Here is a 57377-nt window from a genome sequence, read left to right as displayed (position 1 = left end):
CGGTTTGCGGACGCAATCGGTATCGGCGGCCAAGGTTCCGGTCTGCCCTCCCGCCAGCGGTTCATCACGATGTGGGAGCGACAACTCACGCCTTGTGGTTGCACACTTGACTACCGATGGTCACACGCGATTGGCTCCGCCAGAGCGAGATTTCACCGGTCCGGCGAACCTCCCGTTCGCATCCGGCGGTCCTCTCGTCCGTTCCTCCCCGCTCGGCAGCACAGCGAGGTGCAGCACCCTCATGAAGACTCCACCCCCCTCCCCCGCCCACGCTCGTGTCGCGACCCTCGCGGCCGCCGCCTGTCTGCTGCTGGCCGGCTGCTCCGGCGTCGGCGCGACCGACGACGCGTCCGGCGCGGACACGGCGGGCGGCTCGCGGATGAAGGTCGCCCTGATCACCCACGGCGGCGAGGGCGACGCCTTCTGGGAGCTGGTGCAGAAGGGCGCCCAGGCCGCGGCGGCCAAGGACGACATCGATCTGACCTACGCGAACGACGACGACCCGGCGGGCCAGGCCTCGCTGATGCGGGACGCGATCCGGCAGAAGGTCGACGGCATCGCGGTGACCCTGGCCAAGCCGACTGCGATGGCCGCTCCGGTCACCGAGGCCCGAAGGGCCGGCATACCGGTGGTCGGCCTCAACTCAGGTATAGACGACTGGAAGTCCGCCGGGCTGCTGGAGTACTTCGGCCAGGACGAGAGCGTCGCGGGCCGCGCCGTCGGCGACAAGCTGGACGACCTCAAGGCCAAGCACGCGCTGTGCGTCATCCACGAGCGCGGCAACGTCGCCCTGGAAGCGCGCTGCGCGGGCGTGAAGAAGGCGTTCGGCGGCGAGACGGACAACCTCTACGTGGACGGCACCGACATGGACGCCGTGACCGCGACCGTCCAGGCACGGCTGGCGCAGAACCCGGCCATCGACGAAGTCGTCACCAACGGCGCGCAGTTCGCGCTGGCCGCCGTGAAGTCGGTCGAGCAGGCCCGCGCCAAGGCCCGTGTCGCGACCTTCGACCTCAACAAGGACCTGGTCCAGGCGGTGCGGGACGGCGACGTGCAGTTCGCGGTGGACCAGCAGCCGTATCTCCAGGGCTATCTCGCGGTGGACTCGCTCTGGCTCTACCGGCACAACGGCAACACTTTCGGCGGCGGCGAGGCACCCGTGCTCACCGGGCCCGCGTTCGTCACGAAGGCGAACGTCGCCTCGGTCGCGCGGTTCGCCGCGGGCGGAACCCGCTGACCGGACAGTTCCCCCGACGGTGTCGCCAAAGATTCGGTCACGCGTGACGCGGACGCTCACTTGTACGGATAGCATCCTGCGCACCCCCTGTGACGTACTGGACACGCAGTCACCCCCGGCGCTCGTCCTCCCGTTCCCTTCCGCCTTCGCGCTGTCCCCGCCCGCCCTCCGCTGATCGCCCAAGGACGACAATGTCTCCACGGACAGGTCCCCGGCGCCGCCTCGGCTCCATCCGTCTCTCCCTGATCCTGCTGGCGCTGGTGCCCAGCGTGACGCTCGCCGCCGTGTGGAGCGTGACGACGATCCAGATGTTCTCGGAGGGCCTGGGGCTGCGGTCACAGACCGGGCTGAGCCGGTCGACCGGGGCCATGGGCACCGAGGCCACGCTCGCGCTCCAGCGGGAGCGCAGCTACTCCGCCGTATGGCTCGCCACGCGTCAGGAGGCCGCCCGCACCGCGCTCGACGCGCAGCGCGGCAAGACCGACAAGGCGGTCGCCAAGCTGCTCGCCCAGTCGGACGCGATCCAGCAGGCGCCGTCCCGGATCAAGGACCGGCTGTACTCGGTCGTCGCGTCGGCGAGCAGTCTGGAGTACTACCGGGGCCAGGTGGACAACCCCACCGACATCTCCGCCGTGCAGGCGCTCGGGCAGTACACGTCGATCATCGACGACCAGATCCACGCCTTCCAGGAGCTCTCCCAGGTCGACGACGGCGACCTCACCTCGCAGGCCGGTCCGCTCGTCTCGCTGGAACACGCGGCGGAGCTGGTGTCGCGCGAGGACGCGCTGCTGACGCTGGCCTCGCCGTCGCGGAAGATGGACGAGAATGCCTGGACCGAGTTCGCGGAGCTGGTGAACACCCGTCGCTGGCTGGTCGAGGACCAGATCCTCCCGGCGCTCGCGGGGACCGCCAAGGCGGAGACCGAGCGGATCCTGACCAGCCCGCAGTGGCGCACCCTGGAGAAGGCCGAGGACCAGGTGCTCGCGGCCCGCGCGTCGGCGGAGGGCGACGGGGCCGTCGCCGTTCCGGACGCGCAGAAGGAGTGGCGCAGCGCGCTGGTCACGGTCTCCGACGAGTACGAGGTGCTGATCCGGCAGCAGACGACCGCGCTGTTGCAGCGCAGCGCCGACAACGCGCGCAATCTGCTGATCAAGGCCGCTTCCCTGAGCGCGGGCGGGCTGATCGCCCTGCTGCTGTGCGTCTGGATGTCGTGGCGGATCACCCGCTCGCTGTCCCGGCGGCTGCACGGCCTGCGGGAGGCCACCCTCGGACTCGCCCAGGAGCGGCTGCCCGATGTGGTGGCCCGGCTGGAGCGGGGCGAGAAGGTCGACGTGGAGCTGGCGACGCCGCCGCTGGACTACGGGCACGACGAACTCGGCCAGGTGGCCGAGGCGTTCAACACCGCGCAGCGCACCGCCGTGTACACCGCCGTCGAACTCGCCGACACCCGGCGCGGCTTCCAGAAGGTCATCCTGGGCATCGCCCGGCAGAGCCAGAACCTGGTCAACCTCCAGCTCACCAAGCTGGACGCGCTGGAGCGCGCGCACCAGGACCCCGAGGTCCTCAAGGGCCTGTACGAACTGGACTCCACCGCCAGCCAGTTGCGCCGCTACGAGGAGAACCTCGTCATCATCAGCGGTGAGCGTCCGGGCCGCAGCTGGAGCGAGCCGGTCGCGCTGATCGACATCCTGCGCAGTGCCGTCGGCGAGGTCGCCGAGTACCGGCGGGTGGAGGTGCACACCGACGAGGAGGTGCACCTCGCGCCGCCCGCGGTGGCCGACGTCATCCATCTGCTGGCCGAGCTGATCGAGAACGCCACGCTGTACTCCCCCGCTCCGGCGCCGGTCGGGGTGCGGGCGGCGATGGTGGCCAAGGGGCTGGCCGTGGAGGTCGAGGACCGCGGGCTCGGCATGTCCGAGGAGGACTACGCCTCGTTCAACGCCCAGTTGGCCGAGCCGCCGCAGTTCGACGTGGTCGCGCTCGCGGACGACCTGCGGCTCGGCATGTTCGTGATCGCCCAGCTCGCGCGGCGGCACGGCATTACGGTCACGCTGCGCTCCTCGCCGTACGGCGGCACGACGGCGATCGTGCTGATCCCGCACGACGTGGTGGTACGGGACCTGCCGGCGCCGGACCGCGAGGAGGTGGAGCACACCGGGGCGGCCGAACCGGAGGAGCCCGTACGGGATTCCCGCCCCGTGGTCCCGGCCCGCACCGCGACCACCGCGGCCCCCGAGCCCGCCGGTCCCGGACCCGGTGCCGGTCTCACCCCGCTGCCGCGTCGCGTGCCGCAGACCAGCCTGGCGGCCGAGCTGCGCGAGGAGGCGGCACCCGCCGAGGACGACGACAGCGCCGACGACTTCACCGCGGAACGAGCCGCGTCCTCCCTCGCCGGCTTCCAACGGGGCACCCTCCGGGCCCGCGACGACGACAGCGATGACCATTCCGACGCTCCCGAGTCCACGGACCGGCGAGTTCCGGCCGCGCGTCGGGCGGCCGACGTCGTGGTCTCCGACGAACCGTCCGCGGCCGACGCCCCCTCCTCCTCCCGGGCCGCCGCTCCCACGTCCCCCACTCCGCCCGCCGACCGCTGATGAAGGACATCGCCATGACACGCCCCACCCCCGCCACGGACACCCAGCTCGACCAGTTGCTCACCGGACTCGTGGAGCGGGTCGCCGACGTCAACCACGCCGTGGTGCTCTCCGAGGACGGGCTGGTGGTGAGCAAGTCCACCGGGTTCCTGCGCGACGACGCCGAGCGGCTCGCGGCGACCGCGTCCGGTCTGATGAGCCTCAGCAAGGGCGTCAGCATGGACTTCCGGGGCGGGCCGGTGCGCCAGGCGCTCATCGAGATGGCCAACAGCTTTCTGATCCTCACCTCCGCCGGGCCCGGCGCCCACCTGGTCGTCCTCACCAACCAGGGCGCGGACGTCGGTGTGGTGGCGTACCAGATGAACATGCTGGTGAAGAAGATCGGCGAGCACCTCTCGGCGGCACCGCGGGCCCACGTCGGCCCGGGTGCGTGAGGTGGGCGGAGACGATACGGCGGGTCGGCTGGTCCGTCCCTTCACCCTGACCGGCGGCCGGACCCGGCCCAGCCGCACCGACTTCACGCTGATCACGACGGTGACGGCGGTGGACCCACCGCCGGAGCGGGCCCCCCGTCCACAGCCCGAGCAGCTGCGGATCCTGCGGCGCTGTGCCCGGCCGATCACCGTCGCGGAGCTCGCGGCCCATCTCGATCTGCCGGTGAGCGTGGTCGCCATCATGCTCTGCGATCTGCTGGAGGGCGGTCTGATCACGGTGCACCCGCCGCACCCCGTCACCCCCCGCACCCCGGACCTGGACCTGCTGGAGAAAGTGAGGGACGGTCTTGGCCGGCTCTGACACCACCGTGGAAGCGGTCGTACCGCCCGACACGGTCAAGATCCTCATCGCCGGCGGTTTCGGCGTCGGCAAGACCACCATGGTCGGGTCGGTCAGCGAGATCGCCCCGCTGCGCACCGAGGAGCCGCTGACCATCGCGGGCCTGGGCATCGACGACCTCGACGGCATCGAGCAGAAGCGGGCCACCACGGTGGCCCTGGACTTCGGCCGGATCACCATCAGCCGAGAGCTGGTGCTCTACCTGTTCGGTACGCCCGGACAGCAGCGGTTCTGGTTCATGTGGAACGACCTGGCGATCGGCGCGCTGGGTGCGGTCGTCCTGGTCGACGTCCGCCGGCCGGAGTCCAGCTTCGCGGCGATCGACTTCTTCGAGCGCCGGGAGATCCCCTTCGTCGTCGGCGTCAACGGCTTCCACGGCCAACACCCCTACCCGGCCGAGGAGATCCGGGAGTCCCTCGCGCTGCCGGAGCACGTGCGGGTGCTGCTGTGCGACGCGCGCGAGCGCGAGTCCTGCCGGGATGTGCTGATCGCCCTGATCGACCAGCTGATCGCGGATGCCCGTAAGGCGAGTTGAGCCGTGGCCGGTCCACGTGACCGCGCCGAGGGGCGGGAATGCGCCAAGCCTGACCTCGTCGGGGAGACACGTACACGCCGAACGGCGTCTTCTACGTCCGGCAGACGAGCGACCTGTCCTCCGGGACATGGACGGCCCTGCACCAGAAGCTGTACACCCAGCCCCTCAACTCCAAGCACTGCGGCATCCACCCGATCACCGCGGCCGAGTACGGCAACCTGACGGCCAAGCGGGGTACCCCGGCCTGGAACCGGCTCAAGTCGTACAACTACCCGGAGCGATACGTCCGGCACAGCGGCTTCGCCGGGCGGATCGACGCGTACCCCTTCGACCCGTTCGGCTACTGAGCAGCACGGCGGGGTTGTGACGAGCGCTCGACACAACCCCGCGCGGTCTGTGTGGCGTCAGCCCAGGCCGGCCGACTTCAGCCAGGCCTTGGCCACGTCGAGCGGGTCCTTGTTCTCCAGCTGGACCTGGGAGTCCAGGTCGAGGAGCGTCTTGGTGTCGAGCTTGGCCGAGACCGCGTTGAGCGCCTTCACGCCCTCCGCGCTGAGGCCGCTCTTGTAGACGAGCGGGGTCACGTTGGCGAAGCCGAAGAGGTTCTTCGGGTCCTTCAGGACGACGAAGCCCTCCTTGGTGATGGTCGGGTCGGTGGTGAAGATGTCCGCGGCCTGCACGGTGTTCTTCGTCAGCGCCGCCTGGGTCAGCGGACCGCCCGCGTCCAGCGCCTTGAACGACTTGAAGTTCAGGCCGTACTCGGACTCCAGGCCCTTCAGGCCCTGGTGCCGGGTCTGGAACTCCGGCGAGCCACCGATCACCAGGTCGGGGGCGGCGTCCTTGAGGTCCGCGAGCGTGGACTCGGCCGTCAGCTTGTACTTCTTCGCCGTCTCCGCGTTGATGCTCACGGAGTCCTTGTCCTCGGCCGGCGAGGACTCCAGCAGCGTCAGCTTGGCGTCCAGCTTGCTCTTGACCGCGCTGTTCACGGCGTCGGCCGACGTCTGCTGCGCCTTGGAGTCGAGGTAGGCGAGCAGCGAGCCGTTGTACTCCGGCAGAACGGTGATGGAGCCGTTCTTGAGCAGGCCGTACGTGGTCTCGCGGCTGCCGATGTTGGGCTTGTAGGTGACCTTGATGCCCTTGGCCTTGAGCGCCTCGCCGTAGATGTCGGCGAGCAGGATGCTCTCAGCGAAGTTGTTGGAGCCGACGACCACGGTGTCGCCGCTCGCCCCGTCCCCGGCGAGCGGGTCGGACTTGTCGTCGGAGGAGGAACATCCCGCCAGCAGCGCCGCCGTGGCGGCGAGCGCGACAGCGGCCGCGCCGGGATGGTTCCTGAAGGACCTGCTGCGTATAGCGGTGAAAGTCACGGTTCCCGTTCCGGATTCAGGGGTTGGGAGAACTCTTCCACTGATCCAATCCAGCCGGTTCTCAGTCAGTCAAGAGCGGTCAGGTCACCGATTGGCCTCAAAAATCGGAAGGTAACGGGCAGTTGCGCCGGGTGTGAAGGAGGGACGCTTGGGGTGCAGGGGGCTGTAACGGATTCTTGACGTACAGTTCCGGTCACGGCGCTGAAAGGGCGGTACTGTCCCCCGGACGAAGCCGTTCCAGGCCGTGTCACACCCGGACAACTGCGGTCACGTGAGACCTCGCGCGCCGTGCGACGCCCATGAAGGAGGCAACTCGGTGTCCACGAACGAGGAGGGCGCGCCCCGCCCGCGTCGCATACGCGGCTTCGCCGATCGCTGGCCCTTCCGGCGCAAGCTCAATCTCCTCGTGGGCGTCCCGCTCGCCGTGGTCGCGGTCCTGCTCGCCTACCTCACCGCCGACCAGTACTCACAGTCGCGGAACGCCGCGGACGCCGCCCGGCTGGTGCGCGAGAGCGCCGAGGTCGCCACACTCGTGGACCGGCTGGCCGCCGAGCACCAGCAGGCCGTACTGCTCTCCGTGCGGCACGAGGCCGCCCAGGGCGGCGAGCCCTCGTCCGCCGCCTACCGCACCGCCCAGACCATGGTGGACTCCCAGGTGGACCGGGTGCGCGACGCCTTCGGCGACCGGCTGCCGGACACCGAGGCGCAGGCGCTCCGGGGCGTCGAGGGCCTGAGCAGTCTGCGGGACACCGTCGAGCAGGGCTATCTGCCCGCCAGCAACATCGACCCGGCCTACACCCACGCCGCCCAGTTGCTGATCGACGGCCTGGGCCTGGACCGCAACCCCGATCTCGCGACCACCTTCACGGGCAACCTGCTGGACTCGCTGCTGCGCGCGGGCGCCGCCCACGGCGCCTTCGAGACCAGCGTCTTCTCGGCGTCGACCGGTGACTCCAACGCGCTGATCGAGTTCATCGACGCGATCGGCTCCTACGACGAGTACACGCACCAGACCGAACGTTTCTCCCGGTTCGCGACCGAGGCGCAGTCCGCGCAGCTCGACGGGCTCAAGTACACCGCGGCACAGAGCGTCATCAGCCGGCAGTTCGCCGATCTGCAGATCGACCCGGCGGCCGTGGAGGCCGGTTCACCCGCCGAGATCCGCGCCTCGCTCGCGACGGCGCTCGACTCCTACGGCGCCTACCGCGACCAGGCCAGGACACGGCTGGCGATCACCAACTCGCTCATCCACCAGATCGCCGACCAGGCCGACAGCGCCTCGGACACGGCGGCGTGGCGGGCGGTGCTCCTGCTGGGCTCCGCCGCGCTCGGCTTCGCCCTCTGGCTGGTGCTCGTGATGCTGGTGCGCCGCTCGGTGGTCCGCCCGGTGACGGCCCTGACGGGTGCCGCGCGGCAGGTCGCGGACGTCGCCGAGCGGGAGCTGGCCCGGGTGGCCGACGACGACGCCGAGGACGACGGTCCGCCGCGGCTGCGCGAGATGCCGGTGACGGCCCGCGACGAGATCGGCGAACTCGCCGAGGCGTTCAACCAGGTGCAGACGACGGCGGCCGCGCTGCTGGAGCGGCAGGTGCTCAGCCGGCGCAACGTCGCCGAGATGTTCGGCAACGTGGGCCGCCGGGTCAGCAACCTGACGACACGTCAGCTCGCGTTGATCGACGCGGTGGAGCGTGGCGAGACGGACCCCGCGCTCCTGGAGCGCCTGTACTCCATCGACCACATCGCGGTGCGCCTGCGCCGCAACGCCGACAGCCTGATGCTGCTGGCCGGCATCCACGAGGCGGACCTGGACGCGGGCCCCACCTCGCTCACCAACGTCGTACGCGCCGCGCTCGGCCAGATCGAGGGCTACCAGCGCGTGGAGCTGCGCGCGCGGACCGAGACACGGGTGGAGCCCGAGGTCATCGGCGACCTCACGCTGATGATGGCCGAACTCCTGGAGAACGCGGTGTCGTTCTCGCCGAAGGGCAGCCCGGTCGAGGTGGCGGTGGCGACCGCCGGCGACGACGCCGTCATCGTCGTCTCCGACCACGGCCTGGGCATGAGCCCGGAGCGCCTCGACGAGGAGAACGCCCGCCTGATCCGCCGTGAGCGGCTGGACGTCGTACCGACGAAGGTGCTGGGCCTTTTCGTGGTCGGCACCCTGGCCCGCCGCTGGGAGATCACGGTCACGCTGTCGCGCACGCCGGGCGGCGGTGTGACGGCCGAGGTGACGGTGCCGTCGTCGCTGCTGGTGACGGGGAGCACGACGGGATCCACGACCACGGCGGCGCTGGCGGCCGTCGTGGGCGGCGCGCTGACGACCGGGGCCGACGACCAGGCCCCCGGCGCCGCGGTGACCGGGCCCGTGCCCTCGCCCGCCGCGCGGGAGGACGCCGTACGGCCGGACGACGACGCGGAATCCGACGCGCCGCGGCCGCTGCCCCGGCGGGTCTCCCCGCGGGCGTCCGTCCCCGAGCCCACCCCTGACTCCTCCTCCGCCGACCACGCGCGAGCCGACAAGGCCGACCCCGACTCCCCCGCCGCCCGCCCCCTGCGCCGCCGCGTACGTGGCGCGACCCTGCGGACGAACGGCGAGGCCGGCGCACGGCAGGCGACGCTGCCGCGGAGCGCACGGACCATGGACGCCGAGGCGGTGCGGACCGCGCTCGACGAGTTCGAGGCGGCCGTGGAACGCGCGCACCGCGACAGTCCACGCGGCGACGCGGAAGCGTCCGCCGCCCCCGCGACCCCCCACTCGCACGACCAGAACGACCTCCCGGAAGGAGCGCAGCAGTGAGCACGTCGACAGGTGGCACCCCGGCCGAAGGCGCCACGACGGCCGAACTGAAGGCAGCCGCAGCCGACTTCACCTGGCTGCTCAACCGCTTCGCGACCGAGACGGCCGGCGTCGTGGACGCCATCGCCGTCTCGTCCGACGGGCTGCTCATCGCCGTGTCCGAGCTGCGCGAGCAGGCCCACTCCGAGCGGCTCGCCGCGATCGTCTCCGGCATCACGAGCCTGGCCGCCGGGGCCTCCGGCAACTACGGCCTCGGCGGCCTGAACAAGGTCATCATCGACCTGGAGGGCGGCCACGTCCTGGTCTCCGCGATCGGCAGCGGCGCCGTGCTCGGCGTCGTCACCGACAAGGAGGCCAAGCTGGGCAACATCGCCTACGAGATGACCGTGTTCGCCAACCGCGCCGGCAGCGCGCTCAGCCCGCAGCTGGTGCTGGAGCTGAAGAACAGCGTCGGCGCCGCGTCGGGTCGCTGACCCGGGAACGGACAACGCCATGGCGGACGGCACTCCACCAGCGGAACCGAGCGGCCCCGACCCGGTCGGCTATGCCTCCGCCGTGCGGCCGTTCCTGCTCACCGCCGGGCGGGTGGCGGACGGCGACGACGGACCGTCGCTGCCCGTGGAGACCCAGGTGGTGGCCACCGCCGAGGGGATCGACGCGCTCGGCCGGCTCTCCTTCGAACAGCACGACATCGTCGCCGCGTGCCGGCTGCCGCAGTCCCTCGCGGAGGTCGCGGCCCGGCTGCGGCTGCACCTGAACGTGGTGCGGGTCCTCGCCGAGGACCTGCGCGCGGCGGGACAGCTGACGGTGCACGTGCCCGACTCCGGCGTCGTCCAAGACGCATCCGTCCTGCGCAGGGTCATCGACGGCCTGCGCGCCATCCCCGACGCACGAGGGGCACTGAGTGACAGCGACTGAACCGGCGACCGTACGACCGCCGTTGCCGGTCAAGATGGTGATCTCGGGCGGCTTCGGCGTGGGCAAGACCACCGCCGTGGGCTCGATATCCGAGATCGAGCCGCTGACCACCGAGGCCGCCATCACGGAGGTCGCGGCCGGCGTGGACGACCTCACGCACACCCCGCGCAAGACCACCACCACCGTGGCCATGGACTTCGGCTGCCTCACCATCGACTCCACCCTGAAGCTGTACCTGTTCGGCACGCCCGGCCAGGAGCGGTTCGGGTTCATGTGGGACGACATCGTCGAGGGCGCGGTCGGCGGGCTGGTCATCGTCGACACCCGGCGCCTGGACGACTGCTACGCCGCCGTCGACTACTTCGAGCACAAGGGCATCCCCTTCGCGGTGGCCGCCAACGCCTTCGACGGGCAGGTGGAACACACCCTGGAGGAGATCCGCTGGGCCCTGGACGTCACCGAGGGCGTCCCGGTCGTCGTCTTCGACGCCCGGGAGCGCGGCTCGGTGCGCGACGCTCTGCTGGTCGTCCTGGAGTTGGCGCTGGCCCGCACGGAGGCCTGACGGCGACGTCACGGAATGCTCGCGCCCGCAAGGGAGTTGGCTTCCGTCATGAGCCTCGTCAGTGGAGTCGCCTCGCCGGCGCTGCCGGGAATGCTGTTCGAGGTCGACGCGGTCGCCGTACGCCCCTCCCCTCACGACCAGGAACGGTCCGCGAACCGCCGGGGCACTAGTTGTGCTTGCGCACCCCCGGTGACACCGCGAAGCGTCCCGCCGCCCAGAACACCGCGAGCGTCACCAGCGCCAGGCCGGCGACCAACGTCGCGCCGCCCACCACCTTCTCGTAGTCGCGCTGGTAGAGCCCGTCGACGATGTACCTGCCGAGCCCGCCCAGGGCGACGTACGCGGCGATGGTGGCCGTCGAGACGATCTGGATGGCCGCGGAGCGCAGGCCGCTGAGGATCAGCGGGAGCGCCGCCGGGACCTCGACCTGGAAGAGGACCCCGAACTCGCTCATCCCCATCCCCCGCGCGGCGTCCACCGGCGACGGGTCGACGGAGCGCATCGCCTCGTAGGTGGTGACGAGGATCGGCGGGACGGCGAGGATGACCAGCGGGGTCATCACGTTGACCATGCCGAAGCCGACCAGCAGGGTCATCAGCACCAGCAGGCCGAAGGTGGGCAGGGCCCGCCCGGCGACCGCGATGAAGGCGAGGGCGTTGCCGCCGCGTCCGTAGTGGCCGGTGACCAGGCCGACCGGCAGCGCGATCAGGGCGGCGATGCCGAGCGCCTGGAGGGTGTACTGGATGTGCTCGCCCACGCGGGTGGGGATGCCGTCGTAGCCCTCCCAGTGGGCCCCGTTGCCGAAGAAGTCACTGATGAAGTGGAACAGGTTCACCGGGCTGCGTCCTCCAGGGCTGCGGCGGCCGGTTCGGGCCGGTCGGCCTTCTGAGTCGGGCGCGAGCGGCGCGGCATCCACGGCGTGAGCAGCAGGCGTACGAGCACCAGCAGGGCGTCGGCGAGGATCGCCAGGACGGCCATGCTGAGCACGGCGTTCAGCGCGAGTTCGGGCCGGTTGTAGATGTTCGCGTCGTTGATCATGTTGCCGAGCGCGCCCTGGTTGCCGATCAGGGCGCCGACGCTGACGAGGCTGATGCTCGACACCGTCGCCACCCGCAGCCCGGCGATGATCGCGGGCACGGCGATCGGCAACTGGACCTGGACGTAACGGCGTACGGGACCGAAGCCCATGGCCGTCGCGGCGGCGAGCGTCTCCTGCGGGACCGAGCGGACGCCGTCGACGATCGCCGGGACCAGCACGACGAGGCTGTAGACGGTGAGCGGGATCATCACCGTGAGCTCGGTCTGGCCGGTGTAGTCGATGAGGAGGACGAAGAAGGCCAGCGAGGGGATGGCGTACAGCACGGTCGTCACCCACAGCACCGGCGGGTACAGCCAGCGGAAGCGCACGCACAACTGGGCCAGCGGCAGCGAGACCAGCAGTCCGGCCAGCACCGGGAGCAGGGCCTCGCGCAGGTGCAGCCCGATCAGCCCCAGCCAGCTGTGCTGGAGGTCGCTGGGGATGTCGAAGAAACGGTCCCAGTTCATCCGGCGACCTTCGCGTCCGTGAGGCCCTCGGGCCGGCCGTCGTCCTGGCCGTCCTCGGCGTGGGCGCCGCGGATCGCCTCGCCGATGGTCTGCTGCGAGACGACCCCGGTGGCCCGGCCGTCGGCGTCCACGGCAACGGCCCAGCCGGTGGGCGAGAGCACGGCGCAGTCGAGCGCGGCGCGCAGCGAGTCCGTGGCGGCCACGAACGGCCGTCCGTGCGGCAGCAGTCGTCCGGTGCCGATCCGCCCGGCGGTGAGGTCCCCCGGCTCGCTCCAGCCGAGCGGCCTGCCGTCCGCGTCGGTGACGAGGAGGTAGGGGGCGTCGCCCGCGGCGGCGATCCGCTCCGCGTCGGCGTCCACCGTGACGATCGGCTCGGTCAGCAGCTCCAGGCCCGCCGCCGGGAAGAAGGACAGCCGGCGGATGCCGCGGTCGGCGCCGAGGAAGTCCTCCACGAACGCGTCGGCGGGGTGGGAGAGCAGCTCGGCGGGCGGGGCGAACTGGGCGAGGTGGCCGCCGGTGCGCATCACGGCGACCATCGTGCCGAGCTTGACGGCCTCGTCGATGTCGTGGGTGACGAAGACGATGGTCTTGCCCAGCTCCTCCTGGATGCGCAGGAGTTCGTCCTGGAGTCCCTTGCGGACCACGGGGTCGACGGCCGAGAAGGGCTCGTCCATGAGCAGCACCGGCGGATCCGCCGCGAGCGCCCGCGCCACGCCGACGCGCTGCTGCTGGCCGCCGGAGAGCTGGTACGGGTAGCGCTTGGCGAGCGCCCCGTCGAGCCCCACCCGCTCCATCAGCTCCCGGGCGCGCGTCCGGGACTTCTCCTTGCTCCAGCCGAGCAGGCGGGGCACGGTCGCGATGTTGTCGAGGATGGTGCGGTGCTGGAAGAGGCCGGCGTTCTGGATGACGTATCCCATGGACCGGCGCAGGGTGTTGACGGGCTGCTGCTGGATGTCCACGCCGTCGAGGAGGATGGTGCCCTCGCTGGGCTCGACCATCCGGTTGATCATCCGCAGCGTGGTCGTCTTCCCGCAGCCCGACGGCCCCACGAGTACGGTGATCGAGCGGTCGGGTATCTCCAACGAGAGCCGGTCGACCGCCACCGTGCCGTCCGGGTACCGCTTGGTGACTGAATCTATCCGTATCAAAACGCCGAATACCCTTCGGGTCTGGCAGAGATTGCCCGCTTTTGACCACGGGCTTCGGGCCGTTGACGCCCGAGTCTAGACGTCTTGTGTTTCGGCAGTTCCGCCGGTGCGTGGCGGCTTCACGGTGAACGGGCCCGGCCGCAGGGCGGCGAAGGAACGGCCGCCCGCCGTCCACGACTCGACGGCACGCCAGCCGCCGCGCTCCGCGTACCGCAGCAGGGCGGCGGTGCCGAGCCGTGCCCAGGGGAAGGCGGTGCCGGGGGTGCCCCGTGCGTCCGTGACATCGACCTCGACCCGTTCGTCGAGGTCCGGGTGGGGAGCGGCCTCGGCGATCAACAGGCCGCCGGGGGCGAGGAGTCGGCCGGCCCGCTCGAGCAGGGCCGCCGGGTCGCCGCCGATGCCGATGTTGCCGTCGATGAGGAGGGCGGTGCCCCAACGGCCCTCGCCGGGGAGCGGATCGAAGACGGACCGGTGCAACGCCGTGCCGCCGAGCCGTGCAGTGCGGGCGACGGCGGCCTCACTGACGTCGATGCCGAGCACCTGCCGGCCCTGCCGCCCCAGCGCCACGACCAGCCTCCCCGGACCGCACCCGACATCGAGCACCGCTCCCTCGCACCGCCGCAGCACCTCCAGATCCGCGGCGTCGGCGTCCGCACACCAGCGCTCCACGTCCAACGGCAGCAGCCAGCCGTCGGTGCGGCGCAGGTAGAGGGGTCCTTGGCCGGTGCGGAGGGCGTGCGCGTAGGGGTCAACGGACCAGGGACGGCGGGCGATTGCCGTGGGTGGGTCGTGCGGCGGGTGGACGTGGGCGACGGGACCGGGCGGGAGTTGCGGTGCGCCGGAGCGGGCGGGACCAGCCGAAAGCTCCGGCCTGCGCGCGTCCGTGCCGGAGTCGGCCGGGGGATCCGGTCGGCGGCCGGCGACCGGGGACGGGAACGACAGCGGTGGCAGCTGTCCGTCGATGCCGGGATCGCCCGGGTCTCGCGGCGGGCGGCTGTCGGCGTCGGCGCTCGCGCCGGCTTCGTTCGAGGGTCGCCGCGTTCCGCCGCCGGGCGTCGCGTCCCGGCGGCGGCCGGCCCTGTCCGGCCCCGCCTGGCGGGCGATCCACGCCGCCGTCAGCTGCCGCAGGCCGCTCATCGGTCCGCCGGCGATCCGTCGCCGGACGTCGCGCCCCGGCTACGGCCGGCCCCGTCCGGCCCCGCCTGACGGGCGATCCACGCCGCCGTCAGCTGCCGCAGGCCGCTCATCGGTCCGCCGCCGGGGCCAGTCGCGTCAGCGCGCTCGCGAAACGGCCACCTGGTGCCGCCTCGGCGACCAGCTCGGCGTCGTACGCCGTGTCCACGTCCCGCAGGCGCGGCAGTTCGCGCACTCGCAGGCCGGCGAGCCGGGCACGCTGTACGGCGCCCGTGTGCGGCACCGACATCGGGACGCCCCGCAGCAGTGCCGGGTCGGGTTCGGCCAGGCCCAGCGCCCAGAAGCCGCCGTCCTCGGCGGGCCCGAAGTACGCGTCGCACTCCGCCCAGTCCACCGTCAGCAGCTCCGGCGTCACCTGCGGGGTGTCCATGCCGATGAGCAGGGCCGGGCCGTCGCAGCCGGCGAAGGCGTCGGCCAGTCGTTCGTCCAGGCCGCCCGCGCACTGCGGTACGACGTCGAAGCCTGGCGGCAGCCAGGGGCCCGGCCGCCCGTCCAGCACGAGCACCCGGCGCCGCGCGGGCGTGCGCGCCACGGCGTCCAACGTGTCCGCGAGGGCCGCCTCCGCGAGCACGGCGCCCTCCTCGGGCGTGAAGGGCGGCGTCAGCCTGGTCTTCACCCGGCCCGGCCGGGGCTCCTTGGCGATGACGAGGAGCGTGGTCACCGGCGGGCTCCCTTCGCGCCGGGGGCGGCCACGCGAGCGGCGCGGCGATCCTCGGCCCGGCCGCCGTCCTCCCGCAGCACCCGGCTCATGTCCCGCACCGCCTGCCACGTCCCCCGCCAGGTCCCGGTCACCTTCGACGCCCCCGTCCGCGGCAGGTACGGCACCTCGTACTCGGCGATGCGCCACCCGGCGTCGGCGGCGCGCACGACCATCTGGAGGGGGTAGCCGCTGCGGCGGTCCGTCAGATCGAGGCCGAGGAGGGGCGCTCGGCGGGCCGCGCGCAGGGGGCCCAGGTCGTGCAGGCGCAGGCCGGTGCGGCGGCGGAGGAGGCGGGTGACGGCGAGGTTGCCGGCCCGCGCCCGCAGCGGCCAGGCACCGGGGGTGCGGGGGCGGCGCCGGCCGAGCACCAGGTCGGCCTCGTCCGCCGCGATCCGTCGTACGAAGGGCACCAGGTCCCCCGGATCGAGGGTGGCGTCGCAGTCGCAGAAGCAGACGACGTCGGCCGTGGCGGCGCTCAGGCCCGCGTGGCAGGCGGCGCCGAACCCGCGCCGCTCCTCGTGGACGACGGTCGCCCCGAGCGCCCGCGCGATGTCGGCCGAGCCGTCCGTGGAGCCGTTGTCCACCACGATCGCCCGCCAGCCGGGCGGGATGCGCTCCAGCACCCAGGGCAGTGCCCCGGCCTCGTCGAGACAGGGGAGCACGACGTCGACGGACGCCGCGCGGGGCGCGTTCGGTGCTGTGGATGGGGTGGTCACGGCTCTCACCCTACGAGCGCGAAATAGACATATCGGGCATCGCCTTCTTACGAAACGAGGACGTCGGGCGCCTGCGGCGACGCCCGTGCGCGCGGGGTGCGAGGCTTGCGGCATGGAGCAGCAACAGCGGAACCCGCAGGCCGCAGCCCGGGTCCTGGTCGTCGACGACGACCCCACCGTCGCCGAGATCGTCTCGGGGTACCTCGACCGCGCCGGCTACGTCGTGGACCGGGCCGGCGACGGCCCCGACGCCCTCGCCCGGGCCGCCGCGCACCGGCCCGACCTCGTGGTGCTCGACCTGATGCTGCCCGGCATGGACGGCCTGGAGGTGTGCCGCCGGATCCGGGGCGAGGCCCCGGTGCCGGTCATCATGCTCACCGCGCGCGGCGACGAGGACGACCGCATCCTCGGCCTGGAGGTCGGCGCCGACGACTACGTCACCAAGCCCTTCAGCCCCCGCGAACTCGTCCTGCGCGTCCAGTCGGTGCTGCGCCGCGCCCGCCCCGCCCGGGCGGACGACGCCCCCGCCGACCCGCCGCCGGACACGCTCCACGCGGCCGGGCTGCGGGTCGACCCCGCGGCCCGCCGCGCCACCAAGAACGGCGTCGAACTCGCCCTGACCATCCGGGAGTTCGACCTGCTCGCCTTCTTCCTGCGCCACCCCGGCCGGGCCTTCGGCCGCGAGGACCTGATGCGCGAGGTGTGGGGCTGGGACTTCGGCGACCTGTCGACCGTCACCGTCCATGTCCGGCGGTTGCGCGGCAAGGTCGAGGACGACCCGGGCCGGCCCCGGCTCATCCAGACCGTGTGGGGGGTCGGGTATCGCTTCGACGCCCCCGGCCCCGCCGCCGAGCCGGAGGTCTGATCGTGCGTAACACCTTCCTGATCGCCCTCTTCGCCTTCCTCGGCGCCGCCGGGGCCGGCGTGCTCGGCGCGTGCGCGCTGCGGCTGATCCGGCGCCGCTCGCTGATCGCGCACCTCACCGTGGTCGCGGGCGTCGGCGTCACCGCGATGCTCGCGGGCACGCTCGCGGTCGCCCAGGCGATGTTCCTGTCGGGGCACGACCTGACCGTCGTCACGACCGTCGTCGCCATGGCCGCCGTGGTCTCGCTGGCCACCGCCCTGCTGCTGGGCCGCTGGGTCGTCGCCCGCAGCCACGCCCTCGCGCTCGCCGCCCGCTCCTTCGGCGACGGCGGCGGCTTCACCTCCCCGGAGGGCCCCGCGACCGCCGAACTCGCGGCGCTGAGCCGCGAGTTGGAGGCGACCAGCGTCAAGCTCGCCGAGTCCCGCGAGCGGGAACGCGCCCTGGAGACCTCCCGGCGCGAACTGGTCGCCTGGATCTCCCACGATCTGCGCACCCCGCTGGCCGGCCTGCGCGCGATGGCGGAGGCCCTGGAGGACGGGGTGGCCGCCGACCCCGACCGCTACCTCAAGCAGATCCGTATGGAGGTCGAGCGCCTCAACGGCATGGTCGGCGACCTGTTCGAGCTCTCCCGCATACACGCAGGCACCCTCACGCTCTCGCTCGCCCGGATGTCCCTCTACGACCTCGTCGGCGACGCCCTGTCGGGCGCCGACGCGCTGGCCCGCGAGCACGGCGTGCGGCTCGTCGGCGACCGGGTCGAGGCCCTGCCGGTGGAGGTGGACGGCCGGGAGATGAGCCGGGTCCTCGGCAATCTGCTGGTCAACGCCATCCGGCGCACCCCGGCCGACGGCACGGTCGCCGTCGCCGCCGAGCGCTCGGCCGACGGGGTGGTGCTGTCCGTGACCGACGGCTGCGGCGGCATCCCCGAGGCGGACCTGCCACGCGTCTTCGACACGGGCTGGCGCGGGACGCACGCCCGGACGCCCCCGGCGGGCGCCGGGCTCGGCCTCGCCATCGTGCGGGGCATCGTGGAGGCGCACCAGGGGCGGGCCACCGTACGGAACGTGCCCGGTGGCTGCCGTTTCGAGGTGGTGCTGCCCGCCGCCGCTTCCTGAACGCGGGCAGCACCACCGGTCCGGGAAGGCTACGCCGTGCGCATCCCCGCTTCGGCGAACTCCCGCATCCCCGCCTCGAAGCCCACCTCCGCCTTCCACCCCAGCTCGGCCCGCAGCCGCGCCGAGTCCGCCGTGATGTGCCGTACGTCGCCGAGCCGGTACTCGCCGGTCACGACCGGTTCGGGCCCGCCGTACGCCGCCGCGAGCGCGTGGGCCATCTCGCCGACGGTGTGCGGGGCGCCGCTGCCGGTGTTGTACGCGGTGAGCCCGCCCAGCGCCGGACTCGCCTCCAGCGCGGCCACGTTGGCGGCGGCCACGTCCCGGACGTGCACGAAGTCCCGCCGCTGGTGGCCGTCCTCGAAGACCCGCGGTGCCTCGCCGCGCGCGAGGGCCGAGCGGAAGAAGGAGGCGACGCCCGCGTAGGGGGTGTCGCGGGGCATGCCGGGTCCGTAGACGTTGTGGTAGCGCAGCGAGACCGCCGTGCCGCCGGTCGCGCGGGCCCACGCCGCCGCCAGGTGTTCCTGGGCGAGCTTGGTCGTGGCGTACACGTTGCGCGGATCGGCGGGGGCGTCCTCAGCGACGAGTCCGGGCGACAGGTCGGCGCCGCAGACCGGGCAGGACGGCTCGAACCTTCCCGCCTCCAGATCGGCGACGGCACGCGGGCCGGGGCGTACGACGCCGTGCCGCGCGCACTCGTAGCGCCCCTCCCCGTACACGACCATCGACCCGGCCAGCACCAGCCGTCGTACGCCCGCGTCGGCCATGGCCGTCAGCAGGGCGGCCGTACCGAGGTCGTTGCGGGAGACGTACTCCGTGGCGTCGGCGAACCCGGCCCCGAGGCCGACCATCGCGGCCTGGTGGCAGACGGCGTCGACGCCGGTCAGGGCGCGGCGGACGGCGTCGGTGTCGCGTACGTCCGCCGCGGGATCGGTGCGGACGTCGTACACGACGGGCTCGTGCCCGCGCGCGGCGAGCGCCTCGACGACATGGGACCCGATGAACCCGGCACTGCCGGTGACCAATACGCGCATGAGGTCACGCTAGGACGGGGAGGGGCGCCGGCGGCCCCCGCACGCCCGTCGCGTCACGACTTCGTAAGGGCTCCGACCGTCAGCGGGACGGTCACCGTGAACACCGTCGCGCCGGGCTCGCTCGTCAGGTCGATCCGGCCGCCGTGGGCCCGGACCAGTGACTGTGCGACCGCGAGACCCAGGCCGCTGCCGCCCCGGTCCCGGCTGCGGGCCTTGTCGACGCGGTAGAACCGGTCGAAGACGCGCGCCCGGTCGGCCGGCGGGATGCCGGGGCCGGCATCCGCGATGCGGACCTGGGCCCCGCCGCCCGCCACCGACACCGCCACGGACACCGGGGTGCCGGCGGGGGTGTGCATCGCCGCGTTGGTGAGCAGGTTGTCCAGGACCTGGCGGATGCGCTGGGGGTCCAGGCGCAGTTCCAGGGAGCCGGGCCCGGGGGCCACCGTCAGGGGGTGGTCGCCGTGCGCGACCCGGAAGGCGTCCGCAGCCTGCTCGACCAGCTCCACCAGATCCGCCACCTGCGGCCGCAGCGGCGTCTCGACCTCCGCCGCGTCCAGCCGGGCGAGCAGCAGCAGGTCGTCCAGGAGGAAGCCCATCCGGGCGGCCTCGGCGCGCAGCCGCGCCAGGTGCTTGTCGCGTTCCTCGGGGGCGTTGGCGGCGGCGTACTGGAAGAGGTCGGCGTAGCCGCGCACCGACATCAGCGGGGTGCGCAGTTCGTGCGAGGCGTCCGCGACGAAGCGGCGCAGACGCTGCTCCGCCTCCGCGCGCACCGCGAGGGAGTCGTCGATGTGCTCCAGCATCGTGTTGAACGCGGTGCGCAGCTCCTCCACCTCGGGCCCGCCGCCGCGCCCGTCGTGCCGTACCGGCAGTCGCCCCGAGTCGGTCAGGTCGTGCGAGGTGATGCCGCGGGCGGTGTGCGCCATGTCGCTCAGCGGCTTCAGGCCGCGGCGCAGCATGCCCCGCCCGAGCACCACGAGGGCCATGAGCGCGAGCCCGAAGGTGACGGCCTGGATGGTGATCAGCTGGCCGACGGTGTCCTCGATGTCCTCCATGGGCGCGGCGCTGACCAGCACCACACCGGGCTCGACCTCGCAGGCGCGCAGCCGGTACTCGCCCTTGCCCTTGAGGTGCTCGGTGCGCAGGACCTCGTCGTCCGCGCGGGCCTGCTGCCTGGCGACGGAGGTGAAGTCGTCGACGTCGGCGGGCAGGTCGGCGGGGTCCTCGGGCCTGCGCAGCACGGGAGTGCCGTCCGAGACGTCGTACACGGCGTAGTACCAGCTGTAGTACTTCTTGCCGGAGAGCGTGCCGTAGTCCGCGATGGACTTGGACTGGGCGACCTGGCCCTGCGCGAGCTGGGTGTCGAGCTGGGCCGACAGGTAGTCGCGCATGTACGTCGTCAGGGCGGTGCCGACCACCGCGAACACCACCAGCGACAGCACCCCGAGACCCAGCGCCAGCCGGGTCCCGAGCCGCATCCCGCGATACGCCCGCCGCAGCCGCCCGCTCACTCGGCCGCCTGCCGGATCACGTACCCGAAGCCGCGCACGGTGTGGATCAGCGGGGCGCCGCTGTCGTCGAGCTTGCGGCGCAGCCTGCTGACGACCAGCTCGACGACGTTGGAGCGGCCGCCGAAGCCGTACTCCCACACGTGGTCGAGGATCTGCGCCTTGGTGAGCACGGTCGGGGACTTGCGCATCAGATAGCGCAGCACCTCGTACTCGGTCGGCGTCAGCGTGAGCTGCTTGTCGCCGCGGCGGACCTCGCGGGTGTCCTCGTCCATCGTCAGGTCCGCCACCCGAAGGACGGAACGCTGGAAGCCGGGTCCGGCGCTGCGCCGCAGGACGGTGCGCAGCCGGGCCATGAGCTCCTCCACGGCGAACGGTTTGACCAGGTAGTCGTCGCCGCCCCGGGTCAGTCCCGCCACCCGGTCGGCGACGCCGTCGCGGGCCGTCAGGAACACCACGGGCACCATTTTCCCGGCTCCGCGCAGCCGGTCCAGGACGCCGAAACCGTCCACGTCGGGCAGCATCAGGTCCAGGACCACGATGTCCGGGTGGAACTCGGCGGCCAGCCGCAGCGCCTCCTCGCCGGAGTTGGCGGTGACCGCCTCCCAGCCCTCGTAGCGGGCGACCGTCGCGACGAGGTCGGCGATGGGCGGGTCGTCGTCCACGACCAGCAGGCGTACTTTCTCCACCCGTTCATACTGCGGCACCCGGCGCCGGTCCCCTCAGCCGGGTGCGGGCCCACGGCCACATCGATAACCAGTTGAAAGAAGTACGACAGCTTTTCGACAGCGACGGCCGGACAAGCTCGGTATCCACAGACGAGATCAAGGAGCTGTCACCCGTGACGACCGTCCAATCGCCCCCCGCGCCCCCCACGGCGGTACGCCCCAGGGTGGTCGCCCGCACGGGCCTGTACGCCCTGCTGGCCGCGAACGTGGCCGTGGTGCTCTACTTCTTCTTCGCCGCCGGCTTCGCCTCGAACGCGCTCATCGTGCTCGGCCGCCTCACCGGACTGGCCGGCGCGCTGCTGATGGCCTTCCAGCTGGTACTGGTGGCCCGGCTGCCGTGGCTCGACCGCCGGATCGGCATGGACCGGCTGACGTCCTGGCACCGCTGGACCGGCTTCAGTGTCCTGTGGGCCCTGCTGGCGCACGCCGTCTTCATCACCTTCGGCTACGCCGAGTCGTCCTCGCTGGACCCGGTGAACCAGCTGATCGACCTCGCCGAGACGGTCGAGGGCGTGCTGCGCGCCGTCGTCGCGCTGGGGATCATCATCGTGATCGGCGTGGTGTCGGCCCGGTTCGCGCGGCGCAGGCTGGCGTACGAGACCTGGCACTTCATCCACCTGTACACCTACGTCGCGGTGGTGCTGGCGTTCACGCACCAGGTCGCGGTCGGTACGTCCTTCACCTCCTCCTCCGCCGCGACGGCGTACTGGTACTGCGTGTGGGGCGTGGCCCTCGGCTCGGTGTTCACCGGCCGTCTCGTCCTCCCCCTCTGGCGGAACTGGCGTCACCAGTTCCGGGTCTCGGCGGTGGTCCCCGAGTCCCACAACGTCGTCTCGGTCTACGTCACCGGCCGTGACCTGGACAAGCTGCCCGCGCGGGCGGGCCAGTTCTTCCTGTGGCGGTTCCTGACCAAGGACCGCTGGTGGCAGGCCAACCCCTTCTCCCTGTCGGCGGCGCCGGACGGCACACAGCTGCGGCTCACGGCGAAGGCGGCCGGCGACGGTTCGGCGGCTCTGCGGCACCTCAAGGTCGGCACGCGCGTCTTCGCCGAGGGCCCCTACGGCGCCTTCACCGCGCTGCACCGCACCCGGCCGGAGGCGGTGCTCATCGCCGGCGGTGTCGGCGTCACCCCGATCCGGGCGCTGCTGGAGGAGCTGCACGGTCACGCGGTCGTGATCTACCGGGTCGCCTCGGACCAGGACGCGGTCCTGTACGGCGAGCTGGCCGAGCTCGCCCATGCCAAGGGTGCCGAGCTGCACCTGGTGACCGGCCCGGTCACGCCGGACAAGCTGGCCCCGGCTGAGCTGACCAGGCTGGTGCCTGACATCACCGACCGGGACGTCTTCCTGTGCGGCCCGCCACCGATGATGAACGCGGTGATCGGCAGCCTGCGCGAGGTGGGCGTGCCCAAGGAACAGGTCCACTTCGAGCGTTTCAGCCTGGCCGGCTGAGCGGGACGGGGAACACATCGTGAAGCGAGCAATACCTGTCCTGGTCCTCAGCATCGCGGGCCTGATCCCGGTCTGGCGCTACGAGCCGTCCCTCGGCACCACGACCACGGAGACCGCGTCGCCGGCCCCGACACCCTCGGCGTCGGCCCCCGCGGGCGCATCCGGCACCACCGTGGTCAAGGGCTCGACCGTGCGGACCGACAAGGGCCCGGTGCAGGTCCAGGTGACCTTCACGGGCACCAAGATCACGGCCGTGAAGATGCTCCAACAGCCCAACCACCCCCAGACCACGGCCGCGGTCCCGAAACTGATCGCGGAAACCCTGGAAGCCCAGGACGCCGACATCGACACCGTCTCCGGCGCCACCATCACCAGCGACGGCTACAAGGAGTCGCTCCAGGCCGCGATCGACGCGAACGGGAAGTCCGCGGCCGGCTCTTCCGCGTCCACCGCCCCGGAAACGGTCGACGGCTCGACCGTGCGGACCGACAAGGGCCCGGTACAGGTCCAGGTGACCTTCACGGGCACCAAGATCACAGCCGTGGAGATGCTCCAGCAGCCCAACCATCCCCAGACCACGGCCGCGGTCCCGCAACTCATCGCGGAAACCCTGGAAACCCAGGACGCCGACATCGACACCGTCTCCGGCGCCACCATCACCAGCGACGGCTACAAGGAGTCGCTCCAGGCCGCGATCGACGCGAGGGGCTGATCATGCACCGAGTCGAACACGTCATGGGCTTCCCGGTCTCGCTGCGGGTCGACGACGAGCACGTCGGCGAGGAGACGGCCGACGCCGTGTTCGCGTGGCTGCGCGAGGTCGACGCCCGGTTCAGCCCGTTCAGGGCGGACAGCGAGGTCTGCCGGCTGGACCGGGGCGAGATCGCGCGGCGCGATGTCAGCGCCGATCTGGACGAGGTGCTGGCGCTGTGCGAGGAGTACCGGCTCGCCACCGGCGGCGCCTTCGAGGTACGGCTGCCCGGACGTGGCCTCGACCCGTGCGCGGTGGTGAAGGGCTGGTCCGTGCAGCGGGCGGCGGAGCTGCTGCGGGCGGCCGGTGCGCGGCGTTTCGTCCTCAACGCCGGTGGTGACGTGGTCACTTCCGGCGGGCCCTGGCGGGTGGGGGTACGGCACCCCGAGCACGCCGACAAGCTGTGCACCGTGCTGGAACTGACGGACGGCGCGGTCGCCACGTCCGCCCGGTACGAGCGCGGCGACCACATAGTCGACGGCCGCACCGGGCGTCCGGCGACGGGTCTGCTGTCCCTGTCCGTCGTGGCGTCCTCCCTGACGCTGGCGGACACGGTTGCGACGGCCGGGTTCGCGATGGGCAGGGAGGGCGTCGAGTGGGCGGCGTCCCGGGAGGGCTGCGAGGTGTTCGCCGTGGACGCCGGGCGGAATGTCATGCGTACGGAAGGCTTTCCGGCGGTGTCGGCGGAGGCCCGGGCGGCGTGACGGATCGGACGCGGGGGCAGCGGACGGCACAGACGGGTCAGATGCGGGGCAGGTGACGGCTCAAAAGGTCGCGCAGCCGCTCCGCGTCCTGCTCGGTCTGCAGCCCTCGCTTGGGCAGGAACTCCACGAGCAGGATGTTCGGGTCCCGGCTGAGCAGGACCACGTGGTCGCGGGCCTCGCGGTAGCCGCGGAAAATGGACCAGCGCTGGACGAGGGTCGTGTGCACCGTCTCGGTCGCGATCCCCGTCTCGCTCACGGTCGTCCGGTACTCGCCCTGCCAGGAGACGGTGCGCAGCACGTGGTGGGCCTGGAGGCGCGGGATCGACCAGATCATGGCGGCGCAGAAGAGGGCGAGCACCGCTGACACCGCGGAGCCGTTCGACGCGGTCATCGCCAGTACGGCGGCTGCCCCGAACAGCCCGGTGAGGCCCCAGCGGACCAGAAACAGCCCTCGACGCCGCTCACGCACCAGGATGCCCGCGAGAATGTCGGCGCGTGTCGGCCGGTAGACCAGTTCGACCCGTTCGACCGTGTCCATCACTTCAACCCCTCCGGCAGTGAGACGGTCCCGTTGTAGGTCCCTGAGGTCCGCTCCGTCACATCCTGCTCGTACCGTATGCGCTGCCCGTCGTAGGGGATCAGGAAGGTGCACTTGAAGGTGTGCCCGGTGACCCGGTACGTGGCGGCGTCGAGGACGAGCGTCTCCTCGACGCCGCCGACGCTGATCCCGCTCTCGGGCGCGGCGACCCCGGCAGCACGCAACTGCCTTAGGGTCGGGGCGAGTTCGCGAAGGGCCTTTCGTACGACGCCCCGGTCCCGGACTCCGGTCAGCGGGGCGGAAGTCGTGCGGGCGCGCAGTTCGACGCGGCCGTCCGGTGTGGCGAGGGTGACCTCGTCGCCGTACCGCCGGAACGCGTCGAGTGCGGCGAGGGGGTCCTCCACCCGGTCCGCGAACTCCGGGTCGGTGACGGGCCCTTCTTCCCATGCCTCGGTGCCCGTCTTGACGTAAGCGGTCCCGTCGGCGACGTAGATCTCCTCGGGCTTGCTCACGCCCTTGCTCAAGGTGGCGCCGGTGGAGTGCAGGGCCCAGCGGTCGCCCGTGGTCCGGCGCACGGTGGCCGTGTAGGTCGCGGCGCTCTCCTGCCCCGGCAGGACCAGCCCCTCGCGGCCCCGCACCGCGAACGTCCACCCCTGCTGCCCGGCCATCGCCTCCTCGGCGCGGGCGAGGAACTCGGCGGCGGTGCGCGGCGGTTCGGCCTCGGCGGGGGCGGCCTGGGTGCGTTGGGCGGTGGGCTGTGCGGTGGGCTGTGCGGACCCCGCGGGCTTCCCCTCGTCCGCGGGGTCCGCACAGCCGGTCAGCACGGCGGCGAGCAGCACCCCCGGCAGGACGGCGGTCCTTCTCACGCGACGACCCTCCTGGCCCGACCGTGCAGCGTCAGATAGAAGGTCTGGAGGGATTCTCCGGGTCCGCCGAGCTCGAAGCGGTTGCGGACCTTCCCGAGCGGGTTCCAGACCCGGCCGTCCGGCATCCGTACGCCGACCGTCTGCCCGAAGTAGGCGCGCTGGTCGGCGTCGAAGTCCACCCACACCGCGCCCGCGCGACGCACGAGCACCTCACCGACGTAGGCACCGAGCCCGAACAGCGTGTCCCGCACCTGCTCGCGTCCGGTACCGCCCTTGCGCAGCCCGTCGATCAGGAAGTCCACGACGCGCAGACTGGCCACGGAGTAGTCCAGCGGCAACCGGTTGCGCGCGGTGACGCGGGCGACGAACTCCGCCGCACACGACCGCATGTTCCTGGTGCCCGTGCCACGTCCGTCCTGCGGACCCATGGGACCCCCACCCCTCTGCTCGATCAGCCGGGAGACCTGTTTCCGGTACTCCCGATCGATCAAGCGGATGCCGCCTCACGATCATCACGGGTCACGGGCGTGACGATGCGCACACAGGTAAGTCACAGCAGACGTACAACCTTTGGGGACTTGATCCGTCGGCGGCAACAGGACCGTTGGATGCCCGGGTCTGCGGTGACAGGATGTCTGATCATGGACGAGCACCCGGGAGATCCCATGAACGATCAAGGCACCCCTGGCTCTGCGGAAGGCTTCAGCGTCTTCGCCGTCGACGCCGACTGGCCGGAGTCACGGCAGGTCATGGGGCACGGCTACGACGAAGCCACCGGCGAGATCTATGTGCGCCTGTGGTTCGGCTCCCAGTACTACGACCCGCAGGTCGAGCACGTCACGGTCTTCAGCGCCTCCTCCGGCAACGCGGAGGCCGTCGAGACCTTGGAGCGGGCTCTGGACATGTACTACCACCCCGGCGACGAAAACCCGGCAAGCCTGCCGGCCTCCGAACCCGTCACCATCACCACAGACGGGACACCCATGCCGTTCGAACTCTGGCGCAACAGCGACAACCGTTACTGGGTCGCACGGGGATGCGTCGAGCGCACTGAACTGGTCCTGAACGGCTACGAGATCGAACCCAGCGAGCTCAACCTGGTCCGGGTGAGCGACCTGACCTCGTTCTCGAACCCGTTCGGGCCTCTCGGGTAACTGCCAGCGGGGCCGGCTCCGTCGAGAACACGGCCCCGCCTCTTCTGTCACTCCTCGTCGTCAGCGTACGACTCGTAGTGCGGCTGTGGCGCATAGCGCACCATGCTGAACGGTTTGAAGTCCCCATCCGTCAGCGCCCGGTGAATGAACTCCGCCGTACTCATCTCGTACCGGTGCCATTCCTCCGAAAAGTCCGTCCGCGCGATGATCGGCCAGTTTTCCGGCGCGCTGGCGTCGTCGGCCAGCCAGAAGTACTCATACCCTTCCGCAGCCGCACCCGCCCAGCGGATCAGACCGCCACGTCCAGGCTGGAAGATGTGGTACGGCTCGTAGACGCTCTCGGAGTCGGGAAACCGCCCGATGGCCCGGCGCAATCTCTTCAGGGCGTCGATCACTTCGAGGTGATTTCCCCCCTTCGAGGAATACAGGTAAAGAAAACCATTGAACTCACCGCGCCCGAAAGCCTCGCACAACTCCTTGAAGTCGGCGGGCAGCGGGACACCCAGCTCAGCCTCGATCTCGGCCCACTCCACCTGCACATGCTCCGGCCGGCGGCCGACCGCGTTCAGAATCTGCTCGACCCACGACATTCGCGTACTTCTCCTGACTAGGGAAACAGAACAAGGGGCTCCGCCCCAAGCATATGACGAAGCTTGGGGCGGAGCCGGTTCAACGGCGCCTCGGTACCCGGACCCGGGCTACGGCACGTTGGGTATCTTGATCACCTTCGACTGGCCGGTGGTCAAGCTCGTCCAGCTGATCGAAATGCTGTCCGGAATCGGATTATTCCCGGTGTAATTCGCATCCGCCTGGTAGTAGATCGTCTCTCCTCCCTTGACCCGTGCCGCCACTTCGTTTTCGAAGCTCGCCATAATTGGACTGTTGGCCTCGTTGTACAGGGTCACCAGATTGCGCAGGTCGGTACCACTGCCACCGAGTTGCTTCCCGATCAGGTGCCCACGCTGAACGTAGTCGAGGCCCTTCTTGTCGGCATTCTTCCGGCTGTAGTAGCCCTTCGGCACGCTCGACCAGTCGATCGGGAACTGCGTGCGCGTACCGAAGATCTTCGAGACGACCCCGGGGAACGCCTCGCTGCCGTCGTCCTTCTCGTAGTTGTAGTCACCGGGCGACAGGCACGCACGCCCGCCCTGGGCTCGGTTCTGGCTGTCCAGCGGCAGGTAGTAGACCGCGCTGCTCCCCTTGCTGCAGTTGTCCTGCCGCAGAGCGAAGTCGGCGTACGGACGCCACTCCACATCCTTCTCCGGCGTGGTGAGCCGGCCCAGGTTGTAGTTGTAACTCTCGCCGATCTTCGACTCGCGGGATGCCGTCGACGATCCGTCGAGGTCGAAGCCGAGCGTGTCCAGGAAGACGTAGACCGCAGTGCCGATGCCCGACGCCTTGCCGACGAACCTCAACGCACCGGACAGCTTGGACCCAGCCTTGGAAGCGGTGGAGTCGACCTCATTCGCCGCACTCTTGAGCCAGTCGCTCGCCGTGTCGGCCACGTCGCTGCAGATCCCGCAGTCGAAATGGCCGTCGATCTCGACGCTGCTGGTCGGGTTGCCGCCGGTGAACGCGTAGCGGTTGCCGGTGAACGGGTCGGTGCCGAGGTTCATGTCGGCGAGTGCCCCGTTGTACATGTCCCGCGTGGTGAAGCGGTTCAGGCCCGGGCTGTAGTTGCGGAAGCCCATGTCGTACGTCTCGGACTGGGCGTCCCACCGCTTGGCGCTGTAGCGGTACGGGTTGTAGGCCTCCTTCGTCGGGTCGGCGGCATCGGGCTTGTCGATTCCGGTGAAGTCGTCCTTGTCGTCCGACCCATAGGCGGTGTAGCCGTAAGTAGCCTTGGTGTTGCCGTTGTTGTCGGTGAGCGTCTCGACGTCGGTGTGGCTGTTGTAGCCGTAGTAGCCGTCCTCGGTCGTGCCGTCGCTGTTGTGCTTGATCTGCGACAACCGCTCGCCCCACGGGCTGTACTGGTACGACTTGGAAAGCTTGCCCGCGACCTCCTCACCGAGGACTTCGTTCGACAGACCGACGTAGGTGAAGTCGGTCGTCTTGCCGTCGGCCGTCTTCGATGTGGTGCGGTCCAGCGGATCGAAGGTGTACTTCGTCGACTTCAGCGCACCCGTGCCGTCCGCCTTCTGGGCCTCGATGACATGGTCGAAGCCGTCGTACACGCTCCGCTCGATCACGTTCCCGCCCGCGGTGACCGACTCGAGCCGGCCGAAGGGGTCGTACGTGTAGTTGGAGCTCTGGCCGCCCACGGAAGCGGTGTGCAGCCGGTTGCGATCGTAGTTGTAGGTGGTGGTGACACCCTTGACCGTCTGGCTGATGACGTTCGCGTTGTCATCGTGGACGTAGGTGTCCGTCCCTGCGCCGTTGCCGGTCTTGACCGACTTGGTGAGCCGGTCCGCAGGGTCATAGGTGTAGTCCGTGGTGGAGTCGAGATACGCCGTGTGGTTGTCGGCGTTCATCTTCTTCGCCACGTCCTGCGCCTTGTTGCCGTTGGCGTCGTAGGCATAGGTGTGGGAGGAGACGAGAGTGCCGTTCGGCTTCTTCTCCGCGCTGGTGTGGACGGCACCGTCGAGGAGGTACGCGTAGTCGACGGTGTTGCCGTTGGCCTTGGTCTCCTTCAGTGTCTGGCCGCGGTCGGTGTAGGTGTAAGACGTCACCTTCGGCGCAGTGTCCGTGGACGTCTTCCCGACCGAGACGGTCTTGACCAGCTCACGTAGATCGTAGGTGTACTTGGCGAACTGGTCGGTGTGGCCGACGGTCTCCGTCTGGCCGTTGGCGTCGTAGGTGTAGGACGTGACCTTCTTGTCCTGGCCCGCGAGCGCCTCGGTCACCTTCGCGACCTGGTTGAGGCCGGTGTAGGTGATGGTGTAGGCATCGATCTTCGCACCGGACGACGTGTCGTCGATGGACGTCATGTTGCCGTTGACGTCGTAGGAGTACGCGAAGGAGTTCTTCTCGCTGTCCGTCTCGCCCGTGGTGTCCCGGACGAGCTTCACTGCGTCGGCGACCACCGCGCCGGTGCCGTTCTGGAACAGCTGGAGCTTGGATCCGTTGCCCTGCTTGAAGGAGTAGGAGCCCAGCGAGACCCAGGTGCCCTGGTTGGCGGTCGCGTTCTGGTCGATCGTCTTGTCGACCGTGCCGCCGTCGTGAGTCACCGTGTACTTGGCGGTCGTTGCCGCGCCCGTCACCTTAGGGAACTTCACGTACGCGGTGTACGTGCCGTCCTTGGGGATGTTGAGCGTCCAGGTGTAGGCGTCCGTGCCCGCGCCGACCGCGTGGGTGGCGTGGTCGTAGCCGTGCTGGCCGGTGACCGAGGCCTTTGTCCAAGTGCCCGTCGAGGAGGTGTTCTGGGTGTCGGAGTTGTCCACCAGGACCACCGACTTGCCGACCGGCACACCGTCGTCCGACTTCGACCTCAGCTTGCCGTCGGGGTAGTAGGCCCAGCTCATGGTGCGGTCCGAGGACCCGCCGGCCGAAGTGAGCGTCCGCTTCACCTGCTGGCCGACGTTGTTGTACTCGAACGTGGTGACGATGTCCCACGGATCCGTGGAGGACTTGACCCAGCCGTTGTCGAAGTGCGTGAAGGTGGTGTCGTTGCGGACCGTCTCTCCTTCGGACGGCGGCAGCGAGCTCTTCACCACGCGGCCGACCGCGTCGTAGGTGGTCTCCGAGTAGACGTTCGCCTTGTTGTACCGGGCGTCCAACGGGTCGTAGGGCTGGTACTGCCGCTTGGGACGGTTGAGTTCGTCGTACTCGGTGCGCACCGCGAAGTCGTCGGGGTTGGCGGTTGCCGTACCGCGCGGTGTGATGACCCTGGTGGTGTTGCCCACCTGGTCGTACTCGAAGCGGGTGGTGCGCAGAGTGGTGCCCTTGTGCGGCACCTTGACCTCGGTCTGCTTGCCCCGCTCGTCGTACGTGATGGTGGTGGTGTTGTTCTCCTTGTCGGTCTTGGTGACGACCAGGCCGTCCTTGTCGTAGGACTGCTTGGTGATCTTGCCCGCCGCGTCGGTGATCTGGGTGACCCGGTGGTTCAGGTCGTACAGGGACGAAGAGGTGAGGTCGCTCGGGTCGGCGGTGGCGTTCTTCTTCGGGTCGACGACCTTGTTGACGTTGCCGACCTCGTCGTAGCCGTAGGAGATCTTGTCTCCGGCCGCGTTCTGGACCGACGTCAGCTGGTAGATCTCGTTATAGACGTTCGTCGTCATGTAGTCGGTGGCGTCCGCCGTCGTCAGCGAGCCCTTGGGCTCCGTCGACGTCTTCAGGTTTCCGACCTTGTCATAGGTGTATGTGGACGTTCGCGGGTCGGTGCTGTTGTTCGCCGGCGCGGTCGCCGACACCATCTGGTCCGCTTCGTCGTACACCGCCGTGGAGACGGCCCCTGTGGGCGACGTCGCCCTGGTGACGTTGTCGTTGGCGTCGTACTGCGGCTCCGGCGTGGTGATCAGCTCACCCTTCGCCTGGTCCTTCGGCACCGTGGAGACCTTCGGGCGCCCGAACGTGTCGTACGTCTGCGTGGTCACCTTCTGGTTGGCGTCGGTGACCTTGAGGACCTGACCACGCGCGTCGTACTCGTACTTCATCGGGTTGTCGAGCGCGTCGGTGATCGTGGCCGGATAACCGGTCGGCCCGAAGCCGGTGTTGACCGCCGAGTGGCCATTGGCGTCGGTGGCCTTGGTCAGCTGGCCGTAGGAGTCGTACTCGTACGAGGTCGTGTAGTCGCCGGCCGTCGCGGTGGCGACGCCCTTGGGGTCGGTGACCGTCTTCAGGTTGCCGAAGGAGTCATAGGTGAACTGCCACCTGCGCCCTTCCTGCGAGGTCTTGGCGAACAGGTCGGCCGAGTAGCCGTCCATACGGGTCTGGTACTCGTACTTGACCGTGTTCGCCGGGTACGTGCCCGGAGCACACTCCGACGGGGCCGGCACACCTGCCTTGTTGTTCTCCGCGTCCCGCATCCACAGCGGGTATCCGGTCTTCTGGTCGAAGCAGTAGGCGGTCTTGGCGCCGTTGTTCTCCTCCAGATACGTGACGTTGTTGTCCGTGTCCCAGCTCATCTTCGTCGTCTGGGACTTGGCATTGGTGGTCTGCACCGAGCGCCCGAAGTCGTCGGTCACATACGTCGTGGCGTGTGTCTCGGCGTCGGTCACCCTGGTGTCGGTGAACTTCGTGTTCGTGGCGTTCACCGCGTAGGTAAAGCCCGTGTCGTCGCCCAGCCGGTCGGTGATCGTCTTGGTCCACCAGTGGTACTTCGGGTCGTCGCCGGTCTGCGGGGCGTAGTACGCCAGCTTGGTGGCGTTGCCGCGCGGGTCCGCGACCTCGACCAGCTTGACGTTCTTGTTCCCCTGAGTGGCGTCATAGGTCAGCTTGAAGACCTTCGGCTGCGAGCTGCCCACGCCGTCGGTGAACTGACCGAGCAGTCCCTTGGTGGTGTAGTAGAACTCGACCTTGCGACCGGAGACGTCGGTGACGGACTTGATGTGGTCGTAGATCTTCGAGTTGTTCAGGTTGCCGGTGTCCGTGGTCAGGACGCCGGAGTCGTTCACGTACTGGTAGCCGTTCTGGCCCTTCTCCCAGTAGGTGACGACCAGGCTCTGACGGCCCGCCGGGTCGGTGATGTACTTGAGGAACTTCGTCGGCTTGTTGTTGGACTTGCGCTCCTCGTACGTGTACGTCTGCGTGTTGCCGTTCTTGTCGACGACCGACGTCAGATAGCCGTCGCAGCCGAACAGGAACCGCGTGCCGTCCGGCCGCGTCATCGTCCAGGCGTCCGGCACCGGGTCCTTGGCGGGCGTGCAGTCAAGGCCCGCCTTGGCAGCCAGCTTGAAGTGGACACCCGCGGGGGCCTTCCACACGCTGTTGGCGGCGTCCCAACGGAAGACGTGCGTGGTGCCGTCACCGTCCGGCAACCGGATCTCGGTGGGGTTGGGCTTGGGATGGAACTCCAGCGGCGCACCCAGCCGGATCGGGCCCGCGGCCTGCATCGACCACCCGTGGCCCGACACGGTGTCGGACGTGTCCAACGAGTTGTAGGCGACGCGGAAGAACGTGTTGAGACCGCGCCCCGGATTGTTGAACGCGTTGTACGACCACACCGTGTTGCCCGAGGCGAGGTTGTTCATCACCGTCGAGCCCGCGCCGGTGTTCTTACCGGTGTAGGAGTAGAACTTCTCCAGCCCGAGGGCGTTGGACGTCGGGTCCTCCACCGCTACGTTCTGCTTCAGCGACGGGATCCCGCCGGTGCCGGCGGACAGCCAGCTGCCGTCGGAGACCTTCTTGATGTCCCAGCCGAGCACGTACTCGGTGCGCTTGCTGCCCGAGTCCGAGTTGATCGGCGTCTTGACCTGCGCCTGGACGGTCGCGGACTGGCCGGGGCTCAGGGCCGGGATCGCCGTGGAGAGCTGGTTGCCGCCGGTCGTCACGTCCGTGCCGTCGGGCAGCTTCCAGGTGTACGACAGCTGCCGCTCACCGCTCGCCCACGCGGAGCTCGTGGTGTTGGTGACCGTGAAGTCCACCGTGTACGTGGAGTTCGGGGTCATGCGGGCCGGGGTCTGCGGCGCGTAGTACGTGTCCTCGGTGGTCGAGTCGACGTAGATCACGCGCAGGAGCGGGCCGAGCTGCTGGTCGGAGGCCTCGGAGGCCAGGAACACCGTCCGCTCCTGCGGGCCGGTGGCCGACTCGTCCTTCAGCTTGATCAGGGCGCCCTTGTTGGACGAGGGGGTCTTCACCCAGCCCTGGGTCAGGGAGGTGGCGTCCCACCAGTGCCGGCCCACTTCGGAGACCTGGGCGACGGTGTCGGAGACCGTCGCGGAGAAGTCGCCGCCGGCCGTCGTCCACGCGGTGCCGGTGGCGGCGCTGTTCCAGGTGGCCTGGGTCTCGTTGAAGTCCCGGTTCAGACCGTGGAGTTCGTAGATCGCGCCGTCGGTGCCGGTGGTGGTCTCCGCGCCCCACATGAACAGCCGCGATTCCAGCACCGTGGCGGTGGTGGGCAGAGTGCCGGTGGGGAACTTCAGCGCCGTACGGGTCTTGCCGTACGTCGGTGAGTTGTTGCCCACCGTCAGCCAGTTCTGGCCGGCACCCGCCGAGTCGATGGTGTCGAGGTTGGTGGTCGCCGCCGTGGACGAGAGGGTGGTGTCCGCGGTGCCGGACGCGGTGCCCTGGATCAGCCGCATGGTGCGGCCCGCCTTGGGCACGCCGACGATGCGGGTGGGCGAGCCGAGCAGCTGGCCGTCGGCCGTCTTCACCGCGATCTGGTAGTAGTACGACCGCCCGATCTCCGCGCTGGAGGAGTCCGGCGTCGGGGTCGCGGTGGTGTCCGTGTAGGTCGTCGCGCCCTTGTCGATCGGGGCCACCAGGGTGGCCGCGGACGGCGTGAACGCCTGCTGCGTGGAGCGGTGCAGCTGGTACTCGGCGATGTTCAGGTCGGCGTCACCGGTGGTGTTGGAGTACGCCTTCCAGCTCAGCTCCGGGCCCGTGGAGTGGATCACGGTGGGCGAGTTCAGCTCGGTGCCGACCTTGCCGAACGTCACCGTCAGCCGCGGGATCGTGGCGGTCTCGCCGCCGTAGTCGCCGTCACCGGACTCGTAGCGGGGGCCGCCGAGCGGGTTGTTCGCCTCGTCGGTCGCCTTCAGCACGAAGCCGTGGTTGGCGGCGGTGCCGTCGATCCACTTCTGCACCGTGTCGCCGACCGGGAAGCTGTGCCAGCGGTTGTACTGGCCCGCCGACTTGGTGATCTTCGCCGGGTCGACCAGCCGCACCGCGTCCGCGACCAGCGCCTGGCTGGTCGCCACCGAGGTGTCCTTGAGCTCGACCTTGTAGGCGCCGCCCTTGTTGAAGGTCAGCTCGTTGCTGTCGCCGCCCAGCGGCGTCCACACACCGCCCGTGCCGGTGGTCTGGTTGACGGTGTAGGTGCTGGTCGCACCGCCGGCCGCGGTCACCGTGTAGGGGGCGTTCGTGGCCCGGTTGGTGCCCTGCACGTAGTGTGCGTCGACCCGGTAGGAGGCCGTCTCCGGCACCCGCACCGGCCAGGTGAACTTGTCGCCGGTGATCGAGTCGAGGTTGTAGCGGAAGGTGTCCCCGACGGCGTTCGTCGTCGCCGCCGAGGTCGGCCAGGTGCCGACCGCCGCCGTGCCCGCGTCCTCGTCGTCGACCTGGACCGTCGTGGCGGACTGCTCACCCACCAGCGAGCTGGTGTTGGACCAGGTCGCCGTCGACTCGTCCCAGGCCCCGGTGGCCCGGTACACGCCGATCTGGGTACTGGTGGTGGCGGTGGTGTGCGCCTGGTCGTAGTACATCTCCAGCCGCGCCGAGTCGATCTTCGTGCCCGACGGGATCTCGTCCAGCGGGAACTTGATCAGCGAGCGGGAGTTCGCGGTGCTGGAGGTGCGGCCGGCGGAGAGCTTCCAGGTGGTGTTGAAGTTGGTGGACGGCTGGTCCGAAAGGACCATCGTGTCCTGGGACTGTGAGGGCGAGGGCGCGATCGTGATCGTCGGGTCGATGACGACCGGGTACTGGCGGTCCTTCGACGCCAGCCACTTCGCGTCCGGCGTGACCGTCAGCTTCCAGGACTTGCCGTCCCGGGTCAGCTTCTGCGTGACCTTCGTGCTGTAGGTCCGGCCGAAGACGGAGGCGTCCGCCTTCTTCGCGTCCGTCATGTACGGCGCGGGGATCACCATGACCGGCGTGTGCGGCAGCTCGCCGTACAGCGCGACCGAGCCGTCCTTGCGGGCCTTCGGTATCAGCCCGTCGGTGTCCAGCGTGAAGGTGAACTTCAGCGGGCCGTCGGGGCGTTCGGCGAGGGTGATGTTCTCCTTCACCCGGCCCGGACCGACCACGTACTCCAGGTCCGCGCCCGCGACCGCGTCCCGGTAGACGACCGTGGAACCCTTGGCCTTCGGCTTCAGGCCCTTGTCCGCGCCGTCGAGACCCAGGGTGACCGAACGGCCGTCCGGGGACTGGAAGCGCACCAGCCGGTCCGACTCCGCGCCGAACCAGCTTCGGCCCTCGTTCGTCGTGTTGGCGAACTCGAAACCCTTCGCCGCGGACGCGCGGACCGTCGTGTCGACCGGCTTCCAGGACTTCTTCTTGCCGGCCCCGGAACGGTATGACGTCGGCACTGCCGACAATTCCGCTTCGACACGTCCGTCCGACAGCTGCCAGAAGCGTGCGTTTGCCGTTCGTTTACCCGCAAGCTCCCTGACCCGCTTGGCCTTGGGGTCACTCTTGGCCCAGGTGACTTTCTCCCGGTCCGCTATCCCCAATTCATCGTGGGACGGCGGCTTGTCCAGCTCTCCGCTGTCGTCGTCGTCCGCGAACCAGCCCTTGACGGTGTCGAAAATCCCCTTATCGTCACCGTCGTCAGCGGGCGCCGCATACGCTACCTGGGGCAACGCGGTGCTCGTCACCGCGGCTACCACCAGGCACGCTATCAGCCTGCCCAGTCTGGGTTTCACGCCAAACCTTTCCTCATGCGTCGTGGCACAAACGTGCCGCCGAAATTCGCCCCGCCGCGGGAAAACGAGCCCACAGGCAGGGGCGCCGGGTTTCTATTCATTTCGCTGACGCACTGTCAAGTGGCTGGACAATACGGACTTTTGACCTTGGGAAGTCGCTGGTTGCCCGATATTTCCCCTCGTTGGACATCGACGGAGAACCTCGGCTATAACCCGGGCGGTTCGATCCGATCACTCGTATTCCGAAGGGGGACTTTCATGGCCGGCGACACACAGGAACCCACGACGCCATCACTTTTCCGGCGCGCGGACCGTTCCGGCCTCGTCATCGCGGGCGCGGTGCTGGCCGCCTGCGCGGGCCTCGTCGTCTACGGCGTCCTCGACTCCGGCGAGGGCGGTGACAAGGGGTCCGAGCGCAGCGTCCCGACCGCCTCGGTGACCTACGAGGTGACCGGCGAGGGCTCCGCCGACATCACCTTCCAGGCCCGCAGCGAGGCCGGAACGGCCACCGTCGTCAAAGCCGCCGCCCTGCCCTGGCGCAAGACCGTCGACGTCCCCGTCGGCCGGGACCCGATCGTCAGCATCGTGCTCACCGAGAAGGGCGGGCAGGCCCGCTGCACCCTCGCGATCCGCGGCCGGCACGTCCAGAGCGCCACCGCCACCGGCACGTTCGGACGGGCCACCTGCACCGGTGCCCTGCCCGCCGAGCCCGCGACCGCGAGCTGACCTCACCCGCTTCAGCGCCCCAGCAAGGAGTACCCCGTGCAAGCCCTTCCCCGGCAGGTTCTGATCACCGCCGCAGCCTTCAGCGCCCTGGCGATGACCTCCGCCTGCGCCGGGCAGGACGACCAGCAGACCCCGGCCGCCGGCTCGGTCGAGGTGTCACGGTCACCCGAGGAGGCCCCCACCCGCAGCGCATCGCCCAGCGCCTCCGGCTCCCCCTCCGCCGGCCCCTCCGCATCGGCCTCCGGCCGCGTGTCCGCCTCGCCCTCGGCGTCCGCCTCCGCATCGGACAGCGCCACCGGCGAGACCGCCGGTGGGGCCAGCGGCTCCCCTGCCACGGCGGCCGCACCGGCCCCTGCCGCACCCGACTTCCCGGTACCGGTCGAGACCGGCGACGCCACCCAGCTCATCACGGTCGAGGCCGGCGGCTCCTACGCCACCGTCACCGCCTGGGCCAAGGGATCCTCGGGCTGGAAGGCGCAGTTCAGCACGGGCGCAGCCCGCGTCGGCTCCAACGGCGTGACCGACGGGGCCACCCGCCGGCAGGGCACGTACACCACGCCCACCGGCACGTACACCATCACCGAAGGCTTCGGCAACGAGGCGGGCGGCACCGCCATGCCGTACCACCGGGTCACGAACGACGACTGGTGGGTGGAGGACCCGGAGTCGAAGTTCTACAACTCCATGCACGGCGAAGCCGGCGCGGACTTCCCGCTCACCGAGTCCGGCGACCGCGGCAGCGAGCACCTGGTCGACTACCCGGTCCAGTACGCCAAGGCCCTCGTCATCAACTTCAACCGGTGGCCCGCCACGCCCGGCCGCGGGGCCGGCATCTTCCTCCACGTCAACGGCAGCGGCGCCACCGCCGGCTGCGTCTCCGTGCCCCGGGCCACCATGGACCGCATCATGAGCTGGATGACGCCCGCGGCCCACCCCCGGATCGCCATCGGCTGACCGCGAGCAGTGCCGCCGAGCCGCCGAAGAGCACCGCCGTGATCAGCAGCCAGCGGGGCAGGAAGACGTCCGTGGACATGCCCGTGCCGCGGGCGTACCGGTCCGCCACCTGGCCGGTGATCAGGGGGAACCACACCAGCAGGAGCAGCAGGGACAGCGCGGCGGGGACGCGGACGTACGGCATCCAGCGCCGGCGGTCGAGCACCTCGGAACCTCGCAGCAGCGCCTGATCCGCCGCGCCGTACAGCGGCACGAGGACGAGGTCATGGACGATCGCCGCCCCCACGAACCACAAAGCGACCTCGAACCAGTCGTCCTCCAGCAGCCGTAGCCCCGCGTACGCGGCGAGCGCGAACGAGCAGAGGAGAAGGAGGAGTTGAAGGGGGCTGCCGACCGGGATCGGCCTGGGGCGTCGCATCACAGGTCTCCGAACGTCAGGCGCGCGACCCACTTGGTGTTCAGCACACCGGGCGCGGCGGGCACGATGATCCGCGCCGGGTAGCCGTGGTCGGGCGTCAGGTCCTCGCCGTTGACGGACAGGGCCAGGAGGGAGCGGGCGTCGGCGACCTGGTTGGAGCGCAGCGCTGCCTTCCGGAAGGCGCCGCTGCGCTGGAGCGACTCGACGAACACGTCCGGTGGGTCGCCGTCGTAGCCGACCAGCGCCGCCAGGTCACGCAGCCGTACGCCGCGCCACCACTGGTCGGACGTCGACCAGCCCTCCACGCAGGCGATGGGCAGGGCCGCGCTGTGCAGCTTCATGCCGAGCAGATCGGCGCGGGTGAGGCGGACCGTCCGGCCGTCCCGGCCCTCGACGACCAGGCGCCAGGCCTCCTCGCTGGTCTCCGCCTCCCGGATTCCCGCGTACGTGGCTGTCTTGTTGATCTGGAAGCCGCCGGGCCCGCTGCCCGGTTCGTCGCCGCCGTGCGGGGCGAGGAGCGCGGTGCGGCGCAGGGCGCCGTCGAAGTTCTGCCCGACCGTGGTCAGGAACAGCAGCAGTGAGCCACCGCCCACGAACCAGAGTGCGCCACGCCGGGAGACGGTCGGCTCGGCGGGGCTCGGCGGGACCAGGTCATTCTTCTCCTCCCGCAGTTGGCGCAGGTTGCGCCAGGCCGTGGGCGCCTTGAGCACCGCATGCGCGACGAAGGCGGCGATGAACACCCACGCCCCGTAGAAGTGCAGGGTGTAGAAGGAGCCGGGGAAGATGTAGTCGAGCTGGATGTTGAGCACGCCCGTCACGAACTCGAAGAGCGCGCCCCCGACCAGGAGCAGCAGCGAGAGCCGTTCCAGCGCGTGGGTGAGGGACCGGGCCGGTGGCAGGGTGAAGAGCCTCGGTACGACCGACCACAGTTTGGCCAGCAGCACGGGGATCAGGGTGATGCCGAGGGTGACGTGGATGCCCTGGTTGAGCCGGTACAGCCAGTGCGGGTCGGTCGGCCAGGAGAACAGGTAGAAGCCGAGGAGGCCCTTGTCCGGCGTCTTGTCGTTCACCGGCGACAGGTCGGGGTTGTAGGCGGCGTAGGACACGAGGCCCGTCACGAACAGCACCGTGATCCCGCCGAGCAGGACGACGCCGAGCACCGAGGTCAGCCAGGGGCCGCGCAGCGGGCTGCGCCAGAAGGAGGGGGAGAAGGGAGACCGAGCCATGCGCCGACCGTAGGCCGGTCCGGGGCCGGAGAGGCCGTGGTGAACCATGACGAATCTCTGACGTCCGCGCCCGTCACGCGTCCGGCGGACCCCGGAGGTCCTAGCGTCGGGGATGTGACCAGCGATCTTCTGCCCGAGGCCCCCGCCGGCACCCGCGGCGCCGGCCGCGGGGACCTCCGGCGCGATCTGTACGCCGCCGCGGCGGCCGTCCTGCTCTTCGCCGCCGCGGCCGTCGTCGGCACCGCGGTCGAGCACCGGGACGGCACGCTGTTCGTGAACTGGCCCCCGTTGCTCGCCTATTGGTCCCCGCACACCGGGCCGGGCACGGCGGCCGCGATCGCCGTCGCGGTCGTCATCGTGGCGTACGGCCCGGCCGTGGCGGCCCGGCTGCCGTGGCGGTGGCTGCTGCTCGCCGTCTGGGGCGCGGGCACGGCCTGGACCTGGTCGCTCGCGCTGATCGACGGCTGGCAGCGCGGCATCGCCCGCCGGCTGACGACGCGGTACGAGTATCTCCAGGTCATCGACGACTTCCGGGACATCCCGGCGACGCTGCGGCACTTCACCGAGCACATCGTGGTCGGCGCCTCCCCCGAGCACTGGCCGGCGCACGTCGCCGGACATCCCCCGGCGGCCACCCTCACCTTCGTCTACCTGGACCGCATCGGGCTGGGCGGCGGCGCGTGGGCCGGCGTCTGGTGCATCACCGTCGGGGGGACCGCCGCGCTCGGCATCCTCGTCACCCTGCGCACCCTCGCCGACGAGAGGCTCGCCCGCCGCGCCGCTCCCTTCCTGGCGCTCGCGCCCGCCGCGGTGTGGATGGGGACGTCCGCCGACGGCTACTTCGCGGCGGTCGCGGCCTGGGCGGTGGCGTTGCTCGCGCTCGCGGTGACGGGGCATCGGCCCCGCTGGACCGGCTTCGCCTCCGGTCTGCTGTTCGGCCTCACCGTCTTCCTGTCGTACGGCCTGACCCTCTTCGTCGTGGTCGCGGCGGCCGTCCTGCTGCTGGGCTCCGAGCGCGTCCGGCCGCTGCCCTTCGCACTGGCGGGGTTCGCGGTCGTGCCGGCCGTGTTCACGGCCTTGGGCTTCTACTGGTGGGAGGCGTACGACCTTCTGGTCACCCGCTACGACCAGGGCGCCGGCGGCACCCGGCCACAGGCCTACTGGGTGTGGGCCAACCTCGCCTGCCAGGTGCTGGTGGTGGGGACGGCGACGGCGGCGGGGCTGCGGCGCACCGGGGCCGCGCTGCTCCGCCGGGAGGGGACGGCCGCGTTCCGCTTCGGGGTGCTGGTGACCGCCGCGCTGGTCGCGATGCTCGTCGCCGACCTGTCCGGGATGAGCAAGGCGGAGACCGAGCGGATCTGGCTGCCGTTCGCGCTGTGGCTGCTGCCCGCGTGCGCGTTCCTGCCGAGGCCGCGTGCCTGGCTCGCGGCGCAGGCCGTGCTCGCGCTGCTCGTCAATCACCTGTTGCTGACGGGTTGGTGAACACAGAGAAGGATGGCTAAGGTTAGCCTTACCTAAGTCGACGATATCCCCGACTGCTCGAAGGGTTCCCATGTCTGCTGCCGCCTGCCCTGGGCCGACGCCCGCCGAGCGTGCCCGCTCGGTGCTGGCGGCGGCCGGCTCGCTGACCGTCACCACACACGGTCAGCGCATCGAGCTGATCGGCCTGCACACCGTCGACGCCGCCGCCCGGCTGCTCCTGCAGGACCCGCCGGACGCGTCGATCGCCGCCGAGCTCGCCATGGCGCCGCACGGCGATCTGCCCGCCCTGGCCGAGTTCACCGACATCGCCCCCGTCGCCGTACGCGAACGGGTGCGCGCCCGGCTGACGCTGGCCGGCCGGCTGACCGCACTCGGCCCGAAGGCGCTGGTCTTCCACCCGGCCCGTGCGGTGCTCACCGACGAGGACGGATCGGCCGTCGTCCGCCTCGACGAACTCTCCCTCGCCTCCCCCGACCTGCTGGCCACCCACGAGGCGGAGATGCTGGCCCGGATGGACGCGGCCCACGCCGACACCGTGGCCCCGCTCGCCCGGCTGCTCCCGGCCCGCGAACAGCTCGGTGCCGTCGACGTACGGCCGCTGCGGCTCGACCGGCACGGCCTGGTGCTGCGCTCGGAGGGACCGGACGCCCACCACGACACCCGGCTGCCCTTCGCCGTCCCGGCCACCCACCCGGGCGAGGCCGTGCGCCAGATCCACCTCCTGCTCGCCCGCGCCACCGCCCGCCCGCGCCGCCGACACCTGCCGACCAGGTCGTAGGCAGGGCGCCCCGCAAGCCGCCGGCCTCCGGGCCCACTCGCGCAGACCTTCCCGTCTCCTGCGCCAAGGCGCCCGGAGGTCGGCTCAGTCACCGACCCCCACCGCAAGGCGCCGCGTCGTGCGCAGGAGCGAGATCGTGAAGGGGTGCCGAGGCGCCGTCAGGATCCTTCCCGCCGTGCCCTGTTCGACGATCTCGCCCGCGTCCAGTACGGCGATGCGCTGGGCCAGGCGTGCCGTGTCCAGGTCGTGGGTGACGAGGACGAGGGACAGGCCGTCGCCCTCGCCCACCAGGCCGGCGAGGACGTCGAGGATGCCGCGCCGGGTGACCGTGTCCAGGCCGGAGGTGACCTCGTCGCAGACCAGCACCCTGGGGCGGGCGAGCAGGGCGCGGGCGAGGGCGGCGCGCTGGAGTTCGCCGCCGGAGAGGGCGCCGGGACGGCGACGGGCCAGGTCCGCGGGGAGCCCGAGGCGGTCGAGGGTGGCCGTCGCCTCGTCCACGGCCGCCCGTTCGTCTTCGCCGCGCAGCCGTACGGCCGTGCGGGCCACCTGGTCCAGGACCGGCCGATGCTCGTCGAAGGCGGCCCGGGCGTCCTGGAAGACGTACTGCACGGCGGCCAGTTGGGCCCGGCTGCGATGGCGCAGGCTGCGTGGCAGCGGGGTGCCGTCGAGGAGGATGTCGCCGTCGTGCTCGCGGTGCAGGCCGGCGAGGCAGCGGGCGAGCGTGGTCTTGCCGCTGCCGGAACGGCCGACGACGGCGAGGCATTCGCCGTGGTGCAGGACGAGACGCGGCGCGCGCAGCACGACGGTCCGGCGATCGTGCGTGGCCGTCAGGTCCCTTACCTCCAGGACCGGTTGACCGGGCTCGCCACCTGTCCCCTCCCCCGGGGCAGCGTGCCGGTCGTCGAGCAGCCGGCGGGTCCACTCGTGCCGGGGTGCCGTCCACAGCCGTTCCACCGGGCCCGACTCGACGACCCGGCCCGCACGCAGGACGAGGACCTCGTCGGCGAGGGCGCGGACCACGTCGAGGTCGTGGCTGAGCAGGACGACCGCGATGCCGCGCGCCGCCACCGCGGTCAGCTGCTCGACGATGCGGCTCTTGGTCAGCGCGTCCTGGCCGGTGGTGGGTTCGTCCGCGACGATCACGCGGGCGCCGAGCAGCAGGGCCTGGGCGAGGACGACACGCTGCTGCTGGCCGCCGGAGAGCTGGTGCGGGTGGCTGCGCAACAGCTCCTCGCCGCCCGGGAGTTGGGCGTCGGCCAGGGCACTCAGAACCAGCGCGCGGGCCGCCGTACGGCGTCGGGCCCGCGGCAGGTGGCGGACCTGAGGCCGGGCCAGGTCGGCGAGGAGGGCACCGACCCGGCGGGCTGGGTTGAGGACGGCGGCGGGGTGCTGGGGGACGTACCCGACCGGGCCGTCGCCGGTCCGCCGTACCTCGCCGGTGACCCGGGCGCCGGGCGGGTACTCGCCTAGCAGGGCGAGACCGGTGGTGGTCTTTCCGCTGCCGGAGGCGCCGACCAGAGCGGTCACCCTGCCGGGCAGCACCCGTACGTTCACTCCGTCGACGATCGGCCGGTCGCCGATCTCGACGCGCAGGTCGCGGATCTCGGCCACGGGGCCCTGGTTCACGGGCGTCGCCCCTTCTTTTCCAGCGCGGCGTCGAAGAGCAGGTTCGTGCCCATCGTCAGCGCCACGATCAGCAGTGCGGGCACCACCACGGCCCAGGGCTGCACCAGCAGACCGGTGCGGTTGCGGTCGACCATCACCGCCCAGTCGGCGGCGTCCGGCGCGACCCCTACCCCCAGGAACGCGGCCGTCGACACCAGATACAGCACCCCGGTCAGCCGAATCCCGGCGTCGGCGGCGAGGGTGCGCAGCGCCGACCGGCCGACGTGTCCGACGGCGATCCGCCACCAGGTCTCCCCCTGCATGCGCAGCGCCTCGACGGCGGGACGGGCGGCCGCCTCGGCCGCCGCCGCGCGCACGATCCGGGCCGCGTCCGGCACGTTCACCAGGGCCACGAGCAGCGCGAGCCCGACGGCGCCCGGCGACAGCACGGAGGCGACGAGCAGGATCAGCAGCAGCGACGGTACGGCGAGCAGCACGTCCAGCGGCCGCATCAGCAGGTCCTCCAGCCACCGCAGCCGGGTGAGCGCGCTCAGCAGCCCGACCGGGACGGCGACGAGATAGGCGAGCGCGGTCGCGGCCAGGGCGGTGACCACGACCGTACGGCCGCCCAGCAGGACCTGGCGCCAGACGTCACGGCCCACGAAGTCGGTGCCGAGCCAGTGGCCGTCGCCGAGGGTGAAGGAGATGGCGCGGGGCCCGGGGTCGCCCGCGAGGAGCGGTCCGAGGAGGGCGAGGGCGAGCGGGACGGCGACGACGGCGAGGCCGAGCGCGAAACGGCGCCGCGTCATGCGGCCACCTCCGCGCGAGGGGTGAGCCGGTGGGCCACCAGGTCGGCACCGAGGTTGAGCACCACCGTCAGCACGCCGAACACCACGGCCAGCCCCTGCACCACCGGTACGTCCCGTTCGGCCACGGCGTTGAGCAGGACCGTCCCCAGCCCCGGGATCACGAAGAGGGCCTCCACCACGATCACCCCGCACAGCAACCAGTCGACCGTGCGCGCGAGTTGCTGCACGGCCGGGGCGAGGGCGTTCGGCAGGGCGTGGGCATAGCGGACCCGGGCGCCGGAGACGCCGTAGCGGCGGGCGTGGACGGCGTACGGGGAGGCGAGGGCGTCGACCATGCCGGCCCGCACCAGTCGGGACAGGGAGCAGACCGGGCGGGACAGCAGGACCAGCACCGGCAGCACCAGCACCGCCGGATGCGCGAGCAGGTCGGTGCCGTGGCCGACGGCCGTCGGCGGCAGCCAGGCCAGCTTCAGGGCGAGGACCGTCACCAGCAGCACCCCGAGGGCGAACTCGGGGACCGCGTACACGGCCAGCGTCACCGAGCTGACCAGCCGGTCGACGCGCCCTCCCTCGTGGCGGGCGGCGAGCACGCCGAGGCCGAAGCCGAGCGGGACGAGGAGGGCGAGGGTGAGCGCCGCCAGCAGCAGGGTCGGTCCGAAGCCGTCGGCGAGGTACCGGGTGACCGGGCGGCCCGACGTCAGCGAGGTGCCGAGATCGCCTCGCAGCAGGCCCGCCGTCCAGTCGGCGAGCCGCTCGTACGCCGGCCGGTCCAGGTCCATCGCCTCGCGGATCGCGGCGATGCGCGCCGGGTCCGGCTGGTCACCGGCGAGGGCGACCGCGGCGTCGCCCGGCAGCGCCTCGGTGAGCGCGAAGACCAGCAGCACGACGGCCACGGTCTGCAGGGCGCCGAGGAGCAGCCGCCGGGCGGCGAAGGAGCGCAGTGCGATCACGCGAGCCACACCTTGTCGAAGCGTGCCCAGTCGAGGGTGTTGGCGGGTGCCTTGGTCTCAACCCCCTTCACTGTCCTAGCCGTTCCGATGATCCAGTCGGCGAAGCCCCAGATGAGGAAGCCGCCCTCGGCGTACAGCCGGCGCTGCATGCGCTCGTAGACGGCGGCCCGTTCGGTCTTGTCGCGGGTGGCCTGGGCCTGCTGGTAGAGGGCGTCGAAGTCCTTGTGCCGCCACTTGGTGGCGTTGGTGGTGGAGTCCGTGAGCAGGCGCTGGGAAATGTGGGCCTCGATGGGCATGGCGCCGGAGCGGTAGCAGGACAGGGTGCCGCCGTCGAGGATGTCGCTCCAGTAGGAGTCCTTGCTGCCCATCTTCACGTCGACGGTGACGCCCGCCTTGGCGGCCTGGTCGCGGAAGATGCCGGCGGCCTCGGTGAATCCGGCGGCGACGGGCGAGGTGTCCAGGGTGACCTTGAGGTTCTCGGCGCCGGCCTGCTTCAGCAGGGCGCGGGCCCGGTCGAGGTCCTGGGTGCGCTGCGGCAGGCCGGCGGCGTAGTACTCGTAGCCCTTGCCGAACAGGTCGTTGCCGACCTCGCCCGCGCCGGACAGCGCGCCGTCGACGAGTTCCTGGCGGTCGGCGATGAGGAAGAAGGCCTCGCGAACCCGCTTGTCGTCGAAGGGCGCGCGGTCGGTCTTCATGCAGAACGCCTGCATGGCACTGTTGCGCAGCCGCACGATCTCGATCTGGCCCTTGCCCTCGTGCGCGCGGGCGGTGGTGGGGTTGAGCTCGTGCGCGTACTCGACCTGGCCGCCGAGCAGGGCGTTGACGCGGGCGGACTCCTCGTTGGCGACCACGAACTCGATCTCGTCGAGGAGCGGGGCACCGTCCCAGTAGGCGTCGTGGCGGCGGAAGACGGCGGAGCGGCCGGGGGCGAAGGACACGAACCGGAAGGGGCCCGAGCCGATCGGACTGTCGTCGAATCCGGTGGCGTTCTCGGGGACGATGTACGCGCCGAACGCGGCCAGGACGTTGGGGAATTCGGCGGTGGGCCGCTTGAGCACGAACTCGATCGACCGCTCGCCGGTGGCCCGGCTGGCGTCGAGGTCGATGGGCTCCAGGGACGCCTTCGCGCGGAACGCCTGCTTCGGGTCGGCTATCCGGCGGTAGCTGTAGAGGACGTCCTTGGCGGTGACCGGGCTGCCGTCGTGGAAGGAGGCCTTCCGCAGCGTCACCTGCCAGCGGTCGAGCGCCTTGTTGGGCTCCCACCTCTCGGCCAGCCGGGGCTCGGCGGAGAGGTCGGCGCCGTAGTCGGCGAGCTTGTCGAAGAGCGCCTTGGCGCGGGCGACGTCGGCGAAGAGACTCGCCAGGTGCGGATCGAGGGTCTCGCTCGCACCGCCGCCGGCGAAGGCGGCACGCAGCCGGCCGCCGCGCTTCGGGTTGCCGTCGGAGGCGGCCGTCTCGCCGGAACCGCCGCATCCGGCGAGGGCGAGTGCGGCGGCGGCGCCGGTGGTGGCGGCGAGGAAGCCGCGTCGGCGCAGGCCGGGGAAACGTTCGTCGTTCATGACTGGTCCTTCGGGTCAGTGGGTGTGCAGGCGCGCGACGAGGTGCAGCCGGTCCGCGTCGGTGGCGGTCCCGGGCAACCGGCCTTCGTGCCAGGGGGGTTCGGTGCGCGGGCCGGGTCCGTCGTGGAGTTCGAGGACCTCGAAGCCGTGCGCGGTGAGGAAGTGCCGCAGCTCGTGCGGGAACAGCAGCCGCCAGGCGGAGTGCTGGGTGACGGGCGGTGAGCCGTCGTCGGACGTCCATACGCGGGTGCGGCGCAGAAGCCCGGCCGTGCGGTCGACGGTCAGGGTGGTGATGGAGCGGTAGTCGGTGCCCCGCCAGGTGAACGTGTTGTCGCACGGGCGGTCGAGGAGGTCCGTGCGGCCCAGGAAGTACGCCCCGTTGCGCATCTCCGCGACCAGCAGCCCGCCCGGCGCGAGGGCGCGGCGGCAGGAGACGAGGAAGCCGTCGAGCTGGTCGTTGGTGTGGCAGTACAGCAGGGAGCTGTCCAGGCAGACCACGGCGTCGAAGGCGTCCCCGCCCAGCTCGCGCGGCTCGAAGCCGTGCAGGTCGGCACGGACGTACCGCGGGCCGGGGTGGTGGGCGCGGGCGTGGGCCAGCATCGCCTCGGAGAGGTCGGCGCCGGTCACCGTACGGCCCGCGGAGTGCAGATGGGCGGCGTCGCGGCCGGTGCCGCAGCCCATGTCGAGGACGCGTGGCCCGGCGCCGTGGCGGCGCAGACAGTCCTCGGCCCAGCGTCCGGCGAGCCGGCCGGGGTCGGGGAAGCGGGCCTCGTAGAGGGCGGGGTGGTCGGTGAGGAGGTTGCCGTCGGTCATGCGTCGGCCTTCTCCCGCACCGGCTCCGCGGGCGCGGGCAGCGCGCCGCGGCGGTGCAGCCACGCGACCCCGCCCGCCGAGGCCAGCCCGAACACCGCACAGCACACCCAGGGCAGCCAGGCCTGGTCCGAGCTCTCCCCCGTGTCCATGGCCCACCCGACGACGGCGTTGCCCACGGCCGCGGCGATCCCGGAGACGACGTAGAAGATGCCGAAGTACGTGCCGGTCAGCTCGGGGCGCCCGAAGCGGGGGATCAGCTCCATCACGAACGGCGAGGCGATCATGATGCCGAGGTAGAGCAGCAGCGCGCCCGCGAGGACCGGCACCACTCCCGCGCCGAGGGCGGCCGGCAGGAAGGCCAGTCCCATCACCGCGAGCCCGGCCGCGATCCAACCTGCCCTGCTGCCACGGGACTTGAGACCGCGGGTGATCCTCAGCTGGAGCGCCAGGTTGGCGACCGTACCGACGAGGAAGACGATGCCCGCCGCCCCGTCCCAGCCGGTGGCCTGCCGGGCCCCGTCGGGGAGCAGCAGGTACAGCTGGTTCTCCAGGGTGAACATGCCGACCATGGCGAGCGCGAAGGCCAGGAAGGCCCGGTTGCCGAGCACCTCGCGCCAGTCGCCGAGGACACCGCCGCCGGTCGGCTCGACCTTGCGCGCGGGCAGGACCGCGGCCTGCGCCACGGTGAGCACCGCGAAGATGCCGGCGGCGGTCAGCGCGGACGTCCGGAAGTCGACCAGGAGCAGCGCGCTGCCCAGCAGCGGCCCGATGAGCGCGCCGGTCGTGGCGAACACGTTGAACAGCGCGAACGCCTCCGCCTTGCGCTCTCCGGCCTCCTGCGCGAGATACGCCCGCACGGCCGGGTTGAACAGCGCGCCCGCGAGCCCGCTGAGCACCGACGCGGCGAGCAGCACCGGCAGCCCGTCGCCCAGGGCGAACAGGGCGAACCCGACGGTCCGCAGCGCGCACCCGGCGATGATGACGCCCCGCGCCCCGAGCCGGTCGGAGGCCGAGCCGCCGATGATGAACAGGCCCTGCTGGCTGAGGTTGCGCACCCCGAGGACGACCCCGACGACCGCCGCCGACATGCCCAGGTTCTCGCCGAGGTGGGTGGCGAGGTAGGGGATGAGGAGGTAGAAGCCGGTGTTGACGCCGAGCTGGTTGACGAGCAGCAGTTGGACGGCGAGCGGGAAGCCGCGCATCTCACGCCACGTCCGCACGGGCCGTCACCTCCTCGACTCCCAGGCCGGGCGAGGCACTTGTGCGTACGGTGCCGTTCGCGCCGCCGATCCCGGTCCACGGGTCGTGCGCGAGCAGCAGATGGCCGTCCAGGTCCACCCAGCGGGCCCGGTCGGCGAGGTGGACGGCGGGGGCGATACCGAGGCTGCTCGCGGTGAGGCAGCCGAGCATGAGCTCCGTCCCGCTGCCCTCGATCAGCTCCGCGATCCGCAGGGCGGCGCGGACTCCGCCGCACTTGGCGAGCTTGACGTTGACGCCGTGGACGCGTCCGGCGAGCCGCCGTACGTCCTCGACGCTCACCGCGTCCTCGTCGGCGATCACCGGCAGCGGCGACCTCTCGGCCAGGGCGCCGAGCGTGTCGGGGTCGCCGGGCGCGAGGGGCTGTTCGACGGCCTCTACGCCGAGCTCGGCGAACCGGGGCAGCAGACGCTCGGCCTGCGCAGGGCTCCAGGCCCCGTTCGGGTCCAGCAGCAGCCGCACCTGAGGAGCCGCGTCCCGGATGACCCGCACCCGCTCGACGTCGTCCTCGGCGTCGGACGAGCCCGCCTTCACCTTGACGACCTCGAATCCGCTCGCGGCCAGCCGCCGGGCGTGGGCGGCGGCGTGCGCGAGGGAGGTGATCCCGATGGTGCGCGCGGTGGCCACGCCGAACGGCCCGGCGGACCCCACCAGGCGGTGGACGGGCACCCCGTCCCGCTTGCCGACGAGGTCCAGCAGCGCGGACTCGACGGCGGCGGTGACGGCCGGCGGTAGGGCGCGGGAGGGCAGGGCCTCCAGGGCGGTCTCGGGATCGGCGAACCGTTCCAGACCGACCGCCGAGACGAGGCGTACCAGGGTGTCGGCGTCCAGGCCGTAGTACACGCTGCTGACGGCCTCGCCGTGTCCGGTCACCCCATCGTGCTCGACGGTCAGCCACACGGCGTCGCGGGCGCTCATGGTGGAGCGGGAGATGCGCAGCGGCTCGGCGAGTTCGAGGCGTACGGTGCGCAGGCGGACCTTCATCGTGTCCTTTCGAAGGAGAGGGGATCGGCCACCCGCGCGCACCGCGCCCACCCGCTCGCCTCGGCGGCGTACGGGTGCGGTATCTCCACGGGCCGGGTGGCGGCGCCGGCCAGGTCAAGTCCGTGGGCGGCGAGGAAGTCGTCGTCGTAGACGGTGCCGAGGTAGCGGTGCGGGCCGTCGGGGAACACGGTGGCGACCACCGCGCCCGGGTGCACGCGGGCCGCCCAGGCCGCGACGCGTGCCACGGCCCCCGTGCTCCAGCCGCCGCTGACGAAGCAGCCCCGGGCGAGTCTGCGGCAGGTGTCCACGGCCTCGGCGGGGCCGATCCAGTGGACCTCGTCGAAGGCGTCGTAGGCGACGTTGCGCGGGTGGATGCTGCTGCCGAGGCCGCGCATCAGCCGGGGGCGGGCGGGCTGGCCGAAGATGGTCGAGCCGGTCGCGTCGACGCCGATGAGCCGCAGCGCGGGCCAGCGCCGGCGCAGCGGTCCGATGACGCCGGCGCTGTGGCCGCCGGTGCCGACGCTGCACACCAGGATGTCCAGGTGGTCGAGCTGGGCGCCGAGTTCGGCGGCGAGGGAGGCGTAACCGGCGGTGTTGTCGGGGTTGTTGTACTGGTCCGGCCAGTAGGCGCCGGGGAGTTCGGCGCGGAGTTCGCGCAGCCGGGCGAGCCGTGCGGCCTGCCAGCCGCCCTGCGGTGCCGGGCGGTCGACCAGCTCCAGCCGGACGCCGTGGGCGCGCAGCAACTGCCGCATGGAGGGCTCGAGTTCGCTGTCGCCGACCAGGACGACGGGGTGGCCGAGCAGCTGGCCGGCGAAGGCGAGCCCGATGCCGAGCGTGCCGGAGGTGGACTCCACCACGGTGGCGCCGGGCCGCAGTTCGCCGCGCTCGCGCGCGCCGAGCAGCATCGCCACGGCTGCCCGTGCCTTCATGCCGCCCGCGGCGAGCCCTTCGAGTTTGGCCCAGAAGCCGGGGTGGGCGTGCGGCAGGTCGGCCGTGACCCGCACCACCGGGGTCCGGCCGAGCAGGGCGAGCAGCTCCGGGTGCGCGGTGGGGCGTACGGCGGTCGCGGTCATCGGGCACCCCCGGTACATAGGTAGCGGTGGACGACGCCGGGTCCGCCGTCGAGCCAGAAGAAGGGGTACGGCTCGGCGCACACCGCGCTCACGCCGTGCCCGAGGAAGCGGGGCAGCACCGCGCTGCCGGTCTGCGCGAACATCACCAGCTGCTTGCCGTGCCGCAGCGCGTGCTCCCGCAGCGGTTCGAAGGTGCCGTTGCCGAGGGTCATCCCGGACACGAGCAGTGCGTCGCAGCTGCGGGCGGCGGCGAGGGCGTCGGTGACGACCGGCTCGCCCCACTCGGTCACGCCGCCCTTGAGGTCGCACGGCACATAGCCGAGTCCGCGCGAACGCAGCGTCTCCAGAAGGGAGTTGACGACTCCCACGACCAGCACCGTGGATCCGGCCGGCAGGTCGAGCAGCTCGACCACGGCCCTCGCCCGCGCCCGGGACTTCTCCAGCGACGACCCGGCGGGCAGGGCGAGGGACCGCGCGCCGTGCTCCGGTGTGTGCGGGGCGATGTGCATGAGGTAGGCGTCGAGGGCGGCCACCCGCACCGCCGGGAGCGGATGGTCGAGGAGCCGTGCCACGTCGGCGCCCACGCAGTCGTCGAGCGCGCTGTCGGGCAGCTCGCCCGGCTCGCACGCGCACGATCCGACGGCCTCGGCCAGGCGCAGACTGAGGACCTCGTTGCGGTAGCCGGTGCCCCGCCCGTCGTGCCGTACGGCCTGCCGGGTGGTGAAGGCGACGGCGACGCGCAGCGTGCGGGGGTCGGGGCCGAGGGCGCCCGCGCGCACCAGGGCGACCAGGTCGCCGTAGCTGCGGCAGGTCGCCTCGCTGACGGCGGTCATCGGATCACCAGTCCCGCGCGCAGGCCGGTCAGCAGGCGCTCGACCCGGGTGCGTGCGCCGGGCCCCTCGGGGTCGCCGGCCATGACGTGACCCAGGTACTCGTTGTTGCTGCCCGCCGCCTTCACGGCCGTGCCGGGCTCGGCGAGCGACACCTCCAGTACATCGGCCTCCCGGGCCAGTTGTCCGGCGTCGAGCGCGTCGAGGGTGCCCGCGCGGTCCGGGACGAGGAAGCCGATGGCGGCGCTGCGCAGCCCGGTGTCCGTGCGCCGCAGGTCGGGCCTGCGGCCGAGGGCGACGTCCACGAAGGCGGCGGCGAGGTCGATGCCGGTGACATGGCGGACGAGTTCGGTGATGCGGTTGCCGGCGGGCCGGGGGTTGACCTCGACGACGCGGGGTCCGGCCGAGGTCAGCTTGATCTCGGTGTGCGCCACGACCGCGTCGGTCAGCCCGAGGGCCTTGAGCGCGCCGAGCGCGGTCTGCTCGGCGGCTTCCAGGTCGGCCTGCGGCAGGTCGGCCGGGAACATGTGGCCGGTCTCGACGAAGGCGGGCGCGCCGCCGACGCTCTTGTCGGTGACGCCGACGAGGTGCACCGCACCGGCGTAGGAAACGGTCTCGACGCTGACCTCGGGGCCGTCGAGGAGCTCTTCGAGCAGCACGGCCCGCGTGCGGCGCTGCCCACGGGCGTTGACCGGGAAGTCCGCCAGCGCCTTGAAGAGTTCGGCCAGTTCGGCCTCGTGCTCGATGCGGCGCACGTACATGCCCGCGCACAGGTCGACGGGCTTGGCGACGAGCGGGTAGCCGATCTCCTGGGCGGCGCGCGCGAGGCCGGCCCACTCCTCGTGCACGGCGAAGCGCGGTCCGGGCAGGCCGGCGTCGGCGAGCAGGCGGCGGGTGGCGTCCTTGCGGCAGGCGGCCTCCACCGCCTCGGGGCCGGGGCCCGGCAGGCCGAGGTGTCCGGCGATGCGGGCGACCGCCGGCAGGTAGTAGTCGCAGGAGGTGATCACCCCGTCGAAGCCCAGCACCGAGTGCAGCCGCTCCACCTCGGGCAGCAGGGCGTCGACGTCGTTGGTCTCGGCGGTGATCACATTGCGGGCGCCGAGCAGCGGATGCGCCGTCCCCTCGGGCGCCGAGCGCAGGTAGTGGTGCAGGTCACGGGTGAGGAAGGTGAACTCGTGCCCGCCCTCGCGGATGGCGCGTGGCAGCAGCCTGCTCATCGACCCGACCCAGCTCTCGACCACCAGCAGATGAGCCACAACTCCCCTTTTCACACCGTGAGTTCAGTCGTCAGGGCAGCCCGGGGCACCCCTCGGCGGGAGGGGGACCGGACTTGACGGCCACACGTTATCGATAATCATTTTCATTTGCTACCCCGTTCTCACCTCGCTCTGGAGAGGCCTTGTCCATACCGGCACGCCCCACCGCCCTGCTGTGCGCCCTGGCCGCGGCAGCGGCCCTGTTCCCCACCGCCACCCCCGCCCGCGCCGCTGCCTCCCTCACCTTCGGCAGCTGCCCGGAGTCCGTACCGAGTCCGCCCGCTCCGGACCGTGTGGAGTGCGGGCGACTGAACGTCCCGCTCGACCGGCGGCACCCGTCCGGCCCGCGCATCGAGATCGCCGTCTCCCGCGTCCCCGCCTCCGGCACCCCGGCCGAGCGGCGGGGCATCCTGCTGGTGAACCCCGGCGGACCGGGCGGCTCCGGGCTCCCCTACGCGGTCACCAAGCGCGCCAAACTCCCCGCGAGCGTGCGGCGTTCCTACGACGTCATCGGCTTCGACCCGCGAGGCGTCGGCCACAGCACGCCGGCCGACTGCGGCGCGATGGGCGGCCTGTTCGCCGCTCCGGGCGCGGACCCGGTGCCGGTGGGCCCATGGGCCGAGCGGGCGTATCTGACCGCACAGCGGGCCATGGCCGACGACTGCGCGGCGGGCGCGGGCGAGGAGGTCCTGCCGTACCTGTCCACCGAGGAGACGGTGGACGACATGGACGCGATCCGGGCCGCCCTGGGCGAGCCGCGCACGAGCTTCCTCGGTGTCTCCTACGGCAGTTACCTGGGCGCGGCCTACGCGGCCCGCTTTCCGCACCGGGTGGGCCGGATGGTGCTCGACAGCGTGGTCGGGCCCTGGGACTGGCACGACTTCGACGTGATCCAGAGCCGGGCGCTGCTGCGCGCCCGCGCCACCTTCTTCACCTGGACCGCCGCCCAGGCGGACCGCTTCGGGCTCGGCCGTGACGCGGACGCGGTACGGCGGTCGTATCTGCGCGCACGCCAGGGGCTCGCCGCCCGCCCGGTCGCCGGGTTCGGCCCGGCGGAGTTCGACCGGGCCGTCTACCGCGCCCTGGGCCGCACCGAACGCTGGACAGGTCTGGCCGACGGACTGCGGACCTACCTGAGCAGCGGTGACGTGGCCGGCCTGCGCCCCGGCTCCGCCTTCGACAGCCCGGAATCACGCAACTACGAGGCGGCCAACCGCATCGTGAAGTGCGCGGACGGCCCGGGACCGACGCCGGGCGAGGTCCTGGCGGACATCCGCCGCGTCCGCCGGCAGGACCCGCAGCCGGTGCTGACCGGCCTGGAGGCCACGACCTGCGCGCACTGGCACCATCGCCCCGACCACCGCACGCCCCTGGGAAGCCCGGCCGCCCCACCGGTCCTCCTGGTCGCCTCGGCGCACGACCCGGTCACACCGATTCAGGGCGCCCGCGAGTTGCGCAGGCTGCTGCCGGGCTCGCGCCTGGTCACCCTGGAGAACGACTACTCCCACGGCGTGTTCGCCAGCCGGGGGAACGGGTGCGTGGACGGGACCGTGGCGGCTTATCTCGTGGACGGGGTGGTGCCGGGGAGGGATGTGCGGTGCGCGGGGCCGGGGTTGCCGGGGGCACAGTGATCCAGCCGCACCCGTCGAGGCCGGTCAGCGACAGCAAGCCCGTCCGGCGTTTGAGGACGAGGCCCCTTCAGGGCCGAAGCGGGGGCCTGGGGGCGGCAGCCCCCAGATACCCCGGCCCACTAAAACCTCGCCCCCCTAGCGGCAGCGTTACGGCAATGGCTGCTCCGTCCAGATGATCTTGCCGTTGGGCGTGTACCGCGTCCCCCAGCGCTCGGTCAGCTGAGCGGCGAGGAACAGCCCCCGGCCACCCTCGTCCGTGCTGCGGGCCTGGCGCAGTCGGGGCGAGGTGCCGCTGCCGTCGGAGACCTCGCAGATCAGGGCGCGGTCGCGCAGCAGCCGGAGCTGGACGGGGCCGGTGGCGTGGCGGATGGCGTTGGTGACGAGTTCGCTGGCGACCAGTTCGGTGGTGAAGGCCAGGCCGTCGAGGCCCCAGGCGGCGAGCCGGTCGGTGACCGCCGTCCGGGCACGGGAGACGACCGCCGGGTCGCTGGGCAGGTCCCACTGGGCCACGTGGTCGGCAGGCAGGGTGTGGGTGCGGGCGACGAGCAGCGCCACGTCGTCGCCGGGGCGGGCCGGGAGCAGGGCGTCGAGGACGGCGTCGCAGGTCTCCTCGGGCGGCCGGCCGACGCCGGCCAGGACGGCACGGAGCCTGTCCAGGCCGGCGTCGATGTCACGGTGCCGGTCCTCGACCAGACCGTCGGTGTAGAGCACGAGTTGGCTGCCCTCGGCCAGCTCCAGCTCGACGGTCTCGAAGGGCATGCCGCCCAGGCCCAGGGGCGGGCCGGAGGGCAGGTCGACGAACTCGACCGTGCCGTCGGGGGCGACGACTGCGGGCAGGGGGTGCCCGGCGCGGGTGAGGGTGCAGCGCCGGGACACCGGATCGTAGACGGCGTACAGACAGGTGGCTCCGACGATGCCGGAGTCGGGACTGTTCTCCGCCGCCCAGCCCTCGCCCCGGTCGAGCCGGCCGACCAGGTCGTCGAGATGGGTGAGGAGGTCGTCGGGCGACAGGTCCAGGGAGCAGAAGTTGTGCACGGCGGTACGCAGCCGGCCCATGGTCGCGGCGGCGTGCAGCCCGTGCCCGACCACGTCGCCGACGACGAGCGCGACGCGGGCGCCGGAGAGCGGGATGACGTCGAACCAGTCGCCGCCGACGCCGGCCTGCGCGGGCAGATAGCGGTAGGCGACGTCGACGGCGCTCTGCTCGGGGCGGCCCCGCGGCAGCAGGCTGCGCTGGAGGGCGAGGGCCGTGTTGTGCTCGCGGGTGTAGCGGCGGGCGTTGTCGATGCAGATGGCCGCGCGGCCGACCAGCTCCTGCGCGAGGGACAGATCGTCGTCCTCGAAGGACGCGGGGTGCAGGGAGCGGTAGAAGCTGACCACGCCCAGGGTCGTGCCGCGGGCCCGCAGCGGCACGGTGATCAGGGAGTGGATGCCTGCCGCGAGGACCTTCTCCAGGCGCTCCGGGTCCTGCGCGATCCAGCCGCCGGCCTCGGCCAGCACGGGTTCGATGACGGACCTGGTGGTCTCCAGGGACCGGGCCTGCGGCGTGGACGGGACGTACTCGACGACGTCCCCGACGTCGTACAGATTGTGCGGCTGACTGCGGACGGCGCGGATGGCGACCCGGCGCAGCGCGGTCCGGCCGCCGAGCGCCTCCGGCTCCTCGCCGCGCAGCACCGCGTCGGGCAGGTCGACGGCGACGAAGTCGGCGAACCGGGCGACGGTCACCTCGGCGAGTTCCTCGGCGGTACGGGTGACGTCCAGCGTGGTGCCGATCCGCACGCTGGCGTCGTGCAGCAGCTCCAGCCGCCGCCGCGCCAGCAGGGCCAGCCGCCCGACGCCGGGCTCCCCGATGAGCAACAGCCAGGGGTCGGCACCGGCGGTTTCGTCGTCGGGTTCGAGCGGGAGGGCGGTCGGGGCGGACCACGGCTGGGGCGGCGTGGGTGCGGTCGGCGTCTTCGGCTTCGCCGCGGCCGTCCGCCGTACGGGCGTCGCGACCACGCTCCGGCCCGTGGCCGCGCCCCCGGCCGAAGCAACCCCCGTCACCGCCACCCCCACCCCGACATGGCGCAGCCGCGGCCCCCCGGCCACGCGGGCCTCGACGGCGACGCCGGTCTCCCCCGCCGCACCTCTGACCTGGCGGCGCAGCAGTACGGCCGTCCGGCCGCTGGGCAGGGTGACCTCGTCGGAGGTGCGGTGCGGGGAGGCGATGAGTTCCTCGGCCTTCTCGCGCAGGACCGCCATGTCGACCCGGCCGAGGCCGCCGCCGGCGCTGTCCGTCCGCGCCGCGTCCGGTTGCCTCGGCCAGCCCTGCGCGTGGCCGTCGGCGCGCCGGTACGCGGTGAGGAGGGCACGTTCGCGCTCGGTGGCCTGCTCCAGCAGCCGGGCCTCGATGCCCCGGGCGGCCTCGCGGACCATCCGCACCATGGCCGGGTCGCCCTGGTCGCGCAGGCAGGTGAGATCGAGGACGGCCTCGATGCGTCCGCTGAGCGGGTCCCGGACGGGCGCGCCCGCGCAGGCGAAGGGCTGGAGGCAGTCGGCGAAGTGCTCCCGGCCGACGATGTAGACGGGGCCGCGCTCGGCGAGGGCGGTGCCGACGCCGTTGGTGCCGACGACCGGCTCCGAGGCGTCGAATCCGGGGGCGAACCGCACCGCGTCGAGTTGCCGGAGCAGGTGCCCGTCACCGCCGAGGCGCTGGACCATGCGGCCCTGTCCGTCG

48 protein-coding genes and 1 pseudogene (1 of these 49 cut by a window edge) are annotated in these 57377 nt (G+C 71.6%); 21 read left to right on the top strand and 28 right to left on the bottom strand.

The genetic code is table 11. From position 1 onward, the window contains the following. Positions 1-241: 241 nt before the first annotated feature. The 6 genes and pseudogenes from ACIRD7_RS01465 to ACIRD7_RS01440 form a co-directional block, all read left to right on the top strand. The gene (locus ACIRD7_RS01465; protein WP_403448173.1) at positions 242-1237 is read left to right on the top strand and encodes a substrate-binding domain-containing protein; all 996 of its coding nucleotides are present in this window, start codon (positions 242-244) and stop codon (positions 1235-1237) included. Between the two features lie 191 nt (positions 1238-1428). Continuing rightward, positions 1429-3831 (top strand): nitrate- and nitrite sensing domain-containing protein, encoded by a 2403-nt coding sequence (locus tag ACIRD7_RS01460; RefSeq protein WP_403448170.1) that lies wholly within the window; start codon positions 1429-1431, stop codon positions 3829-3831. Between the two features lie 14 nt (positions 3832-3845). Then, complete coding sequence (locus ACIRD7_RS01455) at positions 3846-4265, top strand: roadblock/LC7 domain-containing protein (RefSeq protein WP_403448167.1); 420 nt, start codon at positions 3846-3848, stop codon at positions 4263-4265. Between the two features lies 1 nt (position 4266). After that, positions 4267-4626, top strand: a complete 360-nt coding sequence (locus ACIRD7_RS01450; protein ID WP_403448164.1) for a DUF742 domain-containing protein — start codon at positions 4267-4269, stop codon at positions 4624-4626. Next, on the top strand, positions 4613-5200 hold the full coding sequence (locus ACIRD7_RS01445; protein ID WP_403448161.1) for a GTP-binding protein: 588 nt from the start codon (positions 4613-4615) through the stop codon (positions 5198-5200). The genes ACIRD7_RS01450 and ACIRD7_RS01445 overlap by 14 nt, the downstream gene beginning before the upstream one ends. A 62-nt stretch (positions 5201-5262) precedes the next feature. Beyond that, positions 5263-5538 (top strand): annotated as a pseudogene (locus tag ACIRD7_RS01440) (AbfB domain-containing protein); the annotation flags it as partial. A 66-nt stretch (positions 5539-5604) separates the two neighbouring features. On the opposite strand, the gene ACIRD7_RS01435 reads toward ACIRD7_RS01440, so the two are convergent. Then, positions 5605-6561: an ABC transporter substrate-binding protein gene (locus ACIRD7_RS01435; protein WP_403448158.1), complete on the bottom strand. Its 957-nt coding sequence runs from the start codon at positions 6559-6561 to the stop codon at positions 5605-5607. 316 nt (positions 6562-6877) lie between these two features. Between ACIRD7_RS01435 and ACIRD7_RS01430 the strand changes: the two genes are divergently transcribed. Genes ACIRD7_RS01430 through ACIRD7_RS01415 form a run of 4 tightly spaced genes read left to right on the top strand, consistent with a single transcriptional unit; the run spans position 6878 to position 10838 of the window. Continuing rightward, on the top strand, positions 6878-9358 hold the full coding sequence (locus ACIRD7_RS01430) for an ATP-binding protein (RefSeq protein ID WP_403448157.1): 2481 nt from the start codon (positions 6878-6880) through the stop codon (positions 9356-9358). Next, entirely contained in the window at positions 9355-9831 is a 477-nt protein-coding gene (locus ACIRD7_RS01425; protein ID WP_403448154.1) for a roadblock/LC7 domain-containing protein, read from the top strand. The genes ACIRD7_RS01430 and ACIRD7_RS01425 overlap by 4 nt, the downstream gene beginning before the upstream one ends. Positions 9832-9850: 19 nt before the next feature. After that, positions 9851-10276: a DUF742 domain-containing protein gene (locus ACIRD7_RS01420; RefSeq protein ID WP_403448152.1), complete on the top strand. Its 426-nt coding sequence runs from the start codon at positions 9851-9853 to the stop codon at positions 10274-10276. 34 nt (positions 10277-10310) lie between these two features. Continuing rightward, positions 10311-10838: a GTP-binding protein gene (locus ACIRD7_RS01415; RefSeq protein ID WP_403451601.1), complete on the top strand. Its 528-nt coding sequence runs from the start codon at positions 10311-10313 to the stop codon at positions 10836-10838. A 166-nt stretch (positions 10839-11004) separates the two neighbouring features. Here ACIRD7_RS01415 and ACIRD7_RS01410 read toward each other — a convergent pair whose 3' ends face one another. From ACIRD7_RS01410 to ACIRD7_RS01385, 6 genes are all read right to left on the bottom strand, one after another. Beyond that, complete coding sequence (locus ACIRD7_RS01410) at positions 11005-11673, bottom strand: ABC transporter permease (RefSeq protein ID WP_403448150.1); 669 nt, start codon at positions 11671-11673, stop codon at positions 11005-11007. Further along, complete coding sequence (locus ACIRD7_RS01405) at positions 11670-12383, bottom strand: ABC transporter permease (protein ID WP_403448147.1); 714 nt, start codon at positions 12381-12383, stop codon at positions 11670-11672. Before ACIRD7_RS01405 ends, ACIRD7_RS01410 begins: the two co-directional genes overlap by 4 nt. Continuing rightward, positions 12380-13531, bottom strand: coding sequence for an ABC transporter ATP-binding protein (locus tag ACIRD7_RS01400; RefSeq protein WP_403448145.1), 1152 nt, complete (start codon positions 13529-13531; stop codon positions 12380-12382). The genes ACIRD7_RS01405 and ACIRD7_RS01400 overlap by 4 nt, the downstream gene beginning before the upstream one ends. Positions 13532-13606: 75 nt before the next feature. Further along, positions 13607-14473, bottom strand: a complete 867-nt coding sequence (locus ACIRD7_RS01395; protein ID WP_403451600.1) for a methyltransferase domain-containing protein — start codon at positions 14471-14473, stop codon at positions 13607-13609. 301 nt (positions 14474-14774) lie between these two features. Then, the gene (locus tag ACIRD7_RS01390; RefSeq protein WP_403448143.1) at positions 14775-15386 is read right to left on the bottom strand and encodes a DUF2064 domain-containing protein; all 612 of its coding nucleotides are present in this window, start codon (positions 15384-15386) and stop codon (positions 14775-14777) included. Further along, positions 15383-16150 (bottom strand): glycosyltransferase family 2 protein, encoded by a 768-nt coding sequence (locus ACIRD7_RS01385; protein ID WP_403448140.1) that lies wholly within the window; start codon positions 16148-16150, stop codon positions 15383-15385. Before ACIRD7_RS01385 ends, ACIRD7_RS01390 begins: the two co-directional genes overlap by 4 nt. A gap of 103 nt (positions 16151-16253) precedes the next feature. On the opposite strand from ACIRD7_RS01385, the gene ACIRD7_RS01380 reads away from it, so the two are divergent. Continuing rightward, positions 16254-17006 carry a response regulator transcription factor gene (locus ACIRD7_RS01380; protein WP_403448138.1) on the top strand — a complete coding sequence of 251 codons (753 nt, stop codon included), beginning with the start codon at positions 16254-16256 and terminating at the stop codon, positions 17004-17006. Between the two features lie 2 nt (positions 17007-17008). Next, complete coding sequence (locus tag ACIRD7_RS01375) at positions 17009-18121, top strand: sensor histidine kinase (protein ID WP_403448135.1); 1113 nt, start codon at positions 17009-17011, stop codon at positions 18119-18121. A 29-nt stretch (positions 18122-18150) separates the two neighbouring features. On the opposite strand, the gene ACIRD7_RS01370 is transcribed toward ACIRD7_RS01375, so the two are convergent. Genes ACIRD7_RS01370 through ACIRD7_RS01360 form a run of 3 tightly spaced genes read right to left on the bottom strand, consistent with a single transcriptional unit; the run spans position 18151 to position 21346 of the window. Then, entirely contained in the window at positions 18151-19152 is a 1002-nt protein-coding gene (locus ACIRD7_RS01370) for an NAD-dependent epimerase/dehydratase family protein (protein WP_403448128.1), read from the bottom strand. 53 nt (positions 19153-19205) lie between these two features. Beyond that, complete coding sequence (locus ACIRD7_RS01365; protein WP_403448118.1) at positions 19206-20660, bottom strand: ATP-binding protein; 1455 nt, start codon at positions 20658-20660, stop codon at positions 19206-19208. Continuing rightward, entirely contained in the window at positions 20657-21346 is a 690-nt protein-coding gene (locus ACIRD7_RS01360) for a response regulator transcription factor (RefSeq protein ID WP_403448115.1), read from the bottom strand. Before ACIRD7_RS01360 ends, ACIRD7_RS01365 begins: the two co-directional genes overlap by 4 nt. Before the next feature lie 152 nt (positions 21347-21498). On the opposite strand from ACIRD7_RS01360, the gene ACIRD7_RS01355 reads away from it, so the two are divergent. From ACIRD7_RS01355 to ACIRD7_RS01345, 3 genes are read left to right on the top strand one after another with little or no spacing between them, the layout of a single operon-like run. After that, the gene (locus ACIRD7_RS01355) at positions 21499-22836 is read left to right on the top strand and encodes a ferric reductase-like transmembrane domain-containing protein (RefSeq protein WP_403448113.1); all 1338 of its coding nucleotides are present in this window, start codon (positions 21499-21501) and stop codon (positions 22834-22836) included. 19 nt (positions 22837-22855) lie between these two features. Beyond that, complete coding sequence (locus tag ACIRD7_RS01350) at positions 22856-23548, top strand: FMN-binding protein (protein WP_403448112.1); 693 nt, start codon at positions 22856-22858, stop codon at positions 23546-23548. 2 nt (positions 23549-23550) lie between these two features. Continuing rightward, positions 23551-24291: an FAD:protein FMN transferase gene (locus ACIRD7_RS01345; protein WP_403448109.1), complete on the top strand. Its 741-nt coding sequence runs from the start codon at positions 23551-23553 to the stop codon at positions 24289-24291. Between the two features lie 37 nt (positions 24292-24328). On the opposite strand, the gene ACIRD7_RS01340 is transcribed toward ACIRD7_RS01345, so the two are convergent. Genes ACIRD7_RS01340 through ACIRD7_RS01330 form a run of 3 tightly spaced genes read right to left on the bottom strand, consistent with a single transcriptional unit; the run spans position 24329 to position 26123 of the window. Beyond that, a complete protein-coding gene (locus ACIRD7_RS01340; RefSeq protein ID WP_403448106.1) occupies positions 24329-24829 on the bottom strand; it encodes a YcxB family protein in 501 nt (166 codons plus the stop codon). Further along, the gene (locus tag ACIRD7_RS01335) at positions 24829-25695 is read right to left on the bottom strand and encodes a hypothetical protein (RefSeq protein ID WP_403448105.1); all 867 of its coding nucleotides are present in this window, start codon (positions 25693-25695) and stop codon (positions 24829-24831) included. Before ACIRD7_RS01335 ends, ACIRD7_RS01340 begins: the two co-directional genes overlap by 1 nt. Beyond that, positions 25692-26123 (bottom strand): hypothetical protein, encoded by a 432-nt coding sequence (locus tag ACIRD7_RS01330; protein WP_403448102.1) that lies wholly within the window; start codon positions 26121-26123, stop codon positions 25692-25694. The genes ACIRD7_RS01335 and ACIRD7_RS01330 overlap by 4 nt, the downstream gene beginning before the upstream one ends. Before the next feature lie 237 nt (positions 26124-26360). Here ACIRD7_RS01330 and ACIRD7_RS01325 point away from each other — a divergent pair, with 237 nt between their 5' ends. Next, a complete protein-coding gene (locus tag ACIRD7_RS01325; RefSeq protein ID WP_403448099.1) occupies positions 26361-26849 on the top strand; it encodes a hypothetical protein in 489 nt (162 codons plus the stop codon). Positions 26850-26896: 47 nt separating this feature from the next. Here the strand turns inward: ACIRD7_RS01325 and ACIRD7_RS01320 are convergent, their stop codons facing one another. Both ACIRD7_RS01320 and ACIRD7_RS01315 read right to left on the bottom strand, forming a co-directional pair. Next, complete coding sequence (locus ACIRD7_RS01320) at positions 26897-27439, bottom strand: SMI1/KNR4 family protein (protein ID WP_403448098.1); 543 nt, start codon at positions 27437-27439, stop codon at positions 26897-26899. 108 nt (positions 27440-27547) lie between these two features. After that, positions 27548-35302, bottom strand: coding sequence for a DNRLRE domain-containing protein (locus ACIRD7_RS01315; RefSeq protein ID WP_403451598.1), 7755 nt, complete (start codon positions 35300-35302; stop codon positions 27548-27550). Positions 35303-36565: 1263 nt separating this feature from the next. Between ACIRD7_RS01315 and ACIRD7_RS01310 the strand changes: the two genes are divergently transcribed. Together ACIRD7_RS01310 and ACIRD7_RS01305 are read left to right on the top strand one after the other, a co-directional pair. Then, positions 36566-37033 (top strand): hypothetical protein, encoded by a 468-nt coding sequence (locus tag ACIRD7_RS01310; RefSeq protein ID WP_403448097.1) that lies wholly within the window; start codon positions 36566-36568, stop codon positions 37031-37033. Between the two features lie 36 nt (positions 37034-37069). Further along, positions 37070-37987, top strand: coding sequence for a L,D-transpeptidase family protein (locus tag ACIRD7_RS01305; RefSeq protein ID WP_403448095.1), 918 nt, complete (start codon positions 37070-37072; stop codon positions 37985-37987). Here the strand turns inward: ACIRD7_RS01305 and ACIRD7_RS01300 are convergent. Then, complete coding sequence (locus tag ACIRD7_RS01300) at positions 37938-38405, bottom strand: hypothetical protein (RefSeq protein WP_403448092.1); 468 nt, start codon at positions 38403-38405, stop codon at positions 37938-37940. The two genes, ACIRD7_RS01305 and ACIRD7_RS01300, sit on opposite strands and share 50 nt — an antisense overlap. Beyond that, a complete protein-coding gene (locus ACIRD7_RS01295; RefSeq protein ID WP_403448089.1) occupies positions 38405-39631 on the bottom strand; it encodes a molybdopterin-dependent oxidoreductase in 1227 nt (408 codons plus the stop codon). Before ACIRD7_RS01295 ends, ACIRD7_RS01300 begins: the two co-directional genes overlap by 1 nt. 114 nt (positions 39632-39745) lie before the next feature. Between ACIRD7_RS01295 and ACIRD7_RS01290 the strand changes: the two genes are divergently transcribed. Both ACIRD7_RS01290 and ACIRD7_RS01285 read left to right on the top strand, forming a co-directional pair. Continuing rightward, a complete protein-coding gene (locus ACIRD7_RS01290; protein ID WP_403448087.1) occupies positions 39746-41113 on the top strand; it encodes a hypothetical protein in 1368 nt (455 codons plus the stop codon). Positions 41114-41183: 70 nt separating this feature from the next. Next, positions 41184-41891 carry a DUF2470 domain-containing protein gene (locus ACIRD7_RS01285; protein WP_403448085.1) on the top strand — a complete coding sequence of 236 codons (708 nt, stop codon included), beginning with the start codon at positions 41184-41186 and terminating at the stop codon, positions 41889-41891. An 84-nt stretch (positions 41892-41975) separates the two neighbouring features. On the opposite strand, the gene ACIRD7_RS01280 is transcribed toward ACIRD7_RS01285, so the two are convergent. Genes ACIRD7_RS01280 through ACIRD7_RS01235 form a run of 10 tightly spaced genes read right to left on the bottom strand, consistent with a single transcriptional unit; the run spans position 41976 to position 53027 of the window. Then, positions 41976-43517: an ABC transporter ATP-binding protein gene (locus ACIRD7_RS01280; protein WP_403448082.1), complete on the bottom strand. Its 1542-nt coding sequence runs from the start codon at positions 43515-43517 to the stop codon at positions 41976-41978. Then, entirely contained in the window at positions 43514-44305 is a 792-nt protein-coding gene (locus tag ACIRD7_RS01275; RefSeq protein WP_403448080.1) for an ABC transporter permease, read from the bottom strand. Before ACIRD7_RS01275 ends, ACIRD7_RS01280 begins: the two co-directional genes overlap by 4 nt. Next, the gene (locus ACIRD7_RS01270; protein ID WP_403448078.1) at positions 44302-45255 is read right to left on the bottom strand and encodes an ABC transporter permease; all 954 of its coding nucleotides are present in this window, start codon (positions 45253-45255) and stop codon (positions 44302-44304) included. The genes ACIRD7_RS01275 and ACIRD7_RS01270 overlap by 4 nt, the downstream gene beginning before the upstream one ends. Next, positions 45252-46814: an ABC transporter substrate-binding protein gene (locus tag ACIRD7_RS01265; RefSeq protein ID WP_403448075.1), complete on the bottom strand. Its 1563-nt coding sequence runs from the start codon at positions 46812-46814 to the stop codon at positions 45252-45254. Before ACIRD7_RS01265 ends, ACIRD7_RS01270 begins: the two co-directional genes overlap by 4 nt. Positions 46815-46829: 15 nt before the next feature. Next, on the bottom strand, positions 46830-47627 hold the full coding sequence (locus ACIRD7_RS01260; protein ID WP_403448073.1) for a class I SAM-dependent DNA methyltransferase: 798 nt from the start codon (positions 47625-47627) through the stop codon (positions 46830-46832). After that, on the bottom strand, positions 47624-48847 hold the full coding sequence (locus ACIRD7_RS01255; protein ID WP_403448070.1) for an MFS transporter: 1224 nt from the start codon (positions 48845-48847) through the stop codon (positions 47624-47626). Before ACIRD7_RS01255 ends, ACIRD7_RS01260 begins: the two co-directional genes overlap by 4 nt. Beyond that, positions 48831-49868, bottom strand: a complete 1038-nt coding sequence (locus ACIRD7_RS01250; protein ID WP_403448068.1) for a dipeptide epimerase — start codon at positions 49866-49868, stop codon at positions 48831-48833. The genes ACIRD7_RS01255 and ACIRD7_RS01250 overlap by 17 nt, the downstream gene beginning before the upstream one ends. Next, on the bottom strand, positions 49865-50941 hold the full coding sequence (locus tag ACIRD7_RS01245) for a PLP-dependent cysteine synthase family protein (protein ID WP_403448065.1): 1077 nt from the start codon (positions 50939-50941) through the stop codon (positions 49865-49867). Before ACIRD7_RS01245 ends, ACIRD7_RS01250 begins: the two co-directional genes overlap by 4 nt. Then, positions 50938-51774, bottom strand: a complete 837-nt coding sequence (locus ACIRD7_RS01240; protein ID WP_403448063.1) for a Rossmann-like domain-containing protein — start codon at positions 51772-51774, stop codon at positions 50938-50940. Before ACIRD7_RS01240 ends, ACIRD7_RS01245 begins: the two co-directional genes overlap by 4 nt. Beyond that, positions 51771-53027 carry an ATP-grasp domain-containing protein gene (locus tag ACIRD7_RS01235; protein ID WP_403448060.1) on the bottom strand — a complete coding sequence of 419 codons (1257 nt, stop codon included), beginning with the start codon at positions 53025-53027 and terminating at the stop codon, positions 51771-51773. The genes ACIRD7_RS01240 and ACIRD7_RS01235 overlap by 4 nt, the downstream gene beginning before the upstream one ends. Before the next feature lie 143 nt (positions 53028-53170). On the opposite strand from ACIRD7_RS01235, the gene ACIRD7_RS01230 reads away from it, so the two are divergent. Next, on the top strand, positions 53171-54658 hold the full coding sequence (locus ACIRD7_RS01230; protein WP_403448057.1) for an alpha/beta hydrolase: 1488 nt from the start codon (positions 53171-53173) through the stop codon (positions 54656-54658). A 147-nt stretch (positions 54659-54805) separates the two neighbouring features. On the opposite strand, the gene ACIRD7_RS01225 is transcribed toward ACIRD7_RS01230, so the two are convergent. Further along, positions 54806-57377 carry the 3' portion of a SpoIIE family protein phosphatase gene (locus ACIRD7_RS01225; RefSeq protein ID WP_403448055.1) on the bottom strand. The gene runs 281 nt beyond the window's last position, so 2572 of the gene's 2853 nt are visible here — the last part of the coding sequence; the start codon falls outside the window, past its right edge; the stop codon is at positions 54806-54808.

Origin of the sequence: Streptomyces sp. NPDC093568, assembly GCF_044764945.1 — a bacterium.
Classification (GTDB): Bacteria; Actinomycetota; Actinomycetes; order Streptomycetales; family Streptomycetaceae; genus Streptomyces.
This window is presented reverse-complemented; position numbering and strand designations above follow the sequence as displayed.

Excerpts from the sequence above, each read along its gene's own strand:
- ACIRD7_RS01245 (WP_403448065.1), bottom strand. The coding sequence starts at position 50,941 with ATGACCGCGACCGCCGTACGCCCCACCGCGCACCCGGAGCTGCTCGCC.
- ACIRD7_RS01295 (WP_403448089.1), bottom strand. The coding sequence starts at position 39,631 with ATGGCTCGGTCTCCCTTCTCCCCCTCCTTCTGGCGCAGCCCGCTGCGC.
- ACIRD7_RS01260 (WP_403448073.1), bottom strand. The coding sequence starts at position 47,627 with ATGACCGACGGCAACCTCCTCACCGACCACCCCGCCCTCTACGAGGCC.
- ACIRD7_RS01460 (WP_403448170.1), top strand. The coding sequence starts at position 1,429 with ATGTCTCCACGGACAGGTCCCCGGCGCCGCCTCGGCTCCATCCGTCTC.
- ACIRD7_RS01415 (WP_403451601.1), top strand. The coding sequence starts at position 10,311 with ATGGTGATCTCGGGCGGCTTCGGCGTGGGCAAGACCACCGCCGTGGGC.
- ACIRD7_RS01340 (WP_403448106.1), bottom strand. The coding sequence starts at position 24,829 with ATGGACACGGTCGAACGGGTCGAACTGGTCTACCGGCCGACACGCGCC.
- ACIRD7_RS01345 (WP_403448109.1), top strand. The coding sequence starts at position 23,551 with ATGCACCGAGTCGAACACGTCATGGGCTTCCCGGTCTCGCTGCGGGTC.
- ACIRD7_RS01240 (WP_403448063.1), bottom strand. The coding sequence starts at position 51,774 with ATGACCGCCGTCAGCGAGGCGACCTGCCGCAGCTACGGCGACCTGGTC.
- ACIRD7_RS01325 (WP_403448099.1), top strand. The coding sequence starts at position 26,361 with ATGAACGATCAAGGCACCCCTGGCTCTGCGGAAGGCTTCAGCGTCTTC.
- ACIRD7_RS01320 (WP_403448098.1), bottom strand. The coding sequence starts at position 27,439 with ATGTCGTGGGTCGAGCAGATTCTGAACGCGGTCGGCCGCCGGCCGGAG.
- ACIRD7_RS01465 (WP_403448173.1), top strand. The coding sequence starts at position 242 with ATGAAGACTCCACCCCCCTCCCCCGCCCACGCTCGTGTCGCGACCCTC.
- ACIRD7_RS01275 (WP_403448080.1), bottom strand. The coding sequence starts at position 44,305 with ATGACGCGGCGCCGTTTCGCGCTCGGCCTCGCCGTCGTCGCCGTCCCG.
- ACIRD7_RS01380 (WP_403448138.1), top strand. The coding sequence starts at position 16,254 with ATGGAGCAGCAACAGCGGAACCCGCAGGCCGCAGCCCGGGTCCTGGTC.
- ACIRD7_RS01250 (WP_403448068.1), bottom strand. The coding sequence starts at position 49,868 with ATGAAGGTCCGCCTGCGCACCGTACGCCTCGAACTCGCCGAGCCGCTG.
- ACIRD7_RS01265 (WP_403448075.1), bottom strand. The coding sequence starts at position 46,814 with ATGAACGACGAACGTTTCCCCGGCCTGCGCCGACGCGGCTTCCTCGCC.
- ACIRD7_RS01310 (WP_403448097.1), top strand. The coding sequence starts at position 36,566 with ATGGCCGGCGACACACAGGAACCCACGACGCCATCACTTTTCCGGCGC.
- ACIRD7_RS01315 (WP_403451598.1), bottom strand. The coding sequence starts at position 35,302 with ATGGTCCTTTCGGACCAGCCGTCCACCAACTTCAACACCACCTGGAAG.
- ACIRD7_RS01455 (WP_403448167.1), top strand. The coding sequence starts at position 3,846 with ATGACACGCCCCACCCCCGCCACGGACACCCAGCTCGACCAGTTGCTC.
- ACIRD7_RS01285 (WP_403448085.1), top strand. The coding sequence starts at position 41,184 with ATGTCTGCTGCCGCCTGCCCTGGGCCGACGCCCGCCGAGCGTGCCCGC.
- ACIRD7_RS01405 (WP_403448147.1), bottom strand. The coding sequence starts at position 12,383 with ATGAACTGGGACCGTTTCTTCGACATCCCCAGCGACCTCCAGCACAGC.
- ACIRD7_RS01370 (WP_403448128.1), bottom strand. The coding sequence starts at position 19,152 with ATGCGCGTATTGGTCACCGGCAGTGCCGGGTTCATCGGGTCCCATGTC.
- ACIRD7_RS01420 (WP_403448152.1), top strand. The coding sequence starts at position 9,851 with ATGGCGGACGGCACTCCACCAGCGGAACCGAGCGGCCCCGACCCGGTC.
- ACIRD7_RS01300 (WP_403448092.1), bottom strand. The coding sequence starts at position 38,405 with ATGCGACGCCCCAGGCCGATCCCGGTCGGCAGCCCCCTTCAACTCCTC.
- ACIRD7_RS01330 (WP_403448102.1), bottom strand. The coding sequence starts at position 26,123 with ATGGGTCCGCAGGACGGACGTGGCACGGGCACCAGGAACATGCGGTCG.